Genomic DNA, 57,671 nt, shown 5'->3' on the forward strand with positions numbered 1-57,671 from the left:
CCTTACAACGCCAGAGGCGTTTTGGTCCGAGAGACCGAAAGAATTTTCAGCTTTGTTCACCGGATTACGTCCAGTGGATTTTGTGCTGTGACAAGGCGGCACGCGAGACGACGTGAAGGAGCATACACGAGTATGTGACTGAGCGGCGCGAGCGGGGCAACGCAGTCAGAGCGCGAAAGACACGGACGAAAACAGAATACGCCTGGCGGCAACAGCGCGGTGGTCCCACCTGACCCCATGCCGAACTCAGAAGTGAAACGCCGTAGCGCCGATGGTAGTGTGGGGCCTCCCCATGCGAGAGTAGGGAACTGCCAGGCATCAAATAAGTAAAGAAGCCCCGGACGAGAGTCCGGGGCTTTTTTACGTCCGTACTCCGGCAAATTTCCCGCTAAAAACCCCTCCATAACGACTTATTTAATCCTGAAAAAATTCTGACGCGCTTTTATTCCGACCTTATTGCTGCTGCTCACCGCGCGGCGCTCGCGGCCATTGCCGCTCAATGCTGAAACATTTTCATAAACCGCATGAAGACTCGACATCCAGCGGCAGCCAGGCTAATCTCGGGCATCTGGATGTCTAAACGTTTATATGGTTATCAGCAAGAGGTCAGCAGGTTATGCCAATCAGGATCCCCGACGAATTACCGGCAGTGAATTTTTTGCGTAATGAGAATGTCTTTGTCATGACCTCATCGCGCGCCAGTGTTCAGGAGATTCGTCCGCTTAAAGTATTGATTCTTAACCTGATGCCCAAAAAAATTGAGACCGAAAACCAGTTTCTGCGCCTGCTCTCTAACTCGCCACTGCAGATCGATGTTCAGCTGTTACGCATCGACAGCCGCGAGTCGCGCAACACGCCAAGCGAGCATCTGAACAACTTCTACTGCAACTTCGACGATATCGCTAACGATAACTTTGACGGCCTGATTGTCACCGGCGCGCCGCTGGGGCTGGTTGATTTCAATGATGTTGCCTACTGGCCACAGATTCAGCGCGTGCTGCACTGGGCGAAAGAGCACGTCACTTCTACCCTGTTCGTTTGCTGGGCGGTGCAGGCGGCGCTTAACATCCTGTATGGCATTCCTAAACAGACGCGACAGAACAAGCTGTCTGGCGTCTATGAGCATCAGATCCTTCATCCGCACGCGCTACTGACGCGCGGTTTTGATGACAACTTCCTGGCACCGCATTCACGCTATGCTGATTTTCCCAGCCAGCTGATTCGTGACTATACCGATCTCGAGCTGTTTGCCGAATCAGAGAGCACCGGTGCCTATCTGATGGCGAGTAAAGACAAACGACTGGCGTTTGTCACCGGCCATCCGGAATATGACGCTCTTACGCTGTCGGGTGAGTACCATCGGGACTACGAGGCCGGCCTGCACCCTGAGGTGCCGTTCAACTACTTCCCGCAGGACAACCCGGAATTGCCGCCGCGCGCCACCTGGCGTAGCCACGGCAACCTGCTGTTCTCCAACTGGCTCAACTACTACGTCTACCAGATTACACCATTCGATCTGCGCCACATGAATCCAACGCTCGAGTAAAACGCCTGCTAAAAGCGCGTTTAAACCTGCCGTGACAGCCGCGTGTTGTCGCGGCTTTTTTTTGCCTTTTTTCTATGATGGAACGTATTGCCTTTATTTCGTGAGATTAAATTACAGTTAAATCAGATAAATAAAATCAAATAAACACCAAAATGGAAATAGCTTTTGAAATTAAAATAAAAATGATTATGCTCTGATCTTGCCGGTTAAAAAACACCCTACAGCCCGATCCTGTTGTTAGAAAAAGGATCAAACCAGGAGGCAGCCCGCATGACAGACACGGTTATCAGCCCGACACTGACCTTTAGCCAGCCCTTTACCCACGCGGAAAAGCAGCTGCTGACGCCCGAAGCCATTGATTTCCTGCACTCGCTGGTAGTGCGCTTTGCACCCGAGCGCGAGCGTCTGCTGAAAGCGCGTCAGCAGCGCCAGCAGCGCTACGATCAGGGGGCGTTGCCAGACTTTGATTCGGAAACCGCTTCCATTCGGCAAAGTGACTGGCAGGTGAGGCCCATTCCTCAGCTGTTGCGCGATCGCCGCGTCGAAATTACCGGTCCGCCAGATCGCAAAATGGTGATCAACGCGCTGAACGCTAACGTCAAAGTGTTCATGGCCGATTTTGAGGATTCGCTGGCACCGACCTGGCAAAAACTGCTTGATGGCCAGCTGGCGCTGCGCGATGCGGTTAACGGCACGCTGAGCTTCACCAGCGAAAACGGCAAGATCTACCAGTTACGATCCGATCCGGCGCTGCTGATGTGCCGGGTTCGCGGCTTACATCTGGATGAGAAGCATGTTGAGTGGCGCGATCGGGCCATTCCCGGCGGGTTATTCGACTTTGCGCTCTATCTGTTTCACAACGTCACCGCGCTGCTGGAGAAGGGCCACGGTCCGTGGTTCTATCTGCCGAAAACCGAGCATGCGGCGGAAGTGGCATGGTGGCGGGAAATCTTCCGCTTCAGTGAAGATCGTTTCGATCTGCCGCGCGGCACCATCAAAGCCACGGTACTGATCGAGACGCTACCCGCGGTATTCCAGATGGATGAGATCCTGTGGGAACTGCGCGATCACGTGGTTGGCCTCAACTGTGGTCGCTGGGATTACATCTTCAGCTACATCAAAACGCTGGGCCAGCATGGTGACCGCATTCTGCCGGATCGTCAGCAGATCAGCATGGACCAGCCGTTCCTCGAGGCTTATTCGCGCCTGCTGATCAAAACCTGCCACCGGCGCGGTGCGCTGGCGATGGGCGGCATGTCGGCGCTGATCCCGGCCAAAGACGCTGAACGCAACGCCTGGGTGATGCAGAAAGTGCAGGAGGACAAAGCACGGGAAGCGGGCAACGGCCATGACGGTACCTGGGTCGCCCATCCTGGCCTGGCGGATATCGCCATGGCGGAGTTTGACCGTCAGCTGGGCGATCGCCCCAATCAGCTGCACGTCAGTCGTGAACAGGATACGCCGATCACCGCCGAGCGCCTGCTGCGCCCGTGCCGTGGTCAGCGCACCGAAGCCGGAATGCGCGCCAACATCCGTGTTGCGCTGCAGTATCTGGAAGCGTGGATCAGCGGCAATGGCTGCGTGCCTATTGATGGGCTGATGGAGGATGCCGCTACCGCGGAGATTGCCCGCACCTCCATCTGGCAGTGGATTCACCACAAGCAAATCCTCAGCGATGGTCAGCTGGTGACCGCCGCGCTGTTCGAACAGTTTCTTGATGAAGAGCTGGCGGCCCTGCGCCACAGCCTGGGTGACTCGCGCTTTGACGCCGGTCGCTACAAAGATGCGGCTGCGCTGATGGCGCAAATCACCACCGACGAACAACTGGTTCCTTTCCTCACCCTGCCGGGCTACCGCCTGCTGCCCTGACTCTGGAGATACTGCTATGTCAAATCGTACCCAACAGATCGCTCAACTGGAAAATAGCTGGCTGGCATCACGCTGGCAGGGCATTACCCGTCCTTACAGCGCCGAAGAGGTCATTAACCTGCGCGGCTCCGTTAATCCCGCCTGCACGCTGGCGGATCGCGGCGCGAGAAAGCTGTGGGCACTCCTGAACGGTGACGCGCGCAAAGGCTATATCAACAGCCTCGGTGCCCTGACCGGCGGACAGGCGGTGCAGCAGGCGAAAGCCGGCATTGAGGCGATTTATCTCTCCGGCTGGCAGGTGGCGGCCGATGCAAATCTGGCCGGGCAGATGTATCCGGACCAGTCGCTCTACCCGGTCAATTCGGTGCCGAACGTGGTGGAACGTATTAACCAAAGTTTTCAGCGCGCCGATCAAATCCAGTGGACGAGCGGACTGTCGCCGGACGATGACGGCTTTATCGATTACTACCTGCCGATTGTCGCCGATGCGGAAGCCGGATTTGGTGGGGTGCTCAATGCTTTTGAGCTGATGAAAGCGATGATTCAGGCCGGCGCCGGCGCGGTGCACTTTGAAGATCAGCTGGCGGCGGTGAAGAAGTGCGGGCACATGGGCGGCAAGGTGCTGGTGCCGACGCAGGAAGCGATTCAGAAACTGGTGGCGGCGCGGCTGGCGGCCGATGTGATGGATGTGCCCACGGTGCTGATTGCACGCACCGATGCCGACGCTGCCGATCTGATTACCTCCGATTGCGACGAGCGCGATGCGCCGTTTATTTCCGGGGAACGGACCGCTGAAGGCTTCTTCCGCACCCATGCCGGTATCGAACAGGCGATAGCCCGTGGCCTGGCGTATGCGCCGTATGCCGATGTGCTGTGGTGCGAAACTTCCACGCCGGATCTGGCGCTGGCGCAGCGCTTCGCCGAGGCGATTCACGCGCAGTATCCCGGCAAGCTGCTGGCTTACAACTGCTCGCCTTCGTTTAACTGGAAGAAGAATCTCGACGATCGCACCATTGCCCGCTTCCAGCAGGCACTGAGCGAGATGGGCTACCGCTTTCAGTTCATCACTCTGGCCGGCATTCACAGCATGTGGTTCAACATGTTCGACCTCGCGCACGCTTATGCGCAGGGCGAAGGCATGCGCCACTACGTGGAAAAGGTGCAGCAGCCGGAATTTGCCGCACGCGAACGCGGCTACACCTTCTCTGCGCATCAGCAGGAAGTGGGCACCGGTTATTTTGACCGCATAACCACGGTGATTCAGGGCGGCAGCTCGTCAGTTACCGCGCTGACCGGCTCCACCGAAGCCGCACAGTTCTGATCAGCGTACTCGCGGTGCGCAGCATGGCGCACCGCTTCACTGGCTCACGCTTGCCGGAGATTGCAGATGTCACCGAGAGAATCCCTTATCGCCCACACGATTCTGCAGGGTTTTGATGCGCAGTACGGTCGCTTTCTCGATATTACCGCAGGCGCGCAGCAGCGCTTTGAACAGGCGGACTGGCAGGCGGTGCAGCAGGCGATGAAAGCGCGTATCCATTTGTACGATCATCACGTCGGACTGGTCGCCAATCAGTTGCGCATCCTCAACGAGATGGCCGACTGGGATGACGCCTTCTGGCTGCGGGTGAAAAGCCATTATGCCACACTGCTGCCGGGCTATCCGCGTCATGAAATTGCCGAAAGCTTTTTTAATTCTGTCTATTGTCGCTTGCTGGGGCACAGCCACTTACTGCCTGAGCGGCTGTTTATCCTGCCGTCACAGCCGTACGCGCCCGCGCCGCCGGCGCAGCGACCGCTGTCGCGCCTGTACCGGCCGCAGCACAACTGGCATGAGACGCTGCGTCAGGTATTGAATGACATTCCGTTGCGGCTGACGTGGCAGGATCAGACGCGCGACATCGGCTGGATTGTGCGTCATTTGCACGAGCAGTTCAGCGCGGCACAGCTGGCCCATGCCACGCTGGACGTCGCCAGCGAGCTGTTTTATCGCAACAAAACCGCCTGGATTGTGGCGCGGCTGCAGCTGAGCGCGGGCGAGATTGTGCCGTGTCTGCTGCCGATTCAGCGCGACGACGCCGGCCGGTTGTGGATCGATACCTGTCTCACCGACAGCAATGACGCCAGCATCGTGTTTGGCTTTGCCCGCGCCTATTTCATGGTGTACGCGCCGGTGCCAGCCGCGCTGGTGGCCTGGCTGCAGCCGATTTTGCCGGGCAAAACCCTTGCCGAGCGTTACATGGCGATTGGCTGCCAGAAACACGGTAAAACCGAATGCTATCGCGAATATTTAGATTACCTGGCGCATAGTCAGGAAGCATTCACCATCGCACCCGGCGTGCGCGGTATGGTGATGCTGGTATTCACGCTGCCCGGTTTTGATCGGGTATTTAAGGTGATTAAAGATCGCTTCGCGCCGCAAAAAGAGGTGACGGATGCGCAGGTGCGCGCCTGTTACCGGCTGGTCAAAGAGCATGACCGCGTCGGGCGCATGGCTGACACCCAGGAGTTTGAGCATTTCGCCATCCCGCGCGCGCGCATTCCGGCGGCGCTGATGGCGGAATTTGAGCGCGAGATTCCGGAAAAAATCGAGCTGCGCGATGACGTAGTGATCATCCGCCACTTATGGCTGGAGCGTCGTATGCAGCCGCTTAACCTGTGGCTGATGCAGGCGACGCCGGAACAGCGCCAGCACGCCATTGAGGAGTACGGCGATGCGATTTGTCAGCTGGCGGCGGCCAATATCTTCCCCGGCGATATGCTGTTTAAAAACTTCGGCATGACGCGCCATGGCCGCGTGGTGTTTTACGACTATGATGAAATCCGCCCGATGACCGAGCTGGTGTTCCGCGATGTCCCGGCGGCGCGTTACGAAGAGGATGAGCTGCAGGCCGAGCCGTGGTACAGCGTCGGGCCGGATGATGTGTTTCCGGAAACCTTCCGCTACGCGCTGTGCAGCGAACCGGCGACCGGAAAACTGCTGCAGGCGCTGCATCCGCAGTTGTTCGATCCCGGCTGGTGGCGCGCACTGCAGGCGCGGATCCGTGCCGGGCATATCGAAGAGGTGATGGCGTGGCGCGCCGGACAGCGTTTCAGCGCGCGCTACGCGTCAGTGGCCGCCTAGCGGCCGGCATAGCTCAGTGTTACCTGCTTCGCCGCGCGGATCACCAGCGCCCCGAGTTCAGTAATGCGGTCGTCGGTCATGCGCGCCAGCGGGCCGGAGATGGAGATGGCGGCAAACGGTTCGCCGTGTTCATCATAAATCGGTGCCGCCACACAGCGCAGGCCGAGCGCGTGCTCTTCGTCGTCGTGCGAAAAACCCATCTTACGGATCAGCGCCAGATTCTCCTTCAGGCTATGCGGCGACATCAGGGTTTTCGGCGTGTAGTGATGTAATCCCTTCTGATGCAGCAGAGCGGTGACCTGATCATCGCTAAGGTGAGCGAGAAACGCTTTGCCGGCACCGGACGCATGCATCGGCAACTTGCCGCCAATCGGCGCTGACATGCGCATCAGCTGGGTGCACTGTACCTGGTCAATAATCACCGCCTGATAATCACTGAGATCCAGCACCGCCAGATTCACGGTTTCGCCGGCTTCTTCCATCAGCCGGCGCAGGATCGGGTGCACGATCGCTAGCAGATTGCGGCTCTGCAGAAAACTGCTGCCGACCACAAAGGCATGAGCGCCAATGGTCCATAAACCGAGGTCGCCCACCTGATGCACAAATCCCTGCTGCTGCATGGTAGTCAGCAGGCGATGAGTGGTGGAGTTGGGAAGCCCGGCCTGTTGCGCCAGCTCGGTCAGCGCCACGCTACCGTGTGATTCGGCAATCAGCTCCAGTAAACGCAGCCCGCGCGTCAGAGATTGTACCTGGCCGCCGGCAGGGGCACTGGCCACCGGAGCCGTACGGGGTTTTTTGCCGCGTTTCGCGGGCGCAGGGGTTGCCATAACATCTCCACAGTCATTGCAGGTATGGAAACCATTTTCGTTTTTAATGGTATGAATGCAAACGCTGGCTGACTGGTCGGATCTGCTGGTCGTTTTGCCGCCGGTGGCCGTAAACGGGTGACTTTTGCTCATTTGAAAGTTGTGCCAGTATGACTGGCTGGCATTTAGCCAGCGTAATGACGTGGATGGGGCAAGAGTGAGCAATAAAACCGCAACGCTACAGCAGCAGCTGGCACAACGCATTATGATTCTGGACGGTGGCATGGGCACCATGATCCAGAGTTACAAACTGGATGAGCAGGATTTTCGCGGCAGCCGCTTCGCTGACTGGCCGTGCGATGTGAAAGGCAATAATGACCTGCTGGTGCTGAGTAAGCCGGACGTCATTCGCGAAATCCACGATGCTTACCTGGCGGCTGGTGCGGATATTCTCGAAACCAACACCTTCAACGCCACCCCGATTGCCATGGCCGACTATGAAATGGCCGCGCTGTCGGCGGAGATCAACTTCGAAGCGGCGAAACTGGCGCGCGCCTGCGCCGACGCGTGGACGGCAAAAACGCCCGATCGCCCGCGCTACGTTGCTGGCGTGCTCGGCCCGACCAACCGCACCTGCTCGATCTCGCCTGACGTCAACGATCCCGCGTTTCGTAACATCACCTTCAATCAGCTGGTGGACGCCTACCGCGAATCGACCCATGCGCTGATTAGCGGCGGTGCTGACATCATCATGATCGAAACGGTGTTCGATACCCTGAATGCCAAAGCGGCGATCTATGCGGTACAGAGCGAGATGGAAGCGATGGGCGTGACGCTGCCGCTGATGATCTCCGGCACCATTACCGATGCGTCAGGCCGTACGCTCTCCGGCCAGACCACGGAAGGATTCTACAACTCACTGCGCCACGCGGAGCCGCTGTCGTTCGGCCTCAACTGCGCGCTTGGCCCGGACGAACTGCGCCAGTATGTGCAGGAGCTGTCGCGCATTGCCGAAGGCTATGTCAGCGCCCACCCTAACGCCGGTCTGCCGAATGCCTTCGGCGAATATGACCTTGATGCGGCGACGATGGCGGCGCAGATTGGCGAGTGGGCGCGCGCCGGTTTCCTCAACATTATTGGTGGCTGCTGTGGCACCACGCCGCAGCACATTGCGGCGATGGCGGCAGCGGTCGAGGGCGTGCCACCGCGACCGCTACCGGAAATAGCCGTCGCCTGCCGTTTGTCTGGCCTCGAACCGCTCAATATTCAGGCCGATTCACTGTTCGTCAACGTGGGTGAGCGCACTAACGTGACCGGCTCGGCCAAATTTAAGCGCCTGATTAAAGAAGAGAAGTACAACGAAGCGCTGGACGTGGCGCGCCAGCAGGTGGAAAACGGCGCGCAGATTATCGATATCAATATGGATGAAGGCATGCTGGATGCGGAAGCGGCCATGGTGCGCTTTCTCAACCTGATTGCCGGTGAGCCGGATATTGCGCGTGTGCCGATCATGATCGACTCCTCGAAATGGGAGGTGATTGAGAAAGGCCTGCAGTGCATTCAGGGCAAAGGCATCGTCAACTCCATCTCGATGAAAGAGGGCGTCGAGCCGTTTATTGAGCACGCGCGCAAAGTGCGGCGCTACGGCGCGGCGGTGGTGGTAATGGCGTTCGACGAAGTGGGCCAGGCGGACACCCACGCGCGCAAAATTGAGATCTGCCGCCGCGCCTACCACATCCTCACCGAAGAGGTCGGTTTCCCGCCGGAAGACATCATTTTCGACCCCAATATCTTTGCCGTGGCCACCGGCATCGAAGAGCACAACAACTACGCGATGGATTTCATCGGTGCCTGTGAAGACATCAAACGCGAACTGCCGCATGCGATGATCTCCGGCGGCGTCTCCAACGTGTCGTTCTCGTTCCGCGGTAACGAACCGGTGCGCGAGGCGATTCACGCGGTGTTCCTCTACTACGCCATCCGCAACGGCATGGACATGGGCATCGTCAACGCCGGTCAGCTGGCGATTTATGACGATTTGCCGGCGGAGCTGCGCGATGCGGTTGAGGACGTGATCCTCAACCGGCGCGACGATGGCACCGAGCGACTGCTGGCGCTGGCGGAGAAGTATCGCGGCAACAAAGGCGAGGGTGAGCAGGACAAGCAGCAGGCCGAATGGCGCAGCTGGGACGTGGTGAAGCGGCTGGAATATTCGCTGGTGAAAGGCATCACCGAGTTTATCGAGCAGGACACTGAAGAAGCACGCCAGGCTGCGGCACGGCCGATTGAAGTCATTGAAGGGCCGCTGATGTCCGGCATGAATGTGGTCGGCGATCTGTTTGGTGAGGGCAAAATGTTCCTGCCGCAGGTGGTGAAATCGGCGCGCGTGATGAAGCAGGCGGTGGCCTACCTCGAACCCTTTATCCAGGCGAGCAAAGAGGCCGGCCGCAGCAACGGTAAAATCGTGCTGGCGACGGTAAAAGGCGACGTGCATGACATCGGCAAAAACATTGTTGGCGTGGTGCTGCAGTGTAACAACTACGAAATCATCGACCTGGGCGTGATGGTGCCGGGCGACAAAATCCTGAAAACCGCGCGTGAGGAAAACGCCGACATCATCGGACTTTCCGGCCTGATTACCCCGTCGCTCGACGAGATGGTGAACGTGGCGAAAGAGATGGAGCGCCAGGGCTTTACGCTGCCGCTGCTGATTGGCGGGGCCACCACCTCGAAAGCGCACACGGCGGTGAAGATTGAGCAGAATTACAGCGGCCCGACGGTTTATGTGCAGAACGCCTCGCGCACCGTCGGCGTGGTCTCTTCGCTGCTGTCGCCCACGCTGAAAGAGGCGTTCGTGGCGCGCACGCGTAAGGAGTACGAGACCGTGCGGATTCAGCACGCGCGTAAAAAGCCGCGCACGCCGCCGGTCACGCTACAGGCCGCGCGCGATAATCATTACGTCATTGACTGGCAACGCTACACGCCACCGGTGGCGCATCGTACCGGCGTCAGCGCAGTGGAGGCCAGTATCGATACGCTGCGCAACTACATTGACTGGACGCCGTTTTTTATGACCTGGTCGCTGGCCGGCAAATATCCGCGCATCCTGGAAGATGAGGTGGTGGGCGAAGAAGCCACGCGGCTGTTTGCCGATGCCAATGCGATGCTGGATAACCTCAGCGCGCAGGGCACGCTCAGGCCGCGCGGCGTGGTCGGTATTTTCCCGGCTAACCGGGTTGGCGACGACATTGAAATCTACCGTGACGAGACCCGGCACGAGGTGCTGTGCGTCAGCCATCATTTACGTCAGCAAACGGAAAAAACCGACTTTGCCAACTACTGTCTGGCGGACTTCGTGGCGCCGAAATCCAGTGGTAAAGCGGATTATCTCGGCGCGTTTGCCGTCACCGGCGGGCTGGAGGAGGATGCGCTGGCGGCGGCGTTCGACCAGCAGCACGATGATTACAACAAAATCATGGTAAAAGCGGTGGCGGATCGCCTGGCGGAGGCGTTTGCCGAATATCTGCATGAGCGCGTGCGTAAGGTGATCTGGGGCTATGCCGCCCATGAAAATCTCAGCAACGACGAGCTGATTCGCGAAAATTACCAGGGCATTCGTCCGGCGCCGGGCTATCCGGCCTGTCCGGAACACACCGAGAAGGCACAAATCTGGCAGCTGCTGGATGTGGAGCATCACACCGGCATGAAACTGACCGAATCTTTTGCCATGTGGCCCGGTGCCGCGGTGTCCGGCTGGTATTTTAGTCATCCGGAGAGTAAATATTTCGCCGTGGCGCAGATTCAGCGCGACCAGGTGGAAGATTACGCGGCGCGTAAAGGCATGAGCGTCAGCGACGTGGAACGCTGGCTGGCACCGAATTTAGGCTACGACGCGGATTGATGAATTGCCGGCGCAGCGCGCGCAATCAAATGCTGGCAGGCGGTCGCCATCAATGGCGACCCTACATGGTTCACGTAGGGTGCGCATTAATGCGCACCGTTAAATGGCGCGGGTTTAACCCCGCGCTACGATTTAATAAAAACGCGCATCGCGATCGGCGGTCAGATCGTACAGCTGGTACTTACGGCCCAGCATCTGACCGCCGTCACGCGTCAGCGGCACCCAGTTCACCTGCGCACGGCCACGGGTTGGCGTGACGGTAAACAGATCCATCGGAATCGAAATATAGAAACCTTTGGTGAAATCCCCTTCGCCATACGCTTCGGCTGACACGTTGGTTTTGGTGGCGTAGAAGCCGACCATCACGCCGCTGTCAAAGCGCTTCGACACATCCAGCGTGACCCCTTTGTCCTTCGCCAGATATTCACCGACGCTGGCTTTCACCAGCACATCCTGCATGAACCACGGACGCCAGTAAGCGGTAAGGTGCCCGGTCGGCGCCTTGTAATCGGTGAACTGCATCATGTTGTCCCAGTCACGCTGCTTCACGTAGTTCGCATCGAGACCAAAAGCCCAGTTGCTGTCCACCGGGCGATACAACAGTTCGCCGCCCACGCCGCCGTACATGGTTTCCAGATAGCCACCGTACACCTGGCCGTAGAAGCCATTGCCGAGATAGCGCATGTAGTTGGCCTGCAGATCATTCACGTAAACGTTGTTCTCCACGTAGTCGCGAATGTGGGTGCGCACGCGCGGCAGCGTCGAGTCGGCTGGCGCGCCGTTGTAGTTGAACTTGTCATAGTTATTGGCGATGTTGCCAAACAGGCTGCCGCCAATCAGCCAGTGATCGGTCAGCCAGTAATCGACATTGCCCATTACGCCGAGCTGGTACATGTAGAAGCTTTCCGGACCGCCGACCGACTGGTTCAGCACCGGCGACAGGCTGTAGTTGAGGCGATCCTTACGGATGAAATAGCCCTGTTCGGTGGTGCCCGGATCGATCGGTTCTTCACGCGTCTGCTGCAGCGGCTGCTCGTGGCCGAGCGGATAGCCGCGCAGTTCGTTATTCAGGCTGGCCACATCGGTGCGCGTGGTGACCTGCGGCATGTTAAAGCGCGACTCGGTGACTTCAATCGTATCAATGCCCGCCGGCAGATTGTTCATGATGATGCGGTTAGCGCGGTCAACGCCTTCGCGCGTGTCGCGATATTTGGTCTGCTCACCGGAAACGTATAGCGTGCGGCCTTTGGTCTGGATGCGCGGACCATCCAGTCCGGCATTGTATTTCAGATCGGTAAGCTGATTAGCGACCACCGTCGGCTGCAGCAGATCGCCCTGCGGCTGTGGCTGATAAGCCGGTTTTGCGCTATCAAGGTGCGACTGGTGTAAGGAATTAAAGTTGGTGCGTACGGTCACGCCAAACATAAAGGTATTGCCGCGCTCGTAGCTGGCGTTGATATCCGCCCAGTCGGTAAGGCGATAGATTGCGCCAACGTTGACCTTACTGCGCTGCTCCAGCCGGCCGGCAAAATCGTCCTGATAATCGTTGCCTTCATACTCCAGCTTCAGACGCAGCGGCTGCCACGGCGTCTGGTATTCGATGCCACCAAACAGTGCCGCCGGGCCGTGGAACATCTGCGAGCCGTTAATGGAACCCGCCGAACCGCCGCCGGTGCGGCTGCAGAAGCTATCGCTGTAGGAGCAGAACGGGTTTTTGATGGTGCCGCTGTTGCCGAGATAGCCCCAGCCCAGCCCGAGGCTGAAATCAAACGGTCCCCAGGCTTTACTCGCCACCAGATATTCACTGTCGAACAGGCCGGTACCGCCCAAATCGCGCGAACCGACCGCCACTTCCGGCAGCCAGAAGCTCTCCTGCCACAGGCGCAGCTTCAGGTCGAAGGCTTTGTCTTTATAGCTCTGGTTGCCGCTGAAGCCTTCCACCGCACTGTAGCGACGGGTGCGTACGTCGGTATAGCGCACCGTGGTTTCCAGCCACGGGAACAGCTGCAATGACGCAGAATAGTAGCGATATTGATCGTTATCGCGGAAGTTCAGGCTAAATTCGCCCTCTTTTGCCATGCGCGCGGTCGGCGTTTGCATCAGGCCCACGCCGCCAAAATCAGATTGTGAAGGACCGACCGGTTCCGGCCAGGTTTCCGCCTGCACCTGGCATGCGGCGGCGACAGAAGCAGCCAACAGGCTGAGGAGTAATTGTTTTTTCATCAGTCTGGCATCCGGTGAGTCAGAACGGAAAGCATGCGCGCATTCAAATCAGGCTGGCCCCAGGGCAGGCTCCATGTGGAGAAGCCCAGCCAGATGGTGCTGCCAGGCTCGACTTCAACATGCCGCTGATTCCAGTAGGCGATCGGCACCTGTTGCGTCTCACCTGACGGCGCAATCACCGTGGCCACGCTGCGTTCGGCACCCGATAAACGCGCATGCGGCGCGAGGTAGTCACGCACCGTGCGTCCTGGCTGCCAGCTCTCACTGCCGGGATGGCTGAGTGCGCCCATCACCCGTACCTGCGTCGGCGCTGCCACGATGTACAGGTCGTAGCTGCCCTGCAGTTTACGGTTGGCTTCCGGACGCAGCCGCACCCAGTCGGGATCGAGCGAAGTAAACTGGCGCCCGGTAACCTGCAGGGCGCTGAGCTGCTGGATTACGCTGCCGATGGTTGCGGCCAGTGAAGTACCGCTGTCGGCCTGCCAGGCGCGCAGATCCGCCAGCAGCTGAGCGTGCTGCTGCTGCGCCACGGCGGTCGCACCGCGTTCGGCAATCACCGTGCCCGGCCACCAGCTGTGCAGCGCCGGGTTCGTTACCAGTTCGCTCAGCGTGCTGGCATGATCGATCTGGAAACTGCGCTGATCGTGCGCAGGGTGTACCGTCACCTGGCTATCCGCCAGCGCGTGGCTGGCCGCCGTGAGGGCGAATGTCGCCAGCAAAGAATTGATTTTTTTCATGATTTCGCCGGCTTCAGAAGGGTAGTTGCAATCGGGAACTGGTCAGCCGCCAGCATCTGCTGCGCCTGCAGCACCGTACCGTCGCGGTTATCGATCCAGAAGGTGTTCTGCCAGCTGACGCCGGGGCTCTCCATCTCTACCGTTTCGTGCCAGACGCGGCAGGGCACCCGCTCGCCGGCGAGGTTCAGCACTTCATCGTCGCCGCGCTGAAAGGTGGAGTGGGCGGTGGCGGCGCGCACGTTGTCCTGCTCGCGCCACTGCACGACGCGCGTCCACTGCGCGCCATTTTGCAGCCGCAGCGCATCGGCCAGCGGATCCTGCGCCAGGTTACTGACGGCCTGCAGGTTGTCGCGCAGGCCGAGGGTTTTCACCAGGCGGCCGTGCTGCATCACCAGCATGGCTTTATCCTGGGTCACCCATTTCTGCTGGCCGTTTTCCAGGTAGCCCAGCACCACAAAGATGCGCGGACCGTTGTCGACGCGCGCATACAGGCTGGCGTAGGGCAGATTAGCGATTTGTTCATCGCTGACGGTGACATCGTCCGGACCGCTGATGGCGAGCATCACGGTCTGTTCGAGGCCTTTTTGCGTTTGTGTGCAAGCCTGCAGCAACAGGCAAAGAAGCAGCAAAGTGAGTCGGCGCACTGTGTATCCCTGTCTCAATAGAGGCAAAAAACAAAAAATAACCACACGACTGTGTGGTTATGTTTAAAGGTGCTACATCAACGAGTGGTGCTCGTTGTGGTAGTGGTTGTTGTACCGGTATTTGCACCGTCGCCACCGCCAGCAGCGGCAACGCCGAGACCCACTAACGCACCGAGTGCGCCGATACCCACAGCGGTGGTCGCACCGGTCGAGATTGCTCCCGCCTGCGCGCCTGCTGCAGCACCGGCTTCTTCCGGTGCGGCAATCGCAGCGGAAGAAACGGCAACGTAAAGTAAGGCTGCACCGGCAACCATCAGTTTTTTCATAACAACGTTTCCTGCATCTTGATAAAACGTGAATGAAGGATATTACCCGTCATACCGTACGCTGCCGTCCGATGGCCGCTGGGCCGCATGCAACTGGCTAACCGTGGTCAGCGCGCAATAATGTTTCCCGGGCCGCCGGGCGACAGCGGGGGAGTATTCAGGGCAGCCTTGAAGGCGCGTTCAGTATAGGGCAACAAATTACCAGAGTTCAGCGCCAGAAAAAGAGGGGGATTAAGCAGGACATTTCTGGTGATAAATAAGGCGAATTGGCGTTAGCTGCTTTTTTTAATTGCGCTTTTTTCGCTGGCTGGAATATTTGCGCAGGACGTTATAGCACAGCAGCATTTTTCACTTTTGCATTAAAAAATGGCACGGAATAGGAATAATCAGATTTTCCTGAAAGGGTTAAAATAGAAAGACAAATTTAATCAATTGCTTAGGTGGGTGAGGCGGACAAATCAGATCCATTTTTTATCAGATAAGCCCGCCACTTATGATGGCATCTTCCGATTTTCCTTAGGCCATTTTAAGAATTATCTAACCGCAGCGTGGCAGCAAAATCCGCTTATTTGCCACGGGGCAGTTCATCGGAGCAAAAAAAAGGCGGCATGTGCTGCCGCCTGATGAGCCTGAGCGTGAAATTAACGCCAGGATTTGTAGCGATTAATTAAGCCATTGGTGGAGCTATCGTGGCTGTTAATCTGCGCATCGTTTTCCAGCTCCGGTAGAATGCGGTTAGCCAGCTGTTTGCCCAGCTCAACGCCCCACTGATCGAAGGTGAAGATGTTGAGAATCGCGCCCTGAGTGAAGATCTTGTGCTCGTACAGCGCAATCAGCGCGCCGAGGCTGAACGGAGTGATTTCACGCAGCAGAATCGAGTTGGTCGGGCGGTTACCTTCAAACACCTTGAACGGCACGATATGCGCGACGGACTCCGCCGATTTACCGGCATCGGTAAACTCTTTCTCTACCACCTCGCGGGCTTTACCAAACGCCAGCGCTTCGGTCTGAGCAAAGAAGTTGGAAAGCAGCTTCTGGTGGTGATCGGCCAGCGCGTTGTGAGTCTGCGCCGGCGCAATGAAGTCGCATGGAATCAGCTTGGTGCCCTGATGGATCAGCTGATAAAACGCGTGCTGCCCGTTGGTGCCGGGTTCACCCCAGATAATCGGACCGGTCTGGTAATCCACCGGGTTGCCGTCGCGGTCGACGTACTTACCGTTGGACTCCATGTTGCCCTGCTGGAAGTAAGCGGCAAAACGGTGCATGTACTGGTCGTACGGCAGAATCGCTTCGGTTTCGGCACCAAAGAAGTTGTTGTACCAGATACCGATCAGCGCCAGCAGCACCGGCAGGTTTTGCTCCGCCGGCGTGTTCGCGAAGTGCTGGTCCATGGCATGCGCGCCGCTCAGCAGCTGTTCGAAGTTTTCGAAGCCGATGGACAGGATGATCGACAGACCGATGGCGGACCACAGTGAGTAGCGGCCGCCGACCCAGTCCCAGAACTCGAACATGTTGGCGGTATCAATACCAAATTCGCCGACCGCTTTCGCGTTGGTTGAGAGCGCGGCAAAGTGCTTCGCCACGTGCTGCTGATCGCCGGCGGTGTTCAGGAACCAGTCGCGCGCGCTATGGGCGTTGGTCATGGTTTCCTGCGTGGTAAAGGTTTTCGACGCCACGAGGAACAGCGTGGTTTCCGGGCTAAGCGGTTTCAGCGTTTCGGCAATGTGCGTGCCATCAACATTGGAAACAAAGTGCATGTTGAGGTGGTTTTTATACGGACGCAGCGCTTCGGTCACCATGAATGGGCCGAGGTCTGAACCGCCGATACCGATGTTCACCACGTCAGTAATCGGCTTGCCGGTGTAGCCTTTCCACTCGCCGCTGATGATGCGCTCTGAGAAGGCTTTCATCTTCGCCAGCACCGCGTTCACTTCCGGCATTACATCTTTGCCATCCACGAGGATCGGCGTATTGCTGCGGTTGCGCAGGGCCACGTGCAGCACGGCGCGATCTTCGGTGCGGTTAATCTTCTCACCGGAGAACATGGATTTGATGGCGCCCGCCAGATCGGTCTCTTTCGCCAGCGCCTGGAGTTTGTCGAGGGTTTCCTGGGTGATGCGGTTTTTTGAGAAATCCACCAGCATCTGATCATCAAAGGTGGCAGAGAATTTCGCAAAACGATCGGCATCCTGCGCAAACAGGTCGGCAATCTCTACCGATTTCATCTGATCAAAATGCTGCTGCAGCGCTTTCCAGGCTGCGGTTTGTGTCGGATTGATATTTTTCATGGCAACACTCTTGTTGATATAAGAACCGTCATTCCATCCGGGCGCATCCTGTCTGGCCCGGCATGCTGAGCATTTGTTACGGCTTGCACGCGTTTCAGTATGACCACAGTTGCAACTGAAAGGAAAAAATTTGTGACGCCAGCCGCAGCGTTTCAGGTAAATCCGGCGGCGATTGTCGGCCGGTTCGCCGCGCATTACTCTGCGCGGCATCAGCAAAACACCGGTTTTTTCGCACCGCTGACTACTTTAGGCGGCTGGCGGCTTCCGGGTTTGTTTAGCAATGCGCTGCATAAGTGTAAAAATGAATTTTCCCGGCGCCGCAAGGCTGGACAGCGGAACAATTAATCAGTATTTTGTGCGCGCGACTTGTACCTCCGGGTGCAAGCCAGAAGAGGCGCGTCGCCCAGGCAGTGTGTTTGAGGATCCGTATCCAGCGAGAACACATCAGGGGGTGCGACGCCGAGGTGGTGCAACACGCGGAGTGTTGTGCTGTCGGCTGCAGGGGCTGAATCCTCTGGGTTGTCACCAGAAGCGTCCGCAGTCGGACGTTTCGCAAGGTGAAGTGCTTTTGGTGACTCATCTCCTGATCTTGTCTGTCCAATTCTGCTCTTCTCTTGTGCCAAGGCTGTTACCCGATCTTCTCTTCCGCGAATGGGAGGAGATAACCTGACACGAGGTTTTGTTACATGTCTCAATCGTTGATCGTGGCAAAATTTGGCGGCACCAGCGTTGCCGATTTCGATGCCATGAACCGCAGCGCGGACGTCGTGCTGTCTGATGCCAATACCCGTCTGGTGGTGCTCTCTGCCTCGGCGGGCGTGACTAACCTGCTGGTTTCGCTGGCTGAAGGCCAGGAACTCGAGCAGCGCGCTTATCTGCTGGATCAAATCCGCACTATTCAATATGCCATCATCGATCGCCTGCAGTCGCCGGACGTCATCCGTCAGGAGATTGATCGCATGCTGGAGAACATCATCATGCTGGCGGAAGCGGCGGCATTAGCCCGTTCGACCGCGCTGACCGATGAGCTGGTGAGCCACGGCGAACTGATGTCGAGCCTGCTGTTCGTCGAGATCCTGCGCGAGCGCCAGGTGAATGCCGAGTGGTTTGACGTCCGCAAAGTGATGCGCACCAGCGACCGTTTTGGCCGCGCCGAGCCGGATGTGGCCGAGCTGAAAACGCTGGCAGCGGCTCAGCTGCAGCCGCGCACCGCAGAAGCGCTGGTGATCACGCAGGGCTTTATTGGCAGCGAAGGCAAAGGCCGCACCACCACGCTGGGCCGTGGCGGCAGCGATTACACCGCTGCGCTGCTCGGCGAAGCGCTGCAGGCGACGCGTGTGGATATCTGGACCGACGTGGCGGGCATCTACACCACTGACCCGCGTGTGGTGCCGCAGGCGAAACGCATCGAAGAGATCACCTTTGAAGAAGCGGCGGAGATGGCGATCTTCGGCGCGAAAGTGCTGCATCCGGCGACGCTGCTGCCGGCGGTGCGCAGTGATATTCCGGTGTTTGTCGGCTCCAGTAAAGATCCGGCTGCGGGCGGCACGCGCGTCTGCAACGAGACTAAAAATCCGCCGCTGTTCCGCGCGCTGGCACTGCGGCGCAAACAGACGCTGCTGACGCTGCACAGCCTGAACATGCTGCACGCGCACGGCTTCCTGGCGGAAGTGTTTGCTATCCTGGCGCGCCACAGTATTTCGGTTGATCTGGTTACCACCTCGGAAGTGAGCGTGGCGCTGACGCTGGATACCACCGGTTCGACCAGCACCGCCGACAGTCTGCTGACCCAGGCGCTGCTGACCGAGCTCTCATCCCTGTGCCGGGTGGAAGTGGAAGAGAATCTGGCGCTGGTGGCGATCATCGGCAACAACCTGTCGAAAGCCTGCGGCGTCGGCAAAGAGGTATTCGGCGCGCTGGAGCCGTTTAACCTGCGCATGATTTGCTACGGCGCAAGCAGCTACAACCTGTGCTTCCTGGTGCCAACGCCTGACGCGGAAGAGGTGGTGCGCGCGCTGCATAAGAATCTGTTCGAATCTTAATTGACGCGTAAGTCACCCGAAGCCGGACAATGTCCGGCTTTTTTTATCTCTGCTGTTCAGCCTGACGCTATTTCGGACAAATGCCAGCGGAATGCCCGTGTCTGCCCGGCGATCTTTAGCAGCCGATAGGCATTTTCTGTCGTCGGCCACGCTTATGATAATGAAATGTTATGATCCGGCGCAGGTCGCTGCGGTCGTTCCCCGCACGCCTTTTCATCTGTGGCAAAAAACCAATTAAGTAAAACGCTAAGGACATTTCTTCATGCTCGCCAAACTCACCCGCCTGTTTCCGCTCTGGGCCGTACTGCTGTCCGTTGCAGCCTATTATTCGCCGTCCACCTTCCTCGGCATCGGGCCGTGGGTAACCTACCTGCTGATGCTGATCATGTTCGGCATGGGCGTGACGCTCAACATTGACGATTTCAAACGCGTGCTGGTGCGTCCGGCACCGGTGATTGCCGGCACGTTCCTGCACTATCTGGTAATGCCGCTGGCGGCCTGGGCGCTGGCGAAACTGTTCCAGATGCCGCCGGATCTGGCCGCCGGGATGATTCTGGTCGGCAGCGTGGCCAGCGGGACAGCCTCGAACGTGATGATTTATCTGGCGAAGGGCGACGTGGCGCTGTCGGTGACCATCTCGTCGGTTTCGGCGCTGGTGGGCGTGTTCGCGACGCCGCTGCTGACGCGCTTCTACGTAGATACCCACATTCAGGTCGATGTGGTGGGCATGCTGCTCAGCATCGTCAAAATCGTGGTGATCCCGATTGGGCTTGGCCTGATTATTCACCACTCCATGAACAGCGTGGTGCGCCGCGTTGAGCCGTATCTGCCGGCGTTTTCGATGGTGTGTATTCTGCTGATCATTAGCGCGGTGGTCGCCGGTAGCCAGGGCTTTATCGGCTCGGTAGGGCTGATGGTGATCGCGGCGGTGATCCTGCACAACGCCATTGGGCTGCTCGGCGGCTACTGGGGTGGCAAGCTGTTTGGCTTTGACGAATCCACCTGCCGCACGCTGGCGCTGGAAGTCGGTATGCAGAACTCCGGACTGGCGGCCACGCTAGGCAAACTGTACTTCTCACCGCTGGCCGCACTGCCCGGCGCACTGTTCTCGGTGTGGCACAACCTGTCCGGTTCGCTGCTGGCGGGTTACTGGTCGGGTAAAACGATTGAGAAGAAGCAGAAATAACGGGGCATGCGTACCGGTGGTCATCAATGACGATCGGTTACGCACCATCGTCCTGTTGATGCCGGTGCGCATAAATGCGCACCCTACAAAAAACACGCGATAACCTTGCAGAGGGGCAATAAATGCGCCCTCTGCAAAACGTGCGATAACTTTGTAGGGGCGCCATTCATGGCGACCGTAAACGCTCAACGGTCAAGGGTTCCCCCATAAATGCGCCCTCTGTAAAAACGCGCAATAATCTTGTAGGGTCGCCATTCATGGCGACCGCAAACGCGAAACATTACAGTTTCAGGTAAACCCGAATCCCGTCCAGGAACATCTGCGTCGCCAGCATAATCAGGATCAAACCCATTAATCGCTCCAGCGCATTAACGCCTTTATCCCCCAGCAGGCGCAGGAACAGGCCGGACATCAGCAGAATCACCACCGTGACGCCCCAGGCAATCAGCAGGGCGCCGACCAGGTGCGTCATCTGGTTGGGATACTGATGTGACAGCAGCATCAGGGTGGCGAGCAGCGAGGGCCCGGCGACCAGCGGGATCGCCAGCGGCACCAGGAACGGCTCTTCGCCGGCGGGCAGGCCGCTGGTGCTGGTCTCGCCGGACGGAAAAATCATGCGAATGGCGATCAGAAACAGAATGATGCCGCCGGAAATCGACACCGTTTCGGTGCGCAGATTAAGAAACGCCAGGATGCGTTCACCGGCGAACAGGAACAGCAGCATCAGAATCAAGGCGATCAGCATCTCGCGCATCAGCACCACGCGGCGGCGCTTCGGCTCCAGGTGCTTCAGCACCGACATGAAAATCGGCAGGTTGCCCAGCGGGTCCATAATCAACAGCAACAATATGGTCGCGGATATCATTTCAGTCATCAGAGGTAAACCATCCCTTCAGGTCGGCCACAGCCGTTATAAGTTGTACTGCTGAAAAAGTTAGCGCAATCGAATTAATTCACTTGCCAGAAGTGCTGCATTTTGTAGAGTTGTGGGTCATAGGTAAACCTGATTATTACGCAGACTGGCGCATTGCTGGCGCTGGTCTTTTTTCGCACCACCCAGGCCCCGGCCCGAGTTCCTGAGACGGACAGAAAATGAAGAATGTAGGTTTTATTGGTTGGCGTGGCATGGTCGGCTCTGTGCTGATGTCACGTATGAGCGAAGAACGCGATTTCGATGTGATCAATCCGGTCTTCTTCTCCACTTCGCAACTGGGTCAGGCTGCGCCGACGTTTGGCGGTAAGTCGACCGGTGCGCTGCAGGATGCGTTTGATATTGAGGCGCTGAAGGCGCTGGATATCATCATCACCTGCCAGGGCGGCGATTATACCAGTGAAGTCTACCCGAAGCTGCGCGAGAGCGGCTGGCAGGGCTACTGGATTGATGCGGCCTCCACGCTGCGCATGAAAGATGACGCCATCATTATTCTCGATCCGGTCAACCATCAGGTGATTCGTCAGGGCCTCGACAGCGGCATCAAAACCTTTGTCGGCGGTAACTGCACCGTCAGCCTGATGCTGATGTCGCTGGGCGGACTGTTCGCTAACGATCTGGTCGAGTGGGCCTCCGTCGCGACGTATCAGGCGGCCTCCGGCGGCGGCGCGCGCCATATGCGCGAACTGTTGACCCAGATGGGCATGCTGCACGACCACGTTGCGACTTCGCTGCAAAATCCGGCCTCCGCCATTCTCGACATTGAGCGCAGCGTGACTGACTTTACCCGTTCCGGCACGCTGCCGACCGACAACTTCGGCGTACCGCTGGCCGGCAGCCTGATCCCGTGGATCGACAAGCAGCTGGACAACGGCCAGAGCCGCGAAGAATGGAAAGGCCAGGCGGAGACCAACAAAATTCTCTCGACCCGTCACACCATTCCGGTCGATGGCCTGTGCGTGCGCGTCGGCGCGTTGCGCTGCCACAGTCAGGCGTTCACGTTGAAGCTGAAGAAAGATGTGCCGCTGAACGAAATCGAACAGCTGCTGGCCGCGCACAACGAGTGGGTGAAAGTGGTGCCGAACGATCGCGACATCACCATGCGTGAACTGACGCCTGCTGCGGTGACCGGCACGCTGACCACGCCGGTGGGCCGTCTGCGTAAGCTGAACATGGGGCCGGAGTATCTGTCGGCCTTTACCGTCGGCGATCAGTTACTGTGGGGCGCTGCCGAACCGCTGCGTCGCATGCTGCGTTTGCTGATCGACTAAGCGCAGCGCGAATCCAGACAGGCCGGGGTTTCCCGGCCTTTTTTCTTTCCCCGGGAGTGCAAAACTTAACCCAAATTGCGCCCGACAAGTGATCAGCTTCCCCTTTTTGCTCGCCCGATAACAATTTTTTGCGTTCCACCCTGGCTTCTGCCAACCCCAAGCTATGATTTAACAGTGATGTGCCGGTTGTTAACTGTTTTTACTTTGCGAATGGAATAGTTGTTGTACACGGCCAGGATCTTTCCCACGGAGGGTGTCCTTCCTTGCTGCTGTATGTATGGCTCATGAAAAGCAGCGCACCTATAGCGACAATCCTGTCTCTCCGGTCGCCTGCGCAAAAAATCATAGGAAGAAAGTCATGTCAGAGCTTCCCGATCGCCATGCGATCAATGCCCTTTTCGCCGGGAATTATGCCGACCCCTTCTCAGTACTGGGGATGCACCAGACCACACAAGGTCTCGAAGTGCGTGCGCTGTTACCGGATGCATCCGAAGTCTGGGTGATTGAAACCAACACCGGCCGCAAATGCGCCCAGCTTAAATGTCTTGATTCGCGCGGCTTCTTCAGCGGCGTGATCCCGCGCCGTAAAAACCTGTTTCGCTACCAGCTGGCAGTCAACTGGCACGGCCAGCAAAACCTGATCGACGATGCCTACCGCTTTGGCCCGCTGCTGGCGGAGATGGATGCCTGGCTGCTGGCCGAAGGCACGCACCTGCGGCCGTATGAAACGCTCGGCGCGCACGGCACCACCATTGATGGCGTTGCCGGCACGCGCTTCGCCGTATGGGCCCCGAACGCGCAGCGCGTTTCGGTGGTAGGCGAGTTTAACTTCTGGGATGGCCGCCGCCATCCGATGCGTTTCCGCCGCGAGCTCGGCATCTGGGAGCTGTTTGTCCCCGGCGCGGTTAACGGCCAGCTGTACAAATTCGAGATCATTGATGCGCACGGTCAGATGCGCATCAAAGCCGATCCGTTCGCCTTCGAGGCGCAAATGCGCCCGCAGACCGCCTCGATGATTTGCGGCCTGCCGCCGAAGCTGGAGATGCAGCCACAGCGCAAAATCGCCAACGGCTTTGACCAGCCGATCTCCATTTACGAGGTGCATCTCGGTTCGTGGCGTCGCCACACCGACAACAATTTCTGGCTGAGTTACAAAGAGCTGGCCGAACAGCTGGTGCCCTATGTCAAAGAGATGGGGTTTACCCATATCGAACTGTTACCGATCAACGAGCATCCGTTCGACGGCAGCTGGGGCTATCAGCCACTCGGCATGTACGCGCCGACGCGCCGCTTCGGCACGCGCGATGAGTTTCGTCACTTTATCGCCGCTGCCCACGAGGCAGGTCTCAACGTGCTGCTCGACTGGGTGCCGGGCCATTTCCCCAGCGACGATTTTGGCCTCGCCAAATTCGACGGTACCGAGCTGTACGAGCACAGCGATCCGCGCGAAGGCTACCATCAGGACTGGAATACGCTGATCTACAACTTTGGCCGGCGCGAGGTCAGCAACTATCTCTCCGGCAATGCGCTGTACTGGATGGAGCGCTTTGGCATTGATGGCCTGCGCGTCGATGCGGTGGCGTCGATGATCTATCGCGACTACAGCCGCAAAGAGGGTGAGTGGGTGCCTAACCAATTTGGCGGCCGTGAAAACCTCGAAGCCATCGCCTTCCTGCGCCATACCAACCGCACGCTGGGCCGCGCCGCACCCGGCAGCATCAGCGTGGCGGAAGAGTCTACCGATTATCCCGGCGTGACGCGGCCATCCGAAGATGGTGGCCTGGGCTTCTGGTTCAAATGGAACCTCGGCTGGATGCACGACACCCTCGACTATATGAAGCTCGATCCGGTGCATCGCCGCTACCATCATCAGCTGATGACCTTCGGCATGCTGTACAACTACACGGAAAACTTCGTGCTGCCGCTGTCGCACGACGAAGTGGTACACGGCAAAAAGTCGATCCTCGACCGCATGCCGGGTGATACCTGGCAGAAATTTGCCAACCTGCGCGCCTATTACGGCTGGATGTGGGGCTTTCCCGGCAAAAAACTGCAGTTTATGGGCAACGAATTCGCTCAGGGGCGGGAATGGAACCACGACACCAGCCTCGACTGGCATCTGCTGGAGGGGCTGGATAACTGGCACCACGGCGTGCAGCGACTGGTACGTGACCTGAACCACAGCTATCGCCACTTTTCGCCGCTCTATCAGCTCGATTTCGATGCCAGCGGCTTCGAGTGGCTGGTGGTCGACGATCACGAAAACTCGGTCTTTGTATTTGTGCGCCGCGACCGCGAGGGCAACGAACTGATTGTCGCCAGTAACTTTACGCCGGTGCCGCGTCACAACTATCGCTTCGGCGTGAATCAGCGCGGCGGCTGGCGCGAAGTGCTGAACACCGACCAGCATGATTATCACGGCAGCGATCTGCGCAATCACGGTATCGTCCATACCGATGACATCGCCAGCCACGGGCGCGCGCAGTCGCTAAGCCTGACGCTGCCGCCACTCGCCACGCTGTGGCTGGTGCGGGAGGGCGATTGATGCTCCAGCCGGGCCAGCCGGTACCGCCGGGTGCCCATTATGACGGGCGCGGCGTCAACTTTACGCTGTTCTCGCGCCACGCGGAGCGGGTGGAGTTGTGCCTGTTTGATGAACAGGGGAGTGAACAACGCTTCCCTCTGCCGGCGCGCAGCGGTGACATCTGGCACGGCTATGTTCCGGCGCTAAAGCCGGGCCAGCGCTATGGCTACCGCGTGCATGGGCCGTGGCAGCCAGAGCGCGGTCATCGTTTCAATCCGGCCAAACTGCTGGTCGATCCCTGTGCCAAAGCGGTATGCGGCGCGGTGCCAGACGACGCGCGCCTGCTGGGTGGAGAGTGGCAGCAGGATGATGCCGACAGCGCTGGCGTTGCCCCCAAATCGCTGGTGATCGCCGACGATTTTGACTGGCAGGACGATTGTGCACCGCGCACGCCGTGGGGCAAGACGGTGATTTACGAGGCGCACGTACGCGGTCTGACGCAGCAGCATCCGGAAATTCCGGAAAGGCTACGCGGGACATATGCGGCGCTGGGGCATCCTGCTATGGTGAGCTATCTGCGCCGGCTGGGTATCACCGCGCTGGAGCTGCTGCCGATAGCCGCGTTTGCCAGCGAGCCGCGCCTGCAACGGCTCGGCCTGAGCAACTACTGGGGCTATAACCCGTTTGCGCTGTGGGCGCTGCATCCGCATTACGCGGCGGGTGAAGCGGGCCAGACGCCGCTGCAGGAGTTTCAGCAGGCGGTAAAAGCGCTGCACGCGGCGGGCATTGAAGTGATTCTGGACGTGGTGTTCAACCACAGCGCCGAACTGGAAGAGATTGGCCCGACACTGTCGCTGCGCGGCGTCGACAACGCCAGCTATTACTGGCTGGGCGATAACGGTGAATATCACAACTGGACCGGCTGCGGTAATACGCTGAACCTCAGCGATCCGCAGGTGCTTGACTGGGCGCTGGGCGCGCTGCGTTACTGGGTGCAAACCTGCCATGTTGACGGCTTTCGTTTCGATCTTGCCAGCGTGCTCGGGCGCACGCCGGATTATCGTCAGGATGCGCCGCTGTTTGTGGCCATGCAGGCCTGTCCGGTGCTGTCGCAGGTGAAACTGATCGCTGAACCCTGGGATATTGGGCCCGGCGGCTATCAGGTGGGCAACTTTCCGCCCGGCTTCGCCGAATGGAACGACCACTTTCGCGATACGGCGCGCCGCTACTGGCTGCACGGTGAGTTGAGTAACGGTGATTTTGCCCGCCGCTTTGCCGGCTCCAGCGATGTATTTCAGCGCGCGGCGCGTCTGCCGCACGCCAGCATTAATCTGATCACCGCGCACGACGGCTTCACGCTGCGTGACGTGGTGAGTTATAACCAGAAGCATAATCAGGCCAACGGCGAGGATAATCGCGACGGCAGCAGCAGTAATTTCAGCCATAACCATGGTTTTGAAGGGCTGCAGGGCAACTTCGATGTGGTCGAGCGGCGGCGGCGCAGCGTGCACGCGTTGCTGACCACGCTGCTGCTGGCGCAGGGCACGCCGATGCTGCTGGCCGGTGACGAACGCGGTCACAGCCAGCACGGCAACAATAATGCGTACTGTCAGGATAACCCGCTCACCTGGCTGAACTGGCAACAGGATGATTTTGGACTGGTCGACTTCACTGCCGCGTTAATCCGGCTGCGTCAGCGTATTCCCGCGCTGACGCAGGACAGCTGGTGGCAGGAGGGCGATGGCAACGTGCAGTGGTTGAATGCCAGCGGCAAACCACTGGAAAGGGATGAGTGGGAACAGGGGATGCACAGACTGCAGATCCTGCTCTCCGGCCGCTGGTTACTAACGATAAACGCCACGGATTCGGTGAGTGACCTTGCCTTACCAGACGGAGAATGGCGAGCCATTCCTCCTTTCGCCGGGGAAGATAACCCCATCCTGACAACTGTCTGGCACGGGCCCGCACACGGCGTGTGTGTGTTCCTAAAGCAATCATAAGGAGTCAGACATGGTGAAATTAGATAGAAACGACCCCCTGATGCTGGCGCGCCAGCTCCCTACACAGACGGTTGCCCTGATCCTTGCTGGCGGGCGCGGTACGCGCCTGAAAGATCTTACCGCTAAACGCGCCAAGCCTGCCGTGCACTTCGGCGGCAAGTTCCGCATCATCGACTTTGCGCTCTCCAACTGTATCAACTCCGGGATTCGGCGCATCGGCGTCATCACCCAATATCAGTCACATACGCTGACGCAGCACATTCAGCGCGGCTGGTCCTTGTTCAACGAAGAGATGAATGAGTTTGTCGATCTGCTGCCGGCGCAGCAGCGCGCCTCGACCGAACACTGGTATCGCGGTACCGCCGATGCGGTCACGCAGAATCTCGACATCATTCGCCGCTACAACGCGCAGTACATCGTGATTCTCGCCGGGGATCACATCTACAAAATGGATTACTCGCGCATGCTGCTCGACCACGCCGATCGTGGCGCCAAGTGCACCATCGCCTGTCTGCCCGTACCGCTGCATGAGGCCACCGCGTTTGGCGTGATGGCAGTCGATGCGGACAACAATGTAATCGATTTCGTTGAGAAACCGGCGCAGCCGCCGTCCATGCCGGGCGACGACAGCAAAGCGCTGGCCAGCATGGGCATTTACGTGTTCAACGCCGATTACCTCTATGAGCTGCTGGAGGAGGATTTACAGATCGCCGACTCGAGCCACGATTTCGGTAAAGATCTGCTGCCGAAGATCGTCGCCAGCGGCGAAGCCTACGCGCACTCCTTCACGCTGTCGTGCGTACAGAACGACGAAAACGCGGAACCTTACTGGCGCGACGTCGGTACGCTGGAAGCTTACTGGCGCGCCAACCTCGATCTGGCCTCGGTGACGCCCGAACTCGATATGTATGACCACGAATGGCCGATTCGTACCCACATGGAGCCGCTGCCGCCGGCCAAATTTGTCCAGGATCGATCCGGCAGTCACGGCATGACCATGAACTCGCTGGTCTCCGGCGGCTGCATTATCTCCGGCTCGGTGGTGGTGAATTCGGTGCTGTTCCCGCGCGTGCGCGTTAACTCGTTTTGCAATATTGATTCGGCGGTGCTGCTGCCCGATGTGGTTATCGGGCGATCGTGCCGTTTGCGTCGCTGCGTCATAGACCGTGCCTGCGTCATTCCGGAAGGCATGGTGATTGGCGAAAATCCGGATGAGGATAGTCGCCGTTTTTACCGTTCAGAAGAGGGCATCGTACTGGTGACGCGCGCCATGCTGGCCAAATTGGCCGCTGCGGGTCAGTAAGTGACGAAAGGCAAAGAACATTGCCGCGTGGAACGCGGGCGATAACACAATAGGGGTTCAGGATGCAGGTTTTACATGTCTGTTCAGAGCTTTTCCCGCTGCTAAAAACCGGCGGACTGGCTGATGTCGTCGGCGCATTGCCTCAGGCACAAATTGCCGAAGGTATGGACACGCGGGTGCTGATTCCGGCGTTTCCGGATCTGCGTAAAGGGATTCCTGATACCGAAGTGGTGGCGGAGCTGCAAACCTTTGCCGGGCCGGTCCGCTTGCTGTTTGGGCCCTTCAACGGCGTGGGGATATATTTGATTGATGCGCCGGGACTGTACGATCGTCCCGGCAGCCCGTACCACGATACGTCGCAGTTTGCCTATGTCGATAACTACCTGCGCTTTGCGCTGCTCGGCTGGATGGCGGCCGAGCTGGCCAGCGGGCTGGATACTTACTGGCAGCCGGACATCGTGCACGCGCACGACTGGCACGCCGGTCTGGCTCCGGCCTATATCGCCGCACGCGGACGTCCGGCGAAAACGGTGTTTACCGTGCATAACCTGGCGTATCAGGGGCTGTTTTCCGCGCGGCATCTGGACGAAATCCAGATCCCGCGCGCCTATTTTGAAATGCACGGGCTGGAATTCTACGGCCAGATTTCTTACCTAAAGGCCGGCCTGTTTTATGCCGATCATATAACTGCCGTCAGCCCGACCTATGCGCTGGAGATCACCCGGCCGGAGTTCGGCTACGGCATGGAAGCGCTGCTGGAGCAGCGGCTGCGCGAAGGACGGCTGAGCGGTATTCTCAACGGGGTCGATCCCGGCATCTGGGATCCGGCACACGACCTGCTGCTGACCGCCCGCTACGACCGCGACACGCTGGAGAGCAAAGCGGAGAATAAACGTCAGCTGCAGATTGCCATGGGGCTGAAGGTCGATGACAAAGTGCCGGTGTTCTGCGTTATCAGCCGTTTAACCAAACAGAAAGGGCTGGATCTGGTGCTGGAAGCGCTGCCGGGACTGCTGGCACAGGGCGGGCAACTGGTGCTGCTGGGCCAGGGCGATGCGGAACTGCAGCAGGGCTTCCTCGCCGCAGCTGCTGAGCATCCGGGCAGCGTCGGCGTGCAAATTGGTTATCACGAAGCGTTCTCGCACCGCATTGTCGGTGGTGCGGACGTCATTATGGTGCCCAGCCGTTTCGAACCGTGCGGTCTGACGCAGTTGTACGGCCTGAAATATGGCACGCTGCCGCTGGTCAGGCGCACCGGTGGACTGGCGGATACCGTACAGGACAGCTCGCTGGAAAACCTCGCCGACGGCGTAGCCAGCGGTTTCAGCTTCGAAGACAGCAATGCCTGGTCACTGCTGCGCGCGATTCGTCGTGCTTTTGTTTTATGGTCCCGTCCTTCACTCTGGCGTTATGTTCAGCGCCAGGCGATGGGGATGGATTTTAGTTGGCAGGTGGCAGCACAAGCCTACCGCGATCTTTATCAACGCTTGCTGTAATGAGAGATTGGGATACCGCATATGAACGCACCTTTCACCTATGCCTCACCCACGCTGACGGTTGACGCCCTCAAGCACTCAATCGCCTATAAGCTGATGTTTACCATTGGTAAAGATCCGTCGATCGCCAACAAGCATGAGTGGCTGAACGCCGCGCTGCTGGCGGTACGCGATCGCATGGTGGAGCGCTGGCTGCGCTCCAGCCGTGCGCAACTGTCGCAGGATGTGCGCCAGGTTTATTACCTGTCGATGGAGTTCCTGATGGGGCGCACGCTGGGCAATGCCTTGCTGGCGATGGGTATCTATGACGATCTCAACCAGGCGCTGGATGAGATGGGACTCGACCTCAGCGAGCTGATGGAAGAAGAGAACGATCCCGGGCTCGGCAACGGCGGTCTTGGCCGGCTGGCGGCCTGCTTCCTCGACTCGCTGGCCACGCTGGGCCTGCCCGGACGCGGCTACGGCATTCGCTACGATTACGGCATGTTCAAACAGAACATCGTTGACGGCCAGCAGCGTGAATCGCCGGATTACTGGCTGGAGTACGGCAACCCGTGGGAGTTCCAGCGCTTTAACACCCGCTACAAAGTGCGTTTTGGCGGGCGGTTGCAGCATGAAGGCAGCCGGGTGCGCTGGGTTGAGACCGAAGAGATCGTAGCAATGGCCTACGATCAGATCATCCCTGGCTTCGACACCGATGCCACCAACACGCTGCGGCTGTGGGGCGCGCAGGCCAGTAACGAAATCAACCTCGGCAAGTTTAATCAGGGCGATTACTTCGCGGCGGTGGAAGATAAAAACCACTCGGAGAACGTGTCGCGCGTGCTCTATCCCGACGACTCGACCTACTCCGGGCGCGAGCTACGCCTGCGCCAGGAGTATTTTCTCGTCTCCGCCACGGTGCAGGATATCCTCAATCGCCACTGGCAGATGCATGAAACCTGGGACAACCTGGCCGACAAAATTGCCATCCACCTCAACGATACCCATCCGGTGCTGGCGATTCCCGAGCTGATGCGCCTGCTGATTGATGAGCACAAGTTTACCTGGGACGACGCCTTTGAAGTCACCTGCCAGGTGTTCTCGTACACCAACCATACGCTGATGAGCGAAGCGCTGGAGACCTGGCCGGTGGACATGATCGGCAAGATCCTGCCGCGTCACCTCAGCATCATCTTCGAAATCAATGACTACTTCCTGAAGACCATTCAGGACTACTATCCGGATGACTGGGATCTGATGGCGCGCATCTCGATCATCGACGAAAACGATGGTCGCCGCATCCGCATGGCGTGGCTGGCGGTGGTGGTTAGCCACAAGGTCAACGGCGTGTCGGAGCTGCACTCTAATCTGATGGTGCAGTCGCTGTTCGCCGATTTTGCCCGTCTGTTCCCTGGGCGCTTCTGCAATAAAACCAACGGCGTGACGCCGCGCCGCTGGCTGGCGCTGGCCAATCCGGCCTTGTCAGAGGTGCTGGATGACGCCATTGGCCGCACCTGGCGTACCGATCTGGCTCAGCTGAGCGAGCTGGTGCCGCACATTGACTATCCGGCGTTTATTGAACAGATCGCCGATGCCAAGTTCGCCAACAAAAAGCGCCTCGCGGAGTGGGTGGCGAAGAATATGGATATCGTGCTGGATCCGCAGGCGCTGTTCGACGTGCAGATCAAGCGTATTCACGAATACAAACGTCAGCTGCTGAACGTGCTGCACGTCATCACGCGTTACAACCGTATCAAAGCCGATCCGACCGCGGAGTGGGTGCCGCGCGTCAATATCTTCGCCGGGAAAGCGGCGTCGGCCTATTACGTCGCCAAGCACATCATTCACCTGATCAACGATGTCGCCAACGTGATCAACAACGATCCGCAGGTGAAGAACAAGCTGAAGGTGGTATTTATCCCTAACTACGGCGTCAGCCTGGCGCAGATCATCATTCCGGCGGCGGATCTCTCCGAGCAGATCTCTACCGCCGGCACCGAAGCCTCCGGCACCAGTAACATGAAGTTTGCGCTAAACGGCGCGCTGACCATCGGTACGCTGGACGGGGCCAACGTGGAGATGCGCGAGCACGTCGGCGCAGAGAATATCTTTATCTTCGGCAACACCACGCCGCAGGTGGAGAAGCTGCGCACTGAGGGCTATAACCCGCGCAAATACTATGAAGAGGATGCGGAACTGCACCAGGCGCTGACGCAAATCGCCAGCGGCGTCTTCAGCCCGCAGGAGCCAGGGCGCTACCGTAACCTGTTCGACGCGCTGGTCAACTTTGGCGATCACTATCAGCTGCTGGCGGATTACCGCAGTTATGTGGATACCCAGGATAAGGTGGATAAGCTCTATCGCCAGCCGGAAGAGTGGCAGCGGCGTGCGGCGCTGAACATCGCCAATATGGGCTATTTCTCCGCCGACCGTACCATTCAGGAGTACGCGGATGAGATCTGGCATATTTCGCCGGTGAGGTTATAAAAAAGGTCGCCATGAATGGCGACCCTACAAAATATGGCCCGATGCGCATTGATGCGCATCGGGTACAATCCCACAACCGTTGCCGTTTGTCACAGGGTGCGCATTAATGCGCAACGGGCACAATCCCGCAATTGTTGCCGTTTGTCACAGGGTGCGCATTAATGCGCACCTGGCACAATCTCACAACCGCTGCTGTTTGTCGTAGGGTGCGCATTAATGCGCACCTGGTAACGTCTTACTTCAGGGTAATGCTCTTCACAATCGCATCGGCATCGCTCTGCGCCTGCTGCTGATTGTCGGCGGGCAGGGTGATCTGCAGCGTCAGCAGTTTACCGTCCACCTTCGCCAGAATAACCGAGGACCAGGAGGTCTGGTTATTGGCGGAAATCACCGTATCCAGCTGCTGTGCCGGCTGGTCTTTCAGCGTCACCGCTTTATTCGACACCACCTGCAGCTGCGGATCGCGGTTGCGCTGCTGCTGCTCCAGACGCTGAGCCAGCGCATCCAGTCCTTCACTGGTCGGGTCGCCCGCAATCACGATAATTGCGCGCTGGCCGGTTTCATCGGCATACACGTGCATATTGGTGGATTCCGAACCCAGCTTGCCGCTCTTATCTGACATGCCTGCTGGCAGGCTGAAACTCAGCTTACCGTCCATCAGGTTTACTGTCTGTGCTGACTGACTGGCGCTGGCGCCGTTGCTGTTTGCCGCCGTGTCGTCTTTCTTCTGATCACACGCCGCCAGGCCTAACACCAGCAGGCCGATGCCCGCATATTTCACTAAGTTACGCATTCTTATCCCTTCGTAAGGTTTCCATCAGCCGTTATCAAAACGGAATCGGTGCTTAAAAGCAATCAGCGCTTTGTCAGGAAATCTTAGCGTGCCGTGGCGTTTCGTCTACGTTCAATTAGCCGAAATTCATCTGGCGCTGAGCCGAACGTTCCGCCAGACGCTTAAGTGCCGCATTAAGCAGAACACCGTAAGCAGGCAGGAAGAAAATCATGCAGATCAGCACTTTGAAGCTGTAATCCACCAGTGCGATCTCCACCCAGTGGCTGGCCATGAACGGGTCCGGACTCTTATAAAAGGCGATAAAGAAGAAGGCCAGCGTATCGCTGATATTGCCGAGGAACATGGCACAGGCAGGCGCAATCCACCACTGCGGCAGTTTACGCAGGCGGTTAAACACGTGCACATCAAGGATCTGCCCCAGCGCATAGGCCATAAAGCTGGCGCAGGCGATACGCGCCACGAACAGATTGACCTCCTGCAGCGAGGCCCAGCCCTGCCACGCGCCCTGATAAAACACACACGACACGATGTAGGAGATAAACAGCGCCGGAATCATCACCGCAAGGATAATGCGCCGTGCCAGCGGTGCGCCAAAAATACGCACGGTGAGATCGGTGGCGAGAAAAATAAACGGGAAGCTAAACGCACCCCAGGTGGTGTGGAAGCCGAAAATCGCGACCGGCAGCTGCACCAGATAGTTACTGGAGGTAATCACCAGCAGGTGAAACAGCGATAGCCAGAATAGCGCATGCATGCGCTGACGAGCAGAGAAGTTGATCATAAAGGCCTTTTTTTAAAAATGGGGTGAGGGAACCCATCCTCTTCATACTTCAGGTTTTATGTGCGTTGGCTGCGCCTGCTCACCCCAGTCACTTACTTCAGTAAGCTCCTGGGGTGAGCAGGCTTGCCGCCTTCCTAAAACCTGAATTATTTTGAGGAATTGGCAGTAACATTAAAAAATCGGACGGCATCTTAGCGTGTTGCGCAACAAATGCAATGGTTAATTTTAGCGCAATCGTTCTCGCCTTGCGCGCGCGCTGTAGCGCGTTAGAATGAGCGCCCACCCTGAATAAAGACAGAGAATCATGAGCGATCCTTTTTCCGCTGCGGACCATACGCTTGATGCGCTTGGGCTGCGCTGCCCGGAGCCGGTGATGATGGTGCGCAAAACCGTGCGTACCATGCAGGCGGGCGAAACGTTGCTGATCATCGCCGACGATCCGGCGACCACGCGTGATATTCCCGGCTTCTGCCGCTTTATGGAGCATCAGCTGCTGGCACAGCAGACCGAGAGCCTGCCGTACCAGTATCTGATCCAGAAAGGCGCGGATGCCTGATCGCGGAATCCGCCCGCCTCAGCGCTGACGCAGCAGGCGCAGCGCGTTGGCGGTGACCAGCGCGGTAGCACCCGAATCGGCCAGCACCGCCAGCCACAGGCCGGTAAAGCCGAGCAGCGTGGTGACGAGGAAAATCGCCTTCAGCCCCAGCGCCAGCGCAATATTCTGACGGATAATGGCGCGCGTGCGGCGTGCCAGCTGCACGGTGCGCGGCAGAATCGCCAGGTTATTCTGCGTCAGAGCCGCATCGGCCGCTTCCAGCGCCACATCGGTGCCGCTGCCCATGGCAATCCCCAGCGTTGCGGCCTTCATGGCTGGCGCATCGTTGATGCCATCGCCGACCATCGCCAGCGACTGCTGCTCGCCCAGTTCACGCACGGCGGCTACCTTATCCGCAGGCAACAGACCGGCGCGATAGCTGATGCCGAGTTCGGCGGCAATCGCGGCGGCGGCGCGCGGATTATCGCCGGTCAGCATCACGCTGCGAATTCCCAGCGCCTGTAGCGCCGCCAGCGCACTGCGGGCCTCCTCGCGCAGCAAATCCTGCAGCGCCAGCAGCCCGAGCGGCTGTGCTTCGCGCAACAGCACCACCACGGTTTTGCCCTGTGCTTCCAGCTGCGCAATCTGCTGCTGCTGCGCGTCACTCAGCGCCGCCGCATCACGCGGTGCCAGCAGTTGATGCATCACGCCGTCGATCTGCGCGCGAATGCCGCTGCCGGCCAGCGTTTGCTGATGCTGCGCCGGTGGAATCACCTGCTGCTGGCGCTGCGCTTCCGCGACTATCGCCCGCGCCAGCGGATGGCCGGAGCCCTGCTCAATGGCGGCCGCAAGGCTGAGCAGCTGTTGCTGTGCATCCGCGCCAAACGGCTTTACGTCGGTGACCTGCGGTTTACCGGCGGTCAGGGTGCCGGTTTTATCAAACGCCAGTGCCTGCACCCGGCTGAGGCGTTCCAGCGCCGCGCCGCCTTTAATCAGCGCGCCCTGGCGAGCCGCCGCCGCCAGGCCGGAAGTGATAGCGGCAGGCGTGGAGATCACCAGCGCGCACGGACAGCCAATCAGCAGCAGCGTCAGCCCTTTGTAGATCCACGGCAGCCAGGCGCCGAATCCGAGCAGCGGCGGCAGCACCATCACCAGCAGTGCCAGCAACATGATGGCCGGCGTGTAGAGGCGGCTGAAGCGATCGATAAAACGCTCCACCGGCGCGCGGTGACTTTCAGCTTCTTCTATCAGCTGCAGAATGCGGTCGATAGCGCTGTGGCCCGGCTGTGAGGTCACGCGCAGCGTCACCAGCCGATCCACGCTGGTGGCGCCTGCCATCACGGCATCGCCCGGCTGATGGGCCACCGGTAGCGATTCGCCGGTCAGCGCGCTTTCATCAAAGCTGGCGCTGGCGTGCAGCAGCTCGGCATCGGCGGGCAGACGACCGCCTGCCGCCACTTCAATCACATCGCCGGGCTGCAGCGCCGCCAGTGCCACCTGCTCACGCTGTGTGCCATTGACGCGCGTGGCGGTGTCCGGACGCAGCGCCATCAGCGCGGTGACGCCACGGCGCGCCCGCGCGGCGGCATAGGCTTCCAGCCGTTCCCCCAGCTGGAACAGCAGCAGCACCATGGCAGCTTCGGCGTGGGCGCCAATCACCAGTGCGCCCGCGGCGGCGAGGGTCATCAGGGTTTCAATGCTGAACGGTGAGCCGCTGCGTATGGCCTGCCACGCGCTGCGGGCTACCGGCACCAGACCGACCAGCGTGGTAAGCACAAACAGGCGATCGCCCCACAGCGGCGTGAGCTGGCTCAGCAGCCAGCTGGCAATCATCAGCAGCGTGAGCAGTATGAGCGAGGCATTATCGCGCCAGCGGCGCGCCGCCGGTATGGGGCTGTCTTTAGAAATCAGGCTAAAGCCGGCGTGGTTAACGGCCTGTTCGATAGCCGGACGAATATCGCTGTGCGCCTCCACCAGCAGATTTTCACTGGCGAATATCACCCGTGCGCTGGCGACCTGCGGCAGCTTTTGCACGGCGGTTTCGATTTTGCGTGCGCAGCTCGGGCAGTCCATGCCGGCAATCTGCCAGCGAAACTGGTATGACGCGGACGTGCGCCTGTCGCTGTCGGCGTCGCCGCCGCCGGGACTGTCGTCATCGCTGGTGCAGCAGCCGCAATCACTGGACGCGGCCACCGGCTGCGCGGCGGAAATCTTCAGGGATGCAGGCTGAACGCTGCGTACCGCGCACAGCGGTTTTGGCTGACGGTGTGATTTGCCACAGCGGCAAGAGTGGGCATGTTGATGCATGTGACCTCCGGTTGCAGAAGCGGGCCGATGCCCGCAGTCTGCATGCTACACTCTGGAGTGGACTCCAGAGTCAAGCGGTGAGGTCAATTTTTTCAGTACAGCCACAGTGAACGCACAATCATGAAGTGACCGGCGAAGTAGCAGGCGGCAACGATGGCGCTGTCAGCGCTGAAGCGACGGCGATAGTGCGAGATAAACCACACGATGTTAGCCAGCAACAGCAGCACGGCACCCACCAGCAGCGAGAAACTGTAATCGGTCGGACGGAAGAAGTAATTTTCCGCCGCCATCCAGTTCATCACCAGCGTCATGCCAATCAGCGTACAGATCGGCCAGCGCAGCGTATCCAGTTTTGACCAGATGATGCCGATCACGATGATACCAATAACCAGGAAGGTGAGCGGAATCGGCCAGAAGAAGCTCATGGTCATGTGCGCGGCAAAGCTGATGGTGTACAGCAGATGCGAAAGGAAAAAGGCGCCGAGCGCATATAGCATCTGCTGACGCGGCAGCAGGGTTAACGCATCGCCCACCAGCGTAGCGACCAGGCCAGCCAGAATCAGGTAGTCGGTGGTGTTAAGCGTGGGAGCCTGCCACGCCCAGGCAACCAGCAACAGCAGCGTAACGGGTTTGAACAGCCAGCGCTGCCACCGCGGGCCGCGGTAGGAGGCATCTACATACAGCCAACCGGAAAAAAGGACTGCAAGGAAAGACCAAAGCATTTTTTCTCCCTTTTGTGAACGTGTCGCCCACATTGATGAATTTTCCCAAAATCGCGATCTCAGTTTAAGTTACTGGCGGCAAATGTGACAATCGGGCAACTCTGGTTGTATGCTTTGGCGTCTTTTATCTGTTAACCCCCGACGTAAAGTGCGAGAGAAAACATGAGCAAACCACCGCTAATCTTTTTTATCGTCCTGGCTGTAATTGCCATCCTGGCAACCCGTCAGTTTATCAAGCAGCGCCGCGAAGCCGCGGTCAACGACGCTTCACCGGTGCGCTCAATGAGTGTGGAAGTGAAAACCAAGCGAGAGTTCCCGGCCCCCAATCGCCGTTCGCGTCAGCGCGAAGAGATTGTGGCGGAAGAGATGAAGTATGAAGCCTGGTTCCATCCGCTGAACGGCGCCGGTGATTTTAAGGTCAACGTCAGCGCCAGCGATTATCACCAGATGGACAAGGGCGTGAAGGGTGAGCTGAAAATGCAGGGCACGCGCTTTGTCAGCTTTACCCCGGCGCAATAGGCGCTAAAGCGCACGGGGCTGAAGCCGCGCGCGCTGTCTTACGTTACGACGGATAGTGCTTTTTCTGCCACGCCAGCAGTTCAAATACGCCAAAGAAGAAGATTTTCGCCTGCGTGGCGCGGCTCAGTTTTGGCGCTTCCTTTGGTTGCGTGGCACGCAGCAGCACCAGCTGCAGGCCGTGCATCACCACCATAAAGAACAGCGCAACGTGGACAAAGTAGCGCAGCGGCGTCGGGAAGGGGTGCACCAGGTTAAGCAGCAGAAATGCCCAGACGCAAATCATCAGCAAACGTCCCAGATTAAGCCACATCATCGGTCTCCTGTTGGCGTTGATAGAGGCGATAGGCCACCTGACCGGCAATCTTCTCGCGATACAAATCCCAGTTAGCCGGGGCCAGCGGGGTGCCGTGTTCCACTTCGCTCTCAACATAAATCAGCGCGTTGGCGGCGAGCCAGCCATTGTTCTCCAGCAGCGTTAGTGTCTCCTGCAGCAGGCCTTTGCGGAACGGCGGATCAACAAACACCACGTCAAACGGCTCGCCGGGCTGGCTTAGCCACTGCAGCGTATTGGTCTGGACGACGCTGGCGTTACTGGCGCGCAGCGTGTGCAGGTTTTGCGTCAGCTGCTGCGCCACGTGACGTTCCAGTTCCAGCAGGGTCGCGGAGGCGGCATAGCGTGACAGCGCTTCTAAGCCCAGCGCGCCGCTGCCGGCATAGCAATCGAGGCAGCGCGCCTGCTGGATATCCGGCGCCAGCCAGTTAAATAGCGTTTCACGCACGCGGTCGGTGGTCGGGCGCAGGCCGGCGCTGTCCGGCACCGGCAATTTGCGGCCGCGCCACTGTCCGCCAATCAGGCGAATCTGGCCTGCCGCGCCGCTGTTGCGGGGGGATTTACTCATTTCGCTCACAACTCGTCATAATTTGTTGCGTAGTTTAACGGGCGTAGCAGGCAGAAGAAACGTTAAAAAAGGGTGCTGTGGTGCGCTGGCAGGAAAGTGTTAGACTACTAAGTTGATAAAGCGGACGTAATTGCCTGATTTTTACGCCGCTCACGCGCGAAAAAGTGAATTTTTTATCCCCTGGGAACAGCGTGCTACCGGGAATAAGCCATCGAGGAGTGTGGTCACACAATGGCAAAAGAGAAAAAACGCGGCTTTTTTTCCTGGCTGGGCTTTGGCAAAGAAGAGCAGCAGCCAGCGGAAGAGCAGGCGCAGCAGCAGCCGACCGATCAACCGGCACCCGCCGCTGAAGAGAGCGCGTTAGCAAGCGCCGAAGCGCAGGCCGCCGAAACCGTGATCGTCACTGAACAGGTGGCAGAACAGCAGGCCGAATCGCCGGTTTACGCCGACGCTGAAACGCATCCCGTTGCGGAAGCAGAAACCGCAGTCGAATCCGACGCTAACGCTGATGACGCAGAAACCGCTGCCGTCAGCGCGATTGAAGAAGAGGTACTGCCGGAAGATCATCCGCAGCCGGAGCTGATGCCGGTTGAGGAGGAGCCGCAGGCGGAAGAACTGATTATTGAAGCACCGGTCTTATCTGAGGAGCCTCAGCCAGAGGACGCAGAGGACGCAGAGGACGCAGACGCACCGCTGAGCGATAAAGAGCTGGAAGCGCTGGCGTTAGCGGAAACCTATGCCGAAGACGCGGCAGAAGAGCGCGTGGCGACAGACACCGTGAGCGATCTGCCGCTGGCGGCCGCGCCGATTGTGGCTCAGGAGCAGGAGCGCCCCACCAAAGAGGGCTTCTTTGCCCGCCTGAAACGCAGCCTGGTCAAAACGCGTGAAAACCTCGGATCCGGCTTTATCAGCCTGTTCCGCGGCAAAAAAATCGATGACGAGCTGTTTGAAGAGCTGGAAGAGCAGCTGCTGATTGCCGATGTCGGCGTGGAAACCACGCGCCGCATTATCACCAGCCTGACGCAGCAGGCCAGCCGTAAGCAGCTGCGTGATGCCGAAGCGCTGTATGGTCTGCTGAAGGCTGAAATGGCCGGCATTCTGGAAAAGGTCGATGCTCCGCTGGACGTGGCGGGCAAAACACCGTTCGTTATCCTGATGGTCGGCGTTAACGGCGTGGGTAAAACCACCACCATCGGTAAGCTGGCGCGTCAGTATCAGGCGCAGGGCAAGTCCGTCATGCTGGCGGCGGGGGACACCTTCCGCGCGGCGGCGGTAGAGCAGCTGCAGGTCTGGGGCCAGCGCAACAATATCCCGGTGGTCGCGCAGCATACGGGCGCGGATTCCGCGTCGGTCATTTTTGACGCCATCCAGGCGGCGAAATCGCGCCACGTTGACGTGCTGATCGCCGATACCGCCGGCCGCCTGCAGAACAAAGCGCATCTGATGGAAGAGCTGAAGAAAATCACCCGCGTGATGAAGAAGCTGGACGAAGAGGCACCGCATGAGGTGATGCTGACGATTGACGCCAGCACCGGCCAGAACGCCATCAGCCAGGCGAAGCTGTTCCACGAAGCGGTCGGCCTGACCGGCATCACCCTGACCAAGCTCGACGGCACTGCAAAAGGTGGCGTGATCTTCTCGGTGGCCGATCAGTTTGGCATTCCGATTCGTTACATCGGTGTCGGGGAAGGCATCGAAGATTTACGGCCGTTTAAGGCCGCCGACTTTATTGAGGCACTGTTTGCCCGAGAGGAATAATTGGCATGATTCGCTTTGAAGAGGTCAGTAAGGCTTATCTGGGAGGACGCCAGGCGCTGCAGGGCGTGGATTTCCATTTGCGTCCCGGTGAGATGGCGTTTCTGACCGGCCACTCAGGCGCGGGGAAAAGTACCTTACTGAAGCTGATTTGTGGCATTGAGCGCCCGAGCGCCGGGCAAATCTGGTTCAGCGGTCACGATATTTCCCGGCTGCGTCACAGCGAAGTGCCTTTTCTGCGCCGCCAGATCGGCATGATTTTCCAGGATCACCATCTGCTGATGGATCGTTCGGTCTACGACAACGTGGCGATCCCGCTGATTATTTCCGGGGCCAGCGGCGAGGATATTCGCCGTCGCGTGTCGGCGGCGCTGGACAAAGTCGGCCTGCTCGACAAAGCAAAAAGTTATCCGATTCAGCTCTCTGGCGGTGAACAGCAGCGCGTTGGCATTGCCCGCGCGGTAGTGAATAAACCGGCGGTGCTGCTGGCGGATGAACCGACCGGTAACCTCGATAACGCGCTGTCGGAAGATATTTTGCGCCTGTTTGAAGAGTTCAACCGCGTGGGCGTTACGGTACTGATGGCGACGCACGACATCGGGCTGATCGCACGCCGCAATTATCGCGTGATGACGCTTAATCAGGGACGTCTGCACGGAGGCCACGATGGTCAATAAACGTAACAAGCGTCCGGCTGCGCCGAAAGCGGCGAAGCAGCCGTCAAAGAGCAAAGCGCTGAAGGGCGGCTGGCAGGAGCAGTGGCGCTACGCGTGGCGCGGTACGCTGTCCGACATGTATCGTCAGCCGCTGGCGACGCTGCTGACGGTAATGGTGATCGCGATTTCGCTGACGCTGCCCAGCGTGTGCTACATGGTGTGGAAAAACGTCAGCCAGGCCGCCGCGCAGTGGTACCCGGCGCCGCAGCTGACGGTTTACCTCGACAAAGCGCTGGATGACACGGCGGCAGAGAACGTGACCGCCGAACTGAAAAAGCTTGATGGCGTGGACAAGGTGAACTACCTGACGCGTGAAGAGGCGCAAAGCGAGTTCCGCAACTGGTCCGGCTTTGGTGGTGCGATGGATATGCTGGAGCAGAACCCGCTGCCGGCGGTGGCAATCATCACGCCGAAGCTGAACTTCCAGAACTCCGATACCATGGCCAATCTGCGCGATCGCGTGGCGAAAGTGCAGGGCGTGGATGAAGTGCGCATGGATGACAGCTGGTTTGCGCGTTTAGCCGCGCTCACCGGGCTGGTGGGTCAGGTGGCGTCAATGATCGGCCTGCTGATGGTGGTGGCGGTGTTCCTGGTGATTGGCAACAGCGTGCGTCTGAGCATTTTTGCCCGGCGCGACACCATCAATGTGCAGAAGCTGATTGGCGCGACCGATGGCTTTATTCTGCGGCCCTTCCTCTACGGCGGCGCGCTGCTCGGTTTCAGCGGTGCGGTGCTGTCGCTGATTCTGTCGGAAGTGCTGGTGCTGCGCCTGCAGTCGGTGGTGGCGCAGGTCGCCTCCGTCTTCGGCACCAGCTTCGCGCTGGAGGGCTTTTCGTGGGATGAAGGCCTGCTGTTGCTGTTAATCGCGGCCATCATCGGCTGGATTGCCGCGTGGCTGGCGACGGTGCAACATTTACGTCGTTTTACGCCGCAGTAACCCATAGCAACGATTTTTTGATATACTCTTCCTCTGCTGCCGACGACCTGGGAGCAGAGGATTTCTCCGATTTCCCCCGCCGTCATCTGTGTGTAAAATATTCACTGCTATAATTGAACTTGTGGATAACTTTGACGTCCAAGTAGCACAGATTGCTTTTGGTTTTCACGCGTCGTTGACATAATGTAACGGCTGCGCAGGGAAACGAGCAGCAAGTCCATTGAATTTGTGAGGGTTTGAATGACCAAAGAAATGCAAACTTTAGCGATTGCTCCTCTGGGCAACCTGGAATCTTACGTCCGGGCTGCTAACAACTGGCCGGTATTAACGGCAGAAGAGGAAAAAGCACTGGCTGAGCGGCTGCATTACCAGGGCGATCTGGATGCAGCTAAGACGCTGATCCTGTCTCACCTGCGCTTTGTTGTTCATATCGCTCGTAACTATTCCGGTTACGGCCTGCCGCAGGCGGACCTGATCCAGGAAGGTAACATCGGCCTGATGAAGGCGGTGCGTCGCTTCAACCCGGAAGTCGGGGTGCGTCTGGTGTCGTTTGCCGTGCACTGGATCAAAGCGGAGATTCACGAGTACGTGCTGCGTAACTGGCGTATCGTGAAAGTTGCCACCACCAAAGCACAGCGCAAACTGTTCTTTAACCTGCGTAAAACCAAGCAGCGTCTCGGCTGGTTCAATCAGGATGAAGTCGAAATGGTGGCGCGCGAGCTGGGTGTCAGCAGCAAAGACGTGCTGGAAATGGAGTCGCGCATGGCGGCCCAGGATATGACCTTCGACATGTCGTCTGATGACGATGCGGGCGAAGGCAAGCCGATGGCACCGGTGCTGTATCTGCAGGATAAAACCTCTGACTTTGCCGACGGCATTGAAGAGGATAACTGGGATGCGCACGCCGCTGACAAGCTGAGCGATGCAATGCTGAGCCTCGATGAGCGTAGCCAGCATATTATCCGCGCCCGCTGGCTGGATGATGATAACAAAACCACGCTGCAGGAGCTGGCCGACCAGTACGGTGTGTCTGCCGAGCGCGTGCGTCAGCTGGAAAAGAACGCCATGAAGAAACTGCGCATGGCGATTGAAGCCTGATTAACGGCTGACAGATAAATGGGGCGACCAGCGGGTCGCCCTTTTTTATGCGCGCAATAACCGGCGACGACGTATGACCTGTGCGGATTACAGCACGGTCGCCATGAATGGCGACCCTTCAGGACACGCATGCATATGCATCGTTAATCACGGCCCCACGCAATCTGTACGCTCGTTCGCAATCCCCGTAGGGTGCGCATTCATGCGCACCGTTAATCACGCTCCTGCGCCACATACGTATTCATGCGCACCGCTCTGCACAGCGTAATTCGCCGCTCAACGCACCCACCCGTCGCTCTGCGCGCGAAAGCCACACGCCTGCATAAACGCCGCGCGTACGCGCTGATCGTCTTCGCCGTCATCGGCAACCCACCAGTGATCCAGCGCGCTGTTCTGCGCTATCGTCTCTTCCAGCAGATACTGCCCTACGCCGCGCCGCCGCGTAACTTCACGCACTTCCAGCTGCGTAATCTTGCCTAGCGTGCCGCGAATCTCCAGCCGCAGCGCCCCAAGCAGGCGATCGTTAAAGCGCGCTGCATACAGCCGCTGCGCTTCACTGAGGCTGGCTTCCAGCTGCGCGATATCCTGCTGCGGCCAGACTTTGGCTAAATCCAGTCGATCCTGCGGCGTCAGCGTGCTGATGCGCTGAATAGTGAGCTTCATAACCCTTACCTGTACTGGCAGAAAGGCCTTAGTGTAGCGAATTTAGACAGTCAGAGCGCTGTCACTTTTTTGCGATGAAAAGAGGTCAAATGCCAGCCACTTTGCCAGGATTGTGGAGTAAGCCAGCATCGATCGCTGAAAAAGCCAGCATAACGCGCTGGCCTGGTGGTGAAAAACCGGCCATAAAAACCAGAGTAATCTGCTGTTCCCGTCAGCTTTTACTGAATATGTCAGTTGATTTACAGAAGAAAGTTCCTGTTTAATAACCTGAAAAATAAAGCCTTCTTAACAAAAAATGCCAGAAAAGAGCGCTAACTCATTATTCTCAAATCAGTTTTGCTCTTTGACTGGCAGATAAATAACCAATCACAACAGACACGACACAACAGATGGGGAAGTTCGCATGAAAATGAGTAAAGGACGCGCATTACTGGCGGGTTGCGTAGCGCTGGCGATGAGCCATGCGGTACTGGCGAAAGACATCAAAATTGCGATTGTCGGTGCGGCAACCGGCCCGGTGGCGCAGTACGGTGACATGCAGTTCACCGGTGCGGCCCAGGCGATCAAGGACATCAACGCCAAAGGCGGCGTAAACGGCGACAAGCTGGTCGGCGTAGAATATGACGACGCCTGCGACCCGAAACAGGCGGTTGCGGTGGCCAACAAAGTGGTCAATGACGGCATCAAATACGTTATCGGCCATCTGTGCTCATCCTCCACTCAGCCAGCATCAGACATTTATAACGATGAAGGCATTCTGATGATCACCCCGGCGGCTACTGCGCCTGAACTGACCGCGCGCGGCTATGCCGACGTGATGCGTACCACCGGTCTGGATTCCGATCAGGGCCCGACCGCTGCCAACTACATCCTCGATCAGATCAAACCAAAACGTATTGCCGTGGTGCATGACAAGCAGCAGTACGGTCAGGGCCTGGCGGAATCCGTGCAGAAAACCCTGAAGGCGAAAGGCGGCAACGTGGTGCTGTTCGAAGGGATCACCGCTGGCGATAAAGACTTCTCCACGCTGATTGCGCGCCTGAAGAAAGAGAACGTCGACTTCGTTTACTACGGCGGTTACTACCCGGAACTGGGCCAGATTCTGCGTCAGGCCAAAACCGCCGGTCTGAAAGCCGGCTTTATGGGACCAGAAGGGGTCGGCAACGCTTCCCTGTCTAACATCGCGGGTGACGCCTCTGAAGGCCTGTACGTGACGCTGCCGAAGCGCTACGACCAGCTGCCAGACAACAAAGCGATTGTGGACGCGATCAAAGCCAACAGCGCATCAAACCGCAAAGATCCAACCGGCCCGTTCGTCTGGACCACCTATGCGGCTATTCAGTCACTGGTGGCGGGCATTGAGCGCAGCAAAAGCGATGAGCCTGATGCGATTGCTAAAAACCTGAAAGAGGGTGCGCCGGTACCCACCGTGATGGGTAACCTGAGCTGGGACCAGAAGGGCGATCTGAAGGGCTTCGAATTTGGCGTCTTCAAATGGCACAAAGACGGTTCTTCTACCGCAGTTAAGTAAGCACGCTCCTGAATTGTCCCTCTCCCGATGGGCGAGGGCAGGGTGTGGCACCGCGCGCACGCGCTGAATGAGGCGCTGCGACGCGGTGCTCTCACCCTAACCCGGTGCCGAACGCACCGGGGATTTCCCGTTTACATGCAGGTCCTCACTATGTCCGAGCAGTTTCTCTATTTCATTCAGCAGATGTTCAACGGGGTCACCCTCGGGAGCACCTACGCGCTGATCGCCATCGGTTACACCATGGTTTACGGCATCATCGGCATGATCAACTTCGCCCACGGCGAGGTATACATGATCGGCAGCTATGTCTCCTTTATCGTGATCGCCGCCCTGATGATGATGGGTATCGACACCTCGTGGCTGATGATTGCCGCCGGGTTCGTGATGGCGGTGATTATCTCCAGCGCCTACGGCTGGAGCATTGAGCGCGTGGCGTATAAGCCAGTGCGCTCCTCCAAACGCCTGATCGCGCTGATCTCGGCGATTGGTATGTCGATCTTTCTGCAGAACTACGTCAGCCTGACGCAGGGCTCGCGCGATCTGGCGCTGCCCAGCCTGATCACCGGCCAGTGGACGCTGGGTGAGAGCAACGGCTTTGCCGCCACGCTCACCACCATGCAGCTGGTTATCTGGGTCGTCACCTTCCTCGCGATGCTGGCGCTGACGCTGTTCATCCGCTATTCGCGCATGGGCCGCGCCTGCCGTGCCTGCGCTGAAGATCTGAAAATGGCCAGCCTGCTGGGCATCAACACCGACCGCGTCATCTCACTGACCTTTGTGATCGGCGCAGCGATGGCGGCCGTGGCTGGCGTGCTGCTGGGGCAGTTTTACGGCTCCATTAACCCGTTCATCGGCTTTATGGCCGGCATGAAAGCCTTTACCGCGGCGGTACTGGGCGGCATCGGCAGCATTCCGGGCGCGATGATTGGCGGCCTGGTGCTGGGCATTGCGGAAGCGCTGACATCAGCCTATCTGTCGACCGAATATAAAGACGTGGTGTCGTTCGCGCTGCTGATCGTGGTGCTGCTGGTGATGCCAACCGGTATCCTTGGCCGTCCGGAGGTGGAGAAAGTATGAAACGCCTCGGTCTGGTTAACGCCGTGGTCTCCACGGTGATGCTGCTGGTACTCGCCAGCTTCTTTATGGGTATGCGCCTCGATCTCGACGGCACCAAACTGGTGGTGGCGAATGCGGGCACCGTGCGCTGGAACTGGATCTTCCTCGGCTGCGCAGTGGTGTTTGTATTCCAGCTGCTGCGTCCGCTGTTGCAGGGCAAGCTCAAACGCAGTGGCAAAGGGCTGGTGCTGCCGGGTTTTGACGGTTCGACACCAAAGCAAAAACTGCTGATGCTGCTGGTGATTGTTGCCGCCGTCGCCTGGCCCTTCTTCGTGTCGCGCGGCAGCGTGGATATCGCCACCCTGACGCTGATCTACGTGATGCTCGGCCTCGGCCTGAATGTGGTAGTGGGCCTGTCCGGCCTGCTGGTGCTGGGCTACGGCGGCTTTTACGCCATCGGTGCTTATACCTTTGCGCTGCTGAATCACTATTACGGCTTTGGCTTCTGGGAGAGTCTGCCGCTGGCGGGTATTGTCGCCGGTGCCTTTGGCCTGCTGCTGGGCTTCCCGGTGCTGCGGCTGCGCGGTGACTATCTGGCGATTGTGACGCTCGGCTTTGGTGAGATCGTGCGTATTCTGCTGCTGAACAGCACATCAATCACTGGCGGTCCCAATGGAATCGCGCAGATCCCCAAGCCGAGCCTGTTTGGTATTGAATTTGGCCGGCGCGTCAGTGAAGGCGGCTGGACCACCTTCCACGAGCTGACGGGCCTGGCGTACGATCCCAATCATCGCGTAATTTTCCTTTATCTGGTGGCGCTGCTGCTGGTGGTGCTGACGCTGTTCGTCATCAATCGTCTGCTGCGCATGCCGCTGGGGCGCGCGTGGGAAGCGCTGCGTGAAGATGAGATCGCCTGCCGTTCGCTCGGTCTCAGTCCGACGCGCATCAAGCTGACGGCCTTTACCATCAGCGCGGTGTTCGCCGGTTTCGCCGGTACGCTGTTTGCCGCGCGTCAGGGCTTTGTCAGCCCGGAATCTTTCACCTTTGTCGAGTCCGCGTTTGTGCTGGCGATTGTGGTGCTGGGCGGCATGGGTTCGCAGCTGGCGGTGATCCTGGCCGCGATTCTGCTGGTGGTGTCGCGCGAGCTGATGCGTGATTTGAACGAGTACAGCATGCTGGTGCTCGGTGGGTTGATGGTACTGATGATGATCTGGCGTCCGCAGGGGCTGCTGCCGATGAAGCGTCCGCACCTGAAGCTGAAACAGGCAAAACAAGGAGAGCAGGCATGAGTCAGCCTTTATTAGCCGTTGAAGGCCTGATGATGCGCTTCGGCGGCCTGCTGGCCGTCAACAACGTGGCGCTGGAACTGCATCCGCAGGAGATCGTCTCGCTGATTGGCCCGAACGGGGCGGGGAAAACCACGGTATTCAACTGCCTGACCGGTTTCTATAAGCCAACGGGCGGCACCATCAAACTGCGCGATCAGCCATTGCAGGGCCTGCCGGGGCAGAAGATCGCGCGCATGGGCGTGGTGCGAACTTTCCAGCACGTGCGCCTGTTCCGTGAGATGACGGTGATTGAAAACCTGTTGGTGGCGCAGCATCAGCATCTGAAAAGCGGCGTGTTCTCCGGGCTGTTTAAAACCCCGGCGTTCCGGCGCGGCGAGAGCGAAGCGCTGGACTGCGCGGCCAGCTGGCTGGAGCGCATTGGTCTGCTGGAGCTGGCTAACCGCCAGGCCGGCAACCTGGCTTACGGCCAGCAGCGCCGGCTGGAGATCGCCCGCTGCATGGTGACGCGTCCGGAAATCCTGATGCTCGACGAACCGGCCGCCGGCCTCAATCCGCGTGAAACGCACGAGCTGGATGAGCTGATCGCTGAACTGCGCGGCGAACACAAGGTGACGGTGTTGCTGATTGAACACGATATGAAACTGGTGATGGGCATTTCTGACCGCATTTATGTGGTGAATCAGGGAACGCCGCTGGCCAACGGTACGCCGGAAGAAGTGCGTAACAACCCGGATGTGATCCGTGCTTATTTAGGTGAGGCGTAACATGGCGAACCCGATTTTAACTTTACAGGGTGTCAGTGCGCACTATGGCCCGATCCAGGCACTGCATAACATTAATCTGCACATCAGCCAGGGCGAAATCGTGACGCTGATTGGCGCTAACGGCGCAGGCAAAACCACGCTGCTCGGTACGCTGTGTGGCGAACCGCGCGCCACCAGTGGCACCATCACCTTTGATGGCAAAACCATTACCGACTGGCAGACGGCAAAAATCATGCGTGAAGCGATTGCCATCGTACCGGAAGGCCGGCGCGTGTTTTCGCGCATGACGGTGGAAGAGAACCTGGCGATGGGCGGCTTTTTCGCGACGCGTCAGCAGTATCAGGAGCGCATTGAGCGCGTTTATCAGCTGTTCCCCCGGCTGGCGGAGCGCAAAGTGCAGCGCGCCGGCACCATGTCCGGCGGTGAGCAGCAGATGCTGGCGATTGGCCGCGCGCTCATGAGCCAGCCGCGCCTGCTGCTGCTGGACGAGCCGTCGCTGGGTCTGGCGCCGATCATTATCCAGCAGATTTTCGACACCATCGAACAGCTGCGTAAAGAGGGCATGACCATCTTCCTCGTCGAACAGAACGCCAACCAGGCGCTGAAGCTGGCCGATCGCGGTTACGTGCTGGAGAATGGTCACGTGGTGCTGGAGGATAGCGGTGAAGCGTTGTTATCCAATGAAGCGGTGAGAAGCGCGTATTTAGGCGCCTGACCGGGCTTTGGTCATGACGTTGGTGCGGTAATTTGCCCTCACCCTAACCCTCTCCCGCACGCGGGAGAGGGAACCGTACGGCAGCGTTTTTCAGGCCAGGTTGCTATCCTGGCATCCTCCCGGACTTCTCTCGCCCTGCAGAAGAAGGCATCAGCGCGCACGGCCTTTCATCTCCCTCTCCCTGTGGGAGAGGGCCGGGGTGAGGGCATCAGCGCGCACTAACCCCGTCATATTCCCGTCATAATCCTGTTATTTTTCCGTCATTTCCTCGTGTCATGTTACTTCGCGAACAAAAAATGCGTGATATCGCGCGCGCCACAAGCACAGGAAACCCTTATGTCCGCTTTTACGCTTCGTCCCCGCCTGATGAGTCTGCTGCTCGGTCTGGCGATCAGCGGTAATGCGCTGGCTGCTACCGAAATTCCTTTCTGGCACTCAATGGAAGGCGAGTTAGGCAAAGAAGTCGATTCTCTGGCACAGCGTTTTAACCAGGCTCACCCGGATTACAAAATCGTTCCGACCTACAAAGGCAACTACGAGCAGAGCCTGGCCGCGGGTATCGCTGCGGTGCGCAGCGGTAAGGCACCGGCCATTCTGCAGGTTTACGAAGTGGGCACCGCCACCATGATGGCCTCTAAAGCCATCGTGCCGGTGCATGAAGTGTTTAAAGACGCTGGCGTGCCGATGGACCCGAAACAGTTTGTCCCTGCCGTTGCCGGTTACTACAGCGACAGCAACGGCCAGCTGATCTCACAGCCGTTTAACAGCTCCACGCCGGTGCTGTACTACAACAAAGACGCGTTCAAAAAAGCCGGTCTTAACCCGGATCAGCCACCGAAAACCTGGCAGGCGCTGGCGCAGGATGCCGCCGCGCTGCGTAAAGCCGGCATGAGCTGCGGCTATGCCAGCGGCTGGCAGGGCTGGATTCAGATCGAAAACTTCAGCGCCTGGCATGCTCTGCCGGTTGCCACCAAAAACAACGGCTTTGACGGTACCGACGCGGTGCTGGAGTTCAACAAACCCGTGCAGGTGCGCCACATCCAGCTGCTGGAAGAGATGAATAAGAAAGGTGATTTCACCTACTTTGGCCGTAAAGACGAGTCGACGTCCAAGTTCTACAACGGCGACTGCGGTATCACCACCGCCTCGTCCGGTTCGCTGGCCGACATTAAGCATTACGCCAAATTCAACTTTGGCGTGGGCATGATGCCGTACGATGACACCGTGCCGAACGCACCGCAGAACGCCATTATCGGTGGCGCCAGCTTGTGGGTGATGAAAGGCAAAGATGCAGCGACGTACAAAGGCGCGGCGGAGTTCATGAAGTTCCTCGCCCAGCCGGATATTGCGGCAGAATGGCACCAGAAAACCGGTTATCTGCCGATCACCACCGCGGCTTATGAGCTGACCAAACAGCAGGGCTTCTATGACAAAAACCCGGGCGCGGACATTGCCACGCGGCAGATGCTGAATAAAGATCCGCTGCCGTTCACCAAAGGGATGCGTCTGGGCAACATGCCGCAGATTCGTACCATCGTCGACGAAGAGCTGGAAGGCGTGTGGACTGGCAAACAGTCGCCACAGGCAGCGCTGGACAACGCGGTGAAACGCGGCAACGAACTGCTGCGTCGCTTTGAACAGCAAGTGAAGTAACTCCGTAATGGCGGGATGGACGGTAAGTCCGTCCCGCTGTCTCTTTCTGACGAGCCTGCTATGTCCTCATCATCACGTCCGGTTTTCCGCGCCCGTTTGTTGCCGTATCTGCTGGTGGCCCCGCAGCTGGCGATCACCGCGATCTTTTTTCTCTGGCCCGCCGGAGAGGCGCTGTGGTACTCGCTGCAAAGCATCGATCCGTTTGGCATCTCCAGCACCTTTGTTGGTCTTGATAACTTCCGCCGCCTGTTCAGTGACGACTACTACCTTGATTCGTTCTGGACCACCCTCGTGTTTAGCGCGCTGGTGACGGTATGCGGCATGACATTCTCGCTGCTGCTGGCGGCGCTGGTGGATTACGTTATCCGGCTGAAAAAGCTCTATCAGACGCTGCTGCTGCTGCCCTATGCGGTAGCGCCGGTGGTTGCGGCGGTGCTGTGGATGTTCCTGTTCAATCCGGGGCTGGGGCTGTTCAGCCATCTGCTGAACCAGCTTGGCTACAACTGGAACTATGCGCAGAACAGCGGTCAGGCGATGTTCCTGATTGTATTAGCGTCGATCTGGCAGCAAATGAGCTACAACTTCCTGTTTTTCTTTGCCGCGCTGCAGTCCATTCCTAAATCGCTGGTGGAAGCCGCGGCGATTGACGGTGCCGGACCGGTGCGCCGTTTCTTTAATCTGTCGCTGCCGCTGATTACGCCGGTCAGCTTTTTCCTGCTGGTGGTGAATCTGGTTTACGCCTTTTTCGACACCTTCCCGGTGATCGATGCCGCCACCGGCGGCGGGCCGGTACAGGCCACCACCACGCTGATCTACAAAATCTACCGCGAAGGCTTCACCGGACTCGATCTCTCGTCGTCCGCCGCGCAGTCGGTGGTGCTGATGTTGCTGGTTATCGGCCTGACCATTCTGCAATTCCGCTTTGTCGAGCGTAAGGTGCAATACCAATGATTGAAAACCGACGCGGGCTGGATATCTTCGCCCACACGCTGCTGGCGCTGGGGGTGCTGACCATTCTGTTCCCGCTGTACGTGGCGTTTGTCGCCGCGACGCTGGATAACAACGCGGTGTATCAGGTGCCGATGACGCTGGTGCCGGGCCCGCATCTCATCGACAACATCACCCACATCTGGCGCGATGGCGTCAACGGCAGCGCGGCGTTTGGCCTGATGATGCTGAACAGCCTGATCATGGCGCTGGGCATCACCGTGGGCAAAATCACGGTGTCGATGCTCTCGGCGTTTGCGCTGGTGTGGTTTCGCTTTCCGCTGCGCACGCTGTTTTTCTGGCTGATCTTTATCACCCTGATGCTGCCGGTAGAAGTGCGTATTTTCCCGACGGTGGAGGTGATCTCCACGCTGCACATGCTGGACAGTTACAGCGGTCTGACATTGCCGCTGATGGCCTCCGCGACCGCCACGTTCCTGTTCCGCCAGTTTTTTATGTCGCTGCCGGATGAGCTGATTGAAGCGGCGCGCATTGACGGCGCCAGTCCGATGCGTTTCTTCTGGGATATCGTGCTGCCGCTGTCAAAAACCAATCTCGCCGCGCTGTTTGTCATCACCTTTATTTACGGCTGGAACCAGTATCTGTGGCCGCTGTTGATCATCAACGATGCCGGACTGAGCACTGCCGTGGCGGGGGTGAAAAGTATGATCAACACCAGCGGCGGTCCGACGCAGTGGAACGAAGTGATGGCGGCGATGTTATTAACCCTGATCCCACCGGTGGTGGTGGTGCTTGTGATGCAGCGCGCCTTTGTGCGTGGCCTGGTGGAGAGTGAGAAATAGATGGCAGCGGTAACCCTTCAGACCGTTACTAAATCGTATGACGGCAAAAACCAAATCATTCAGCCGCTGAACATCACCATCAATGACGGTGAATTTATGGTGATGGTCGGCCCATCCGGCTGTGGAAAATCGACGCTGCTGCGCATGGTGGCCGGGCTGGAGCGCGTCACGTCGGGCGATATCTACATTGATGATCGGCGCGTCACCGACATGGAGCCGAAAGATCGCGGCATCGCCATGGTATTCCAGAATTACGCGCTCTACCCGCACATGACGGTGGGAGAAAACATGGCTTACGGCCTGAGAATCCGCGGCATGGGCAAGGAACAGATTACCCAGCGGGTGATGGATGCGGCGCGCAGTCTGGAGCTTGATCACCTGTTGCAGCGCCGTCCGCGCGAGCTCTCCGGCGGCCAGCGTCAGCGCGTGGCCATGGGCCGCGCCATCGTGCGGGAACCGGCGGTGTTTCTGTTTGATGAGCCGCTGTCGAACCTGGATGCGCGCCTGCGCGTGCAGATGCGTCTGGAGCTGCAGCAACTGCACCGCCGGCTGAAAACCACCAGCCTGTACGTCACGCACGATCAGGTTGAAGCCATGACGCTGGCCGAGCGCGTGATGGTGATGAACAAAGGCGTGGTGGAGCAGGTGGGCACGCCGGTGGAGGTGTATGAGCGTCCGGCCAGTCAGTTTGTTGCGTCGTTCATCGGCGCGCCGGCGATGAACCTGCTACCCGGTCAGATTAACAGCGATGGCTCGCGCTTTACGCTCGACGCGCTCAACAGCCTGCCGCTCGGCGCCGGCAAAGCGCGATGGGCCAACCGTCCGCTGACGCTCGGCATTCGTCCCGAGCATATTCAGCTCAGCAGCCGTGAGGCCGGCGGTGTGCCGCTGGTGGTGGATACGCTGGAGATCCTCGGCGCGGACAATCTTGCGCATGGCCACATTGGCAACACGCGGCTGGTGGTGCGTTTGCCGCATAGCGAGCGGCCGCAGGCTGGCAGCAGCCTGTGGCTACAACTGCCGCCAGATGCGTTACACTTCTTCGATTCTACCCATGGAAAGCGTCTGGAATGAGTGTAAAAAACTGGCCCTATCCGCACATTGTTGCGCATCGCGGCGGCGGCAAGCTGGCCCCGGAAAACACCCTGGCGGCGATTGATGTTGGCGCGCACTACGGTCATACCATGATCGAATTCGACGCTAAACTGTCACAGGATAAGCAGATTTTCCTGCTGCACGATGACACGCTGGACCGCACCAGCAACGGCTGGGGCGTGGCGGGCGATCTGCCGTGGCAGCAGCTGGCGCAGCTGGATGCCGGCAGCTGGTTTAGCCGTGAATTTGACGGTGAACCGCTGGCATTGCTGAGCGAGGTGGCCGCGCGCTGCCGCCAGCATCAGATGATGGCCAACATTGAGATCAAACCCAGCAGCGGTACCGAGGTGGAAACCGGACGTGATGTGGCGCTGGCCGCCCGAACGCTGTGGCAGGGACAAACGGCACCGCTGCTGTCCTCGTTCTCGTACGCGGCGCTGGAAGCGGCGATGCAGGCCGCGCCGGAGCTGCCGCGCGGCCTGCTGCTGGATGAGTGGCACGACGACTGGCAGGCGCTGACCGCCGCGCTCGACTGCGTCTCAATCCATTTAAATCATCGCTTGCTGGACGCCGGACGCACCGCCGCGCTTAAAGCCGCCGGTCTGCGTATTCTGGTGTATACCGTGAATCAGCCCGCGCGGGCGCGCGAGCTGCTGAGCTGGGGCGTGGATGCCATCTGTACCGATCGCATTGATGCTATCGGCCCGGACTTCCGTTAATTGCCGTACTGCGTCTGCGCATTGCTGTTCTGCTGGCCCGGCTGCGACTGAATCACGCGCTGCCGGGCGCTATCGCGCCGCTCCTGCAGCTTACGCTGCATCTCCTGATTTTGCTGCTGCTGATCCTGACGCAGCTGCTGCTGCTGTTGCTGCTGCTGGATCTGCATGCGCGTCTGCATGCGCTGCTGGCTTGGGTTATAGCCGGGTTGATTCGGTTGGTTAGTGTTGTTCAGCATGTTCGCCATGCCACTCAGCGGCATCAGTGCCGCGATAACAATCAGCCATTTTTTCATGGTGTTCCTCCATCAGTGCGGCCTGCTGTGTGAGGTTGCTCGCCACCCGGCAGCAACCGCCGCAACCATAAGTTTATGCGATATCACAAACCCCAAAACCAGGAGTGCACCTAATTTGGCTTAACTGCTATCTTTTTTACAGTATTTGCAAACACTTGCAGCAATCAATAACAAATGTAAACAACTGAAAGGATGGTGGCGGGATGAGGATACATAACGGTGTGCGCCAGTTTGGCTGGGCGCTGTTAATGAGTTTTACCGTGGTGCAGGGGGCGCAGGCAGCGCCAGCCAGCGCACCGCCGGTGTCATATGGCGTCGACAGCGACACCTTTCACCCGGTGAAAGCGCAGCACGGAATGGTTGCGTCAGTGGACGCCATGGCAACCCGGGTGGGCGTCGATATCCTCAAACAAGGGGGTAACGCGGTAGATGCAGCGATTGCGGTGGGCTTTGCGCTGGCGGTCACTCACCCGCAAGCGGGCAACCTGGGCGGCGGCGGCTTTATGCTGCTGCGCACCGCTGCCGGCCGCACCACCGCCATTGATTTCCGCGAGATGGCGCCGGCGCGTGCCTCGCGCGATATGTTCCTGGATAAGCAGGGCAACGCGGATAGTAAGTTATCACTCACTTCTCATCTGGCTTCCGGCACGCCGGGAACCGTAGCCGGTTTTGCCCTGGCGGCGCAGAAGTACGGCACGCTGCCGCTCAGCACGCTGCTGGCGCCGGCGATCAAACTGGCGCGCGACGGCATCATCGTTAACGATGCGCTGGCTGACGATCTCGCTACCTACGGTAAAGAGAACCTGATCAACCACGACAACAGTCGCGCCATTTTCTACAAAGCCGACGGTCAGCCTTACCAGAAGGGCGATCGCCTGGTGCAGAAAAACCTCGCGCACAGCCTGCAGCTGATTGCCCAACAGGGGCCGGATGCTTTCTACAAAGGCAAAATTGCCGATGAGATCGCTGCCGAAATGGCGCAGCACGGCGGACTGATTGGCAAGGCGGATCTGGCGGCCTACCGCGCAGTGGAACGCAAGCCGGTAAGCGGCAGCTACCGTGGCTACGAGGTGTTCTCCATGCCGCCACCGTCGTCCGGCGGCATTCATATTGTGCAGATCCTCAATATCCTGGAAAACTTCGACCTGGCGAAATGGGGCTTCGGCAGCGCGGACGCGATGCAGGTTATGGCCGAAGCGGAAAAATATGCCTACGCCGACCGCTCCGAGTATCTCGGCGATCCCGACTTCGTTAAAGTGCCGCAGCAAGCGCTGACCAGCAAAGCCTACGCCAAAACGCTGGCCCAGCAGATTGACGTTAACAAGGCGCGCCCATCAGCCGACATCAAGCCCGGCAAGCTGGCGCCGTACGAGAGCAATCAAACCACCCACTTCTCGGTGGTGGATAAAGACGGCAATGCGGTGGCGGTGACCTACACGCTGAACACCTACTTTGGCAGCGGCGTGGTGGCCGGTAACAGCGGCATTCTGATGAACAATGAAATGGATGATTTCTCTGCCAAGCCGGGCACGCCAAACGTCTATGGCCTGGTGGGCGGTGAGGCGAACGCGATCCAGCCGGCCAAACGTCCGCTGTCATCAATGTCGCCAACCATTGTGGCGAAAGACGGTAAAACCTGGCTGGTGACCGGCAGCCCGGGCGGCAGTCGGATTATCACTACCGTGCTGCAAATGGTGGTGAACAGTATCGATTTCGGCATGAACGTGGCGGAAGCCACCAATGCGCCGCGCTTCCATCATCAGTGGCTGCCGGATCAGCTGCGCGTCGAGAAGGGCTTCAGCCCGGATACGCTGCGTCTGCTGGAAGCAAAAGGTCAGCATGTCAAAGTGCTGCCGGCGATGGGCAGCACGCAGAGCATCATGATTGGCCCGGACGGCATGCGCTACGGCGCGTCCGACCCGCGCTCGGTGGATGATTTGAGTGCCGGGTATTAATCCAGGCTTTTAAAAAGAGCACCCTTAAGAGCGGGTGCCCTGCCTGATGCATACATTTCCGGTCGCCATAAATGGCGACCCTACAACGAGATGGAGACGTTTTTTGTAGGGGCGGATTCATGCGCACCGGCATATTTCTCCGGTCGCCATAAATGGTGCCCCTACAACGAGATGGAGACGTTTTTTGTAGGGGCGGATTCATGCGCACCGGCATATTTCTCCGGTCGCCATAAATGGCGACCCTACAACGAGATGGAGACGTTTTTTGTAGGGGCGGATTTATGCGTACCGGCATATTTCTCCGGTCGCCATAAATGGCGCCCCTACAACGAGTGGAGACATTTTTTTGTAGGGTGCGCATTCATGCGCACCGGCATCAGATAGTGCAAATCCCCTTTAA

At 58.7% G+C, this 57,671-nt stretch carries 46 protein-coding genes, 1 rRNA gene and 1 riboswitch; of the genes, 32 read left to right on the forward strand and 15 right to left on the reverse strand.

Annotated elements, in window-relative coordinates:
* Nucleotides 1-201: 201 nt before the first annotated feature.
* From rrf to aceK, 5 genes are all read left to right on the forward strand, one after another.
* Nucleotides 202-317, forward strand: a 5S ribosomal RNA gene (gene rrf / locus F3J41_RS19895).
* Nucleotides 318-616: 299 nt separating this feature from the next.
* Nucleotides 617-1,546, forward strand: a complete 930-nt coding sequence (metA, locus tag F3J41_RS19900; protein WP_031279798.1) for a homoserine O-succinyltransferase — start codon at nt 617-619, stop codon at nt 1,544-1,546.
* A 270-nt stretch (nt 1,547-1,816) separates the two neighbouring features.
* Nucleotides 1,817-3,415 (forward strand): malate synthase A, encoded by a 1,599-nt coding sequence (aceB, locus tag F3J41_RS19905; protein ID WP_166712190.1) that lies wholly within the window; start codon nt 1,817-1,819, stop codon nt 3,413-3,415.
* 16 nt (nt 3,416-3,431) lie between these two features.
* A complete protein-coding gene (gene aceA / locus F3J41_RS19910; protein ID WP_166712192.1) occupies nt 3,432-4,736 on the forward strand; it encodes an isocitrate lyase in 1,305 nt (434 codons plus the stop codon).
* 66 nt (nt 4,737-4,802) lie between these two features.
* Nucleotides 4,803-6,539 (forward strand): bifunctional isocitrate dehydrogenase kinase/phosphatase, encoded by a 1,737-nt coding sequence (gene aceK / locus F3J41_RS19915; protein WP_159377404.1) that lies wholly within the window; start codon nt 4,803-4,805, stop codon nt 6,537-6,539.
* Here aceK and iclR read toward each other — a convergent pair.
* Nucleotides 6,536-7,366, reverse strand: coding sequence for a glyoxylate bypass operon transcriptional repressor IclR (gene iclR / locus F3J41_RS19920; RefSeq protein ID WP_059012756.1), 831 nt, complete (start codon nt 7,364-7,366; stop codon nt 6,536-6,538). The genes aceK and iclR overlap by 4 nt on opposite strands.
* Nucleotides 7,367-7,562: 196 nt before the next feature.
* Here iclR and metH point away from each other — a divergent pair, with 196 nt between their 5' ends.
* Nucleotides 7,563-11,246 carry a methionine synthase gene (gene metH, locus F3J41_RS19925; protein WP_166712194.1) on the forward strand — a complete coding sequence of 1,228 codons (3,684 nt, stop codon included), beginning with the start codon at nt 7,563-7,565 and terminating at the stop codon, nt 11,244-11,246.
* Between the two features lie 132 nt (nt 11,247-11,378).
* On the opposite strand, the gene F3J41_RS19930 is transcribed toward metH, so the two are convergent.
* The 5 genes from F3J41_RS19930 to pgi form a co-directional block, all read right to left on the reverse strand.
* Nucleotides 11,379-13,469 carry a YjbH domain-containing protein gene (locus F3J41_RS19930; protein ID WP_166712196.1) on the reverse strand — a complete coding sequence of 697 codons (2,091 nt, stop codon included), beginning with the start codon at nt 13,467-13,469 and terminating at the stop codon, nt 11,379-11,381.
* Nucleotides 13,469-14,206 (reverse strand): capsule biosynthesis GfcC family protein, encoded by a 738-nt coding sequence (locus F3J41_RS19935; RefSeq protein WP_059009872.1) that lies wholly within the window; start codon nt 14,204-14,206, stop codon nt 13,469-13,471. The genes F3J41_RS19930 and F3J41_RS19935 overlap by 1 nt, the downstream gene beginning before the upstream one ends.
* Complete coding sequence (locus tag F3J41_RS19940) at nt 14,203-14,850, reverse strand: YjbF family lipoprotein (protein ID WP_166712198.1); 648 nt, start codon at nt 14,848-14,850, stop codon at nt 14,203-14,205. Before F3J41_RS19940 ends, F3J41_RS19935 begins: the two co-directional genes overlap by 4 nt.
* 77 nt (nt 14,851-14,927) lie before the next feature.
* Nucleotides 14,928-15,176: an exopolysaccharide production protein YjbE gene (gene yjbE, locus F3J41_RS19945; RefSeq protein WP_021508031.1), complete on the reverse strand. Its 249-nt coding sequence runs from the start codon at nt 15,174-15,176 to the stop codon at nt 14,928-14,930.
* A 641-nt stretch (nt 15,177-15,817) separates the two neighbouring features.
* Nucleotides 15,818-17,464 (reverse strand): glucose-6-phosphate isomerase, encoded by a 1,647-nt coding sequence (pgi, locus tag F3J41_RS19950; protein ID WP_021508030.1) that lies wholly within the window; start codon nt 17,462-17,464, stop codon nt 15,818-15,820.
* Nucleotides 17,465-17,563: 99 nt separating this feature from the next.
* Between pgi and F3J41_RS19955 the strand changes: the two genes are divergently transcribed.
* The 3 genes from F3J41_RS19955 to panS all read left to right on the forward strand — a co-directional run bounded on the left by F3J41_RS19955 (nt 17,564) and on the right by panS (nt 20,692).
* Nucleotides 17,564-17,809: a hypothetical protein gene (locus F3J41_RS19955; RefSeq protein ID WP_125309290.1), complete on the forward strand. Its 246-nt coding sequence runs from the start codon at nt 17,564-17,566 to the stop codon at nt 17,807-17,809.
* Between the two features lie 36 nt (nt 17,810-17,845).
* Nucleotides 17,846-18,040: riboswitch (Lysine riboswitch) on the forward strand.
* A gap of 110 nt (nt 18,041-18,150) precedes the next feature.
* A complete protein-coding gene (gene lysC / locus F3J41_RS19960) occupies nt 18,151-19,506 on the forward strand; it encodes a lysine-sensitive aspartokinase 3 (RefSeq protein ID WP_021508028.1) in 1,356 nt (451 codons plus the stop codon).
* A 262-nt stretch (nt 19,507-19,768) separates the two neighbouring features.
* Entirely contained in the window at nt 19,769-20,692 is a 924-nt protein-coding gene (panS, locus tag F3J41_RS19965) for a ketopantoate/pantoate/pantothenate transporter PanS (RefSeq protein WP_021508027.1), read from the forward strand.
* 280 nt (nt 20,693-20,972) lie between these two features.
* On the opposite strand, the gene F3J41_RS19970 is transcribed toward panS, so the two are convergent.
* Nucleotides 20,973-21,566, reverse strand: coding sequence for a YhgN family NAAT transporter (locus F3J41_RS19970; protein WP_031279795.1), 594 nt, complete (start codon nt 21,564-21,566; stop codon nt 20,973-20,975).
* Between the two features lie 218 nt (nt 21,567-21,784).
* Here F3J41_RS19970 and asd point away from each other — a divergent pair, with 218 nt between their 5' ends.
* From asd to glgP, 6 genes are all read left to right on the forward strand, one after another.
* Nucleotides 21,785-22,894, forward strand: a complete 1,110-nt coding sequence (gene asd, locus F3J41_RS19975) for an aspartate-semialdehyde dehydrogenase (protein ID WP_059009874.1) — start codon at nt 21,785-21,787, stop codon at nt 22,892-22,894.
* Nucleotides 22,895-23,252: 358 nt separating this feature from the next.
* On the forward strand, nt 23,253-25,439 hold the full coding sequence (gene glgB, locus F3J41_RS19980) for a 1,4-alpha-glucan branching enzyme (RefSeq protein ID WP_058757592.1): 2,187 nt from the start codon (nt 23,253-23,255) through the stop codon (nt 25,437-25,439).
* Nucleotides 25,439-27,418, forward strand: a complete 1,980-nt coding sequence (gene glgX / locus F3J41_RS19985) for a glycogen debranching protein GlgX (RefSeq protein ID WP_141496147.1) — start codon at nt 25,439-25,441, stop codon at nt 27,416-27,418. The genes glgB and glgX overlap by 1 nt, the downstream gene beginning before the upstream one ends.
* Before the next feature lie 10 nt (nt 27,419-27,428).
* Nucleotides 27,429-28,721 carry a glucose-1-phosphate adenylyltransferase gene (gene glgC, locus F3J41_RS19990; protein WP_058757590.1) on the forward strand — a complete coding sequence of 431 codons (1,293 nt, stop codon included), beginning with the start codon at nt 27,429-27,431 and terminating at the stop codon, nt 28,719-28,721.
* Between the two features lie 62 nt (nt 28,722-28,783).
* Entirely contained in the window at nt 28,784-30,217 is a 1,434-nt protein-coding gene (gene glgA / locus F3J41_RS19995) for a glycogen synthase GlgA (RefSeq protein ID WP_058757589.1), read from the forward strand.
* A 21-nt stretch (nt 30,218-30,238) separates the two neighbouring features.
* Nucleotides 30,239-32,686: a glycogen phosphorylase gene (gene glgP / locus F3J41_RS20000; RefSeq protein WP_058769996.1), complete on the forward strand. Its 2,448-nt coding sequence runs from the start codon at nt 30,239-30,241 to the stop codon at nt 32,684-32,686.
* Between the two features lie 235 nt (nt 32,687-32,921).
* Here glgP and F3J41_RS20005 read toward each other — a convergent pair whose 3' ends face one another.
* Together F3J41_RS20005 and F3J41_RS20010 are read right to left on the reverse strand one after the other, a co-directional pair.
* Nucleotides 32,922-33,479: a DcrB family lipoprotein gene (locus F3J41_RS20005; protein ID WP_021508019.1), complete on the reverse strand. Its 558-nt coding sequence runs from the start codon at nt 33,477-33,479 to the stop codon at nt 32,922-32,924.
* A gap of 115 nt (nt 33,480-33,594) precedes the next feature.
* On the reverse strand, nt 33,595-34,260 hold the full coding sequence (locus F3J41_RS20010; protein WP_166712200.1) for a 7-cyano-7-deazaguanine/7-aminomethyl-7-deazaguanine transporter: 666 nt from the start codon (nt 34,258-34,260) through the stop codon (nt 33,595-33,597).
* Nucleotides 34,261-34,564: 304 nt separating this feature from the next.
* On the opposite strand from F3J41_RS20010, the gene tusA reads away from it, so the two are divergent.
* Nucleotides 34,565-34,816 (forward strand): sulfurtransferase TusA, encoded by a 252-nt coding sequence (gene tusA / locus F3J41_RS20015; RefSeq protein WP_021508017.1) that lies wholly within the window; start codon nt 34,565-34,567, stop codon nt 34,814-34,816.
* An 18-nt stretch (nt 34,817-34,834) separates the two neighbouring features.
* On the opposite strand, the gene F3J41_RS20020 is transcribed toward tusA, so the two are convergent.
* Together F3J41_RS20020 and F3J41_RS20025 are read right to left on the reverse strand one after the other, a co-directional pair.
* Entirely contained in the window at nt 34,835-37,102 is a 2,268-nt protein-coding gene (locus F3J41_RS20020) for a zinc/cadmium/mercury/lead-transporting ATPase (RefSeq protein ID WP_166712202.1), read from the reverse strand.
* A 92-nt stretch (nt 37,103-37,194) separates the two neighbouring features.
* Nucleotides 37,195-37,824, reverse strand: coding sequence for a lysoplasmalogenase (locus tag F3J41_RS20025; RefSeq protein ID WP_166712204.1), 630 nt, complete (start codon nt 37,822-37,824; stop codon nt 37,195-37,197).
* A 162-nt stretch (nt 37,825-37,986) separates the two neighbouring features.
* On the opposite strand from F3J41_RS20025, the gene F3J41_RS20030 reads away from it, so the two are divergent.
* Nucleotides 37,987-38,343, forward strand: a complete 357-nt coding sequence (locus F3J41_RS20030; protein WP_021508014.1) for a DUF2500 domain-containing protein — start codon at nt 37,987-37,989, stop codon at nt 38,341-38,343.
* 43 nt (nt 38,344-38,386) lie between these two features.
* Here F3J41_RS20030 and F3J41_RS20035 read toward each other — a convergent pair whose 3' ends face one another.
* Complete coding sequence (locus tag F3J41_RS20035; protein ID WP_021313674.1) at nt 38,387-38,653, reverse strand: DUF1145 family protein; 267 nt, start codon at nt 38,651-38,653, stop codon at nt 38,387-38,389.
* Nucleotides 38,643-39,242 carry a 16S rRNA (guanine(966)-N(2))-methyltransferase gene (gene rsmD, locus F3J41_RS20040; RefSeq protein ID WP_125309276.1) on the reverse strand — a complete coding sequence of 200 codons (600 nt, stop codon included), beginning with the start codon at nt 39,240-39,242 and terminating at the stop codon, nt 38,643-38,645. Before rsmD ends, F3J41_RS20035 begins: the two co-directional genes overlap by 11 nt.
* A gap of 231 nt (nt 39,243-39,473) precedes the next feature.
* Here rsmD and ftsY point away from each other — a divergent pair, with 231 nt between their 5' ends.
* The 4 genes from ftsY to rpoH all read left to right on the forward strand — a co-directional run bounded on the left by ftsY (nt 39,474) and on the right by rpoH (nt 43,748).
* Entirely contained in the window at nt 39,474-41,000 is a 1,527-nt protein-coding gene (gene ftsY, locus F3J41_RS20045) for a signal recognition particle-docking protein FtsY (protein WP_166712206.1), read from the forward strand.
* A gap of 5 nt (nt 41,001-41,005) precedes the next feature.
* Entirely contained in the window at nt 41,006-41,674 is a 669-nt protein-coding gene (ftsE, locus tag F3J41_RS20050) for a cell division ATP-binding protein FtsE (protein ID WP_021508011.1), read from the forward strand.
* Nucleotides 41,664-42,650 carry a permease-like cell division protein FtsX gene (gene ftsX / locus F3J41_RS20055; RefSeq protein WP_058770000.1) on the forward strand — a complete coding sequence of 329 codons (987 nt, stop codon included), beginning with the start codon at nt 41,664-41,666 and terminating at the stop codon, nt 42,648-42,650. The genes ftsE and ftsX overlap by 11 nt, the downstream gene beginning before the upstream one ends.
* Nucleotides 42,651-42,890: 240 nt before the next feature.
* Nucleotides 42,891-43,748 (forward strand): RNA polymerase sigma factor RpoH, encoded by an 858-nt coding sequence (gene rpoH / locus F3J41_RS20060; RefSeq protein ID WP_021508009.1) that lies wholly within the window; start codon nt 42,891-42,893, stop codon nt 43,746-43,748.
* A 276-nt stretch (nt 43,749-44,024) separates the two neighbouring features.
* On the opposite strand, the gene panM is transcribed toward rpoH, so the two are convergent.
* Nucleotides 44,025-44,411: an aspartate 1-decarboxylase autocleavage activator PanM gene (gene panM, locus F3J41_RS20065; protein WP_021508008.1), complete on the reverse strand. Its 387-nt coding sequence runs from the start codon at nt 44,409-44,411 to the stop codon at nt 44,025-44,027.
* A 403-nt stretch (nt 44,412-44,814) separates the two neighbouring features.
* On the opposite strand from panM, the gene F3J41_RS20070 reads away from it, so the two are divergent.
* The 10 genes from F3J41_RS20070 (at nt 44,815) to ugpQ (ending at nt 55,023) form a co-directional block, all read left to right on the forward strand.
* Entirely contained in the window at nt 44,815-45,942 is a 1,128-nt protein-coding gene (locus F3J41_RS20070) for a branched-chain amino acid ABC transporter substrate-binding protein (protein ID WP_021508007.1), read from the forward strand.
* Nucleotides 45,943-46,092: 150 nt separating this feature from the next.
* On the forward strand, nt 46,093-47,019 hold the full coding sequence (gene livH, locus F3J41_RS20075; RefSeq protein WP_010615899.1) for a high-affinity branched-chain amino acid ABC transporter permease LivH: 927 nt from the start codon (nt 46,093-46,095) through the stop codon (nt 47,017-47,019).
* Nucleotides 47,016-48,287: a high-affinity branched-chain amino acid ABC transporter permease LivM gene (locus F3J41_RS20080; protein WP_166712208.1), complete on the forward strand. Its 1,272-nt coding sequence runs from the start codon at nt 47,016-47,018 to the stop codon at nt 48,285-48,287. Before livH ends, F3J41_RS20080 begins: the two co-directional genes overlap by 4 nt.
* Nucleotides 48,284-49,051, forward strand: a complete 768-nt coding sequence (gene livG / locus F3J41_RS20085) for a high-affinity branched-chain amino acid ABC transporter ATP-binding protein LivG (protein WP_166712209.1) — start codon at nt 48,284-48,286, stop codon at nt 49,049-49,051. Before F3J41_RS20080 ends, livG begins: the two co-directional genes overlap by 4 nt.
* Before the next feature lies 1 nt (nt 49,052).
* Nucleotides 49,053-49,766 (forward strand): high-affinity branched-chain amino acid ABC transporter ATP-binding protein LivF, encoded by a 714-nt coding sequence (gene livF / locus F3J41_RS20090; protein ID WP_010615896.1) that lies wholly within the window; start codon nt 49,053-49,055, stop codon nt 49,764-49,766.
* Nucleotides 49,767-50,102: 336 nt separating this feature from the next.
* Nucleotides 50,103-51,419: a sn-glycerol-3-phosphate ABC transporter substrate-binding protein UgpB gene (gene ugpB / locus F3J41_RS20095; protein ID WP_166712211.1), complete on the forward strand. Its 1,317-nt coding sequence runs from the start codon at nt 50,103-50,105 to the stop codon at nt 51,417-51,419.
* 60 nt (nt 51,420-51,479) lie between these two features.
* On the forward strand, nt 51,480-52,370 hold the full coding sequence (gene ugpA / locus F3J41_RS20100) for a sn-glycerol-3-phosphate ABC transporter permease UgpA (RefSeq protein WP_031279792.1): 891 nt from the start codon (nt 51,480-51,482) through the stop codon (nt 52,368-52,370).
* Nucleotides 52,367-53,209 (forward strand): sn-glycerol-3-phosphate ABC transporter permease UgpE, encoded by an 843-nt coding sequence (gene ugpE, locus F3J41_RS20105; RefSeq protein WP_021508002.1) that lies wholly within the window; start codon nt 52,367-52,369, stop codon nt 53,207-53,209. Before ugpA ends, ugpE begins: the two co-directional genes overlap by 4 nt.
* Nucleotides 53,210-54,283, forward strand: a complete 1,074-nt coding sequence (locus F3J41_RS20110; protein WP_166712213.1) for a sn-glycerol-3-phosphate import ATP-binding protein UgpC — start codon at nt 53,210-53,212, stop codon at nt 54,281-54,283. It abuts the gene before it with no gap.
* Complete coding sequence (gene ugpQ, locus F3J41_RS20115; RefSeq protein WP_021508000.1) at nt 54,280-55,023, forward strand: glycerophosphodiester phosphodiesterase; 744 nt, start codon at nt 54,280-54,282, stop codon at nt 55,021-55,023. Before F3J41_RS20110 ends, ugpQ begins: the two co-directional genes overlap by 4 nt.
* Here the strand turns inward: ugpQ and F3J41_RS20120 are convergent.
* On the reverse strand, nt 55,020-55,316 hold the full coding sequence (locus F3J41_RS20120) for a DUF2756 domain-containing protein (protein WP_058780901.1): 297 nt from the start codon (nt 55,314-55,316) through the stop codon (nt 55,020-55,022). The two genes, ugpQ and F3J41_RS20120, sit on opposite strands and share 4 nt — an antisense overlap.
* A gap of 203 nt (nt 55,317-55,519) precedes the next feature.
* Here F3J41_RS20120 and ggt point away from each other — a divergent pair, with 203 nt between their 5' ends.
* Nucleotides 55,520-57,271 (forward strand): gamma-glutamyltransferase, encoded by a 1,752-nt coding sequence (gene ggt, locus F3J41_RS20125; RefSeq protein ID WP_021507998.1) that lies wholly within the window; start codon nt 55,520-55,522, stop codon nt 57,269-57,271.
* The last annotated feature ends 400 nt before the right edge of the window (nt 57,272-57,671 follow it).

This window comes from Pantoea sp. Ap-870 (genome assembly GCF_011752515.1).
GTDB lineage: Bacteria > Pseudomonadota > Gammaproteobacteria > Enterobacterales > Enterobacteriaceae > Pantoea > Pantoea dispersa.

Excerpts from the sequence above, each read along its gene's own strand:
- metA (WP_031279798.1), top strand. The coding sequence starts at position 617 with ATGCCAATCAGGATCCCCGACGAATTACCGGCAGTGAATTTTTTGCGT.
- aceB (WP_166712190.1), top strand. The coding sequence starts at position 1,817 with ATGACAGACACGGTTATCAGCCCGACACTGACCTTTAGCCAGCCCTTT.
- aceA (WP_166712192.1), top strand. The coding sequence starts at position 3,432 with ATGTCAAATCGTACCCAACAGATCGCTCAACTGGAAAATAGCTGGCTG.
- aceK (WP_159377404.1), top strand. The coding sequence starts at position 4,803 with ATGTCACCGAGAGAATCCCTTATCGCCCACACGATTCTGCAGGGTTTT.
- iclR (WP_059012756.1), bottom strand. The coding sequence starts at position 7,366 with ATGGCAACCCCTGCGCCCGCGAAACGCGGCAAAAAACCCCGTACGGCT.
- F3J41_RS19930 (WP_166712196.1), bottom strand. The coding sequence starts at position 13,469 with ATGAAAAAACAATTACTCCTCAGCCTGTTGGCTGCTTCTGTCGCCGCC.
- F3J41_RS19935 (WP_059009872.1), bottom strand. The coding sequence starts at position 14,206 with ATGAAAAAAATCAATTCTTTGCTGGCGACATTCGCCCTCACGGCGGCC.
- yjbE (WP_021508031.1), bottom strand. The coding sequence starts at position 15,176 with ATGAAAAAACTGATGGTTGCCGGTGCAGCCTTACTTTACGTTGCCGTT.
- pgi (WP_021508030.1), bottom strand. The coding sequence starts at position 17,464 with ATGAAAAATATCAATCCGACACAAACCGCAGCCTGGAAAGCGCTGCAG.
- F3J41_RS19955 (WP_125309290.1), top strand. The coding sequence starts at position 17,564 with ATGACCACAGTTGCAACTGAAAGGAAAAAATTTGTGACGCCAGCCGCA.
- lysC (WP_021508028.1), top strand. The coding sequence starts at position 18,151 with ATGTCTCAATCGTTGATCGTGGCAAAATTTGGCGGCACCAGCGTTGCC.
- panS (WP_021508027.1), top strand. The coding sequence starts at position 19,769 with ATGCTCGCCAAACTCACCCGCCTGTTTCCGCTCTGGGCCGTACTGCTG.
- F3J41_RS19970 (WP_031279795.1), bottom strand. The coding sequence starts at position 21,566 with ATGACTGAAATGATATCCGCGACCATATTGTTGCTGTTGATTATGGAC.
- asd (WP_059009874.1), top strand. The coding sequence starts at position 21,785 with ATGAAGAATGTAGGTTTTATTGGTTGGCGTGGCATGGTCGGCTCTGTG.
- glgB (WP_058757592.1), top strand. The coding sequence starts at position 23,253 with ATGTCAGAGCTTCCCGATCGCCATGCGATCAATGCCCTTTTCGCCGGG.
- glgX (WP_141496147.1), top strand. The coding sequence starts at position 25,439 with ATGCTCCAGCCGGGCCAGCCGGTACCGCCGGGTGCCCATTATGACGGG.
- glgC (WP_058757590.1), top strand. The coding sequence starts at position 27,429 with ATGGTGAAATTAGATAGAAACGACCCCCTGATGCTGGCGCGCCAGCTC.
- glgA (WP_058757589.1), top strand. The coding sequence starts at position 28,784 with ATGCAGGTTTTACATGTCTGTTCAGAGCTTTTCCCGCTGCTAAAAACC.
- glgP (WP_058769996.1), top strand. The coding sequence starts at position 30,239 with ATGAACGCACCTTTCACCTATGCCTCACCCACGCTGACGGTTGACGCC.
- F3J41_RS20005 (WP_021508019.1), bottom strand. The coding sequence starts at position 33,479 with ATGCGTAACTTAGTGAAATATGCGGGCATCGGCCTGCTGGTGTTAGGC.
- F3J41_RS20010 (WP_166712200.1), bottom strand. The coding sequence starts at position 34,260 with ATGATCAACTTCTCTGCTCGTCAGCGCATGCATGCGCTATTCTGGCTA.
- tusA (WP_021508017.1), top strand. The coding sequence starts at position 34,565 with ATGAGCGATCCTTTTTCCGCTGCGGACCATACGCTTGATGCGCTTGGG.
- F3J41_RS20020 (WP_166712202.1), bottom strand. The coding sequence starts at position 37,102 with ATGCATCAACATGCCCACTCTTGCCGCTGTGGCAAATCACACCGTCAG.
- F3J41_RS20025 (WP_166712204.1), bottom strand. The coding sequence starts at position 37,824 with ATGCTTTGGTCTTTCCTTGCAGTCCTTTTTTCCGGTTGGCTGTATGTA.
- F3J41_RS20030 (WP_021508014.1), top strand. The coding sequence starts at position 37,987 with ATGAGCAAACCACCGCTAATCTTTTTTATCGTCCTGGCTGTAATTGCC.
- F3J41_RS20035 (WP_021313674.1), bottom strand. The coding sequence starts at position 38,653 with ATGTGGCTTAATCTGGGACGTTTGCTGATGATTTGCGTCTGGGCATTT.
- rsmD (WP_125309276.1), bottom strand. The coding sequence starts at position 39,242 with ATGAGTAAATCCCCCCGCAACAGCGGCGCGGCAGGCCAGATTCGCCTG.
- ftsY (WP_166712206.1), top strand. The coding sequence starts at position 39,474 with ATGGCAAAAGAGAAAAAACGCGGCTTTTTTTCCTGGCTGGGCTTTGGC.
- ftsE (WP_021508011.1), top strand. The coding sequence starts at position 41,006 with ATGATTCGCTTTGAAGAGGTCAGTAAGGCTTATCTGGGAGGACGCCAG.
- ftsX (WP_058770000.1), top strand. The coding sequence starts at position 41,664 with ATGGTCAATAAACGTAACAAGCGTCCGGCTGCGCCGAAAGCGGCGAAG.
- rpoH (WP_021508009.1), top strand. The coding sequence starts at position 42,891 with ATGACCAAAGAAATGCAAACTTTAGCGATTGCTCCTCTGGGCAACCTG.
- panM (WP_021508008.1), bottom strand. The coding sequence starts at position 44,411 with ATGAAGCTCACTATTCAGCGCATCAGCACGCTGACGCCGCAGGATCGA.
- F3J41_RS20070 (WP_021508007.1), top strand. The coding sequence starts at position 44,815 with ATGAAAATGAGTAAAGGACGCGCATTACTGGCGGGTTGCGTAGCGCTG.
- livH (WP_010615899.1), top strand. The coding sequence starts at position 46,093 with ATGTCCGAGCAGTTTCTCTATTTCATTCAGCAGATGTTCAACGGGGTC.
- F3J41_RS20080 (WP_166712208.1), top strand. The coding sequence starts at position 47,016 with ATGAAACGCCTCGGTCTGGTTAACGCCGTGGTCTCCACGGTGATGCTG.
- livG (WP_166712209.1), top strand. The coding sequence starts at position 48,284 with ATGAGTCAGCCTTTATTAGCCGTTGAAGGCCTGATGATGCGCTTCGGC.
- livF (WP_010615896.1), top strand. The coding sequence starts at position 49,053 with ATGGCGAACCCGATTTTAACTTTACAGGGTGTCAGTGCGCACTATGGC.
- ugpB (WP_166712211.1), top strand. The coding sequence starts at position 50,103 with ATGTCCGCTTTTACGCTTCGTCCCCGCCTGATGAGTCTGCTGCTCGGT.
- ugpA (WP_031279792.1), top strand. The coding sequence starts at position 51,480 with ATGTCCTCATCATCACGTCCGGTTTTCCGCGCCCGTTTGTTGCCGTAT.
- ugpE (WP_021508002.1), top strand. The coding sequence starts at position 52,367 with ATGATTGAAAACCGACGCGGGCTGGATATCTTCGCCCACACGCTGCTG.
- F3J41_RS20110 (WP_166712213.1), top strand. The coding sequence starts at position 53,210 with ATGGCAGCGGTAACCCTTCAGACCGTTACTAAATCGTATGACGGCAAA.
- ugpQ (WP_021508000.1), top strand. The coding sequence starts at position 54,280 with ATGAGTGTAAAAAACTGGCCCTATCCGCACATTGTTGCGCATCGCGGC.
- F3J41_RS20120 (WP_058780901.1), bottom strand. The coding sequence starts at position 55,316 with ATGAAAAAATGGCTGATTGTTATCGCGGCACTGATGCCGCTGAGTGGC.
- ggt (WP_021507998.1), top strand. The coding sequence starts at position 55,520 with ATGAGGATACATAACGGTGTGCGCCAGTTTGGCTGGGCGCTGTTAATG.